This is a genomic window from Fulvivirga maritima (assembly GCF_021389955.1).
GTDB lineage: Bacteria > Bacteroidota > Bacteroidia > Cytophagales > Cyclobacteriaceae > Fulvivirga > Fulvivirga maritima.
Window position 1 is genome coordinate 3,606,222 of the sequence record NZ_CP089980.1, and the last position, 57,671, is coordinate 3,663,892.

Genomic DNA, 57,671 nt, shown 5'->3' on the forward strand with positions numbered 1-57,671 from the left:
ATGGCATTCTTGATAATTTCAGTGACTCTGATGGCGATGGCCTGGGCAATAGCGTAGATCAGAATAATTCAGACCTCGCCCTTTCAGTGCCAGATACTGATTCTGACGGCACACCAGATTATCTGGATACAGACTCAGATGGCGACGGAATAAGAGATATTATAGAAGCTCATGATAGTAATGCTGATGGCGTAGCTGATTGGGATGATAATGGCAATACTTTCCTCGATGCCGCTGAAGGGTTCGCTGATGCTGATGGCGATGGTATACTGGATGCTTTTGATAGAAATTCGGGTGGAAGAATAGCCTCACTAACGGATGTGGATAATGATGGGGTTTATAATTTCCAGGATAATGATGACGATGATGATGGTACACCTACTGCAGATGAAGACAGTAACGGTAATAATATCTGGTCCGATGACTTCTCTGCAGGACAAACAGGAACGCCAGATTACTTGTACAATGCTTTAACCGCGTTGCCTGTAGAGCTACTATCTTTTGAAGGTGTATTTAAAGAAGATTATATACAGCTTACCTGGGTTACTGCTTCCGAAGTGAATAATGAGGGCTTTGAAGTAGAAAGGTCAGTAGATGGAAGAAATTTCGAAATGATAGGCTTTGTACACGGAAACGGAACTACTAAAGACGTGCATAGCTATAATTATAATGATAAGGGTTTTGGTACAGCTCCTATCTACTATTACCGATTAAGGCAGTTGGATTATGATGGTCAGCATGAATATAGCAGAGTAATAGCAGTATATCTAGAAGGAGTGCAGGCGCAGCAGCCAGTGGCAGTAAGTGCATTCCCTAACCCTTGTACGGACTATATCAATGTCAAATTCAGTAATTATGATGAAGCTTTTGAATATGAAATCATCAATTATGCTGGTGATGTGATAGCTGCAGGAGTGATGAATGATACGATGGATGCCAGACTCAACGTAAGTCAGCTGAAAGAAGGTATCTATATTCTCAAAATCAATGGATATAACTTCGAAAAAGCGCTTAGAATAGTGAAAAGATAATAAAACCTGCAAATGAGTGAATAACTCATACATTCAAAGAGAGCCGTCTCAAAAGTGAATTTTGAGGCGGCTTCATTTTTTAATCATCTGTACAGTATCTTTTAAATAAATTAATAATCCAACTCAAAGTGTATCAAGGGGGAATGTTATTGTTGCTGCATTATTCACAAACTAATAGTTTGTTTTATAGCCAAGGTTACATGTTGCCTAAAATGAAGCTGGTAACTGATTAGATTAGTTAATGATTGATTAAATACAATATTTTATTAAATTGTTTAATTATTTAGCTTAACTACTAACCTCATTACTCATGAACCAGAACAATCATAAACGGTACTGGAAAAGAAATCTTTTATACCTCATCATACTGCTTTCCATTTGGTTTGTAGTGTCCTTTGGTTGTGGAATATTATTGGCAGATCAGCTCAATCAATTTCATATAGGCGGGGCCAAGTTGGGCTTTTGGTTTGCTCAGCAGGGCTCTATTTATGTTTTTGTCATACTCATATTTGTTTATGTAGTACTCATGAATCGCCTCGATCGAAAATTTGATGTGGATGAGGAGTAATCGCTCTTATCCTTCTCTTAAACCTTAATCACCCTTAACCAACTCAACTCATGGATGTTCAAATCTGGACCTACATTATTGTAGGACTTTCCTTCGCTTTATATATAGGTATTGCGGTGTGGTCTCGCGCTTCCTCTACCAAAGATTTTTATGTAGCCGGTGGTGGAGTGCACCCATTGGCGAATGGTATGGCCACGGCTGCTGATTGGATGTCAGCGGCCTCTTTTATTTCAATGGCTGGCATTATTTCCTTTATGGGATACGATGGATCTGTCTACCTCATGGGGTGGACCGGCGGGTATGTATTATTGGCACTTTTGCTGGCACCCTATTTACGCAAGTTTGGCAAATTTACCGTCCCTGATTTTATTGGCGATAGGTACTACTCAAATGCAGCTCGAACGGTGGCAGTAATTTGTGCTATTTTCATCTCCTTTACCTATGTAGCAGGTCAGATGCGCGGAGTGGGAGTGGTATTTTCTCGCTTTTTGGAAGTGCCTGTAGAGTGGGGAGTGATCATTGGGATGTTTATTGTGTTCTTTTATGCAGTGCTTGGAGGCATGAAAGGCATTACTTATACTCAGGTAGCTCAGTTTTGCGTGTTAATATTTGCCTATATGGTGCCTGCTATTTTCATAGCACTGCAACTTACGGATACCTTGCTGCCGCAGCTGGGCTTTATGGGGACCTTGAAAGATGGCTCTTTTCTTTTAGATAAGCTCGATGGCTTGCATCAGGAGCTTGGTTTTGCTGCTTATACCAGTGGTTCAAAAGATGTTTTTGACGTTTTTTGTATCACCGCGGCCCTTATGATTGGCACCGCGGGACTACCTCATGTAATAGTTCGATTCTTTACAGTTCCCAGGGTGAAAGATGCTCGTACCTCTGCCGGTTATGCACTTATATTTATAGCTATTTTGTATACTACAGCACCAGCCATTGCTGCTTTTGCCAGAACCAATCTCATCGATACAGTGAGTGATAAACCTTATGACACTATGCCTGAATGGTTTTCAAAATGGGAAAGTACAGGTTTGATAACCTATGATGATAAAAATAATGATGGTAAAATTCAATATTTGGGCGATGCTGCCAATAACGAATTGCAAATAGATCGTGATATTATGGTGCTGGCTAACCCCGAAATAGCGCAGTTGCCTAATTGGGTAATTGCCTTGGTAGCTGCTGGTGGCTTGGCCGCGGCACTCTCTACGGCAGCAGGTCTTTTGCTGGTTATTTCTACAGCGGTATCACATGACTTGATTAAGAAGCAATTGGCTCCCAATATTTCTGAGGGAAAGGAGCTGATGTGGGCGCGTATGGCTGCAGGTGCAGCGGTGATAGTGGCTGGCTATTTTGGTATAAACCCTCCCGGTTTTGTGGCTCAGGTGGTGGCTTTTGCTTTTGGCTTGGCGGCGGCATCTTTCTTCCCAGCTATAGTATTGGGTATTTTTTATAAAAGAATGAATAAGGAAGGAGCAATAGCGGGAATGGTGATAGGCTTGTTATTCACCATGTCTTACATCATTTATTTTAAATTCATATTTAGTAGTGCTGATGCTGCTGATCACTGGTGGTTAGGCGTATCTCCGGAAGGAATAGGAGCAGTAGGAATGGCTATTAACTTTGTGGTTTCGATCATTATATCTGCTTTTACCCCTGCGCCACCGGCTGAGATCCAAGATATGGTGGAAGATATCCGTTATCCCAGAGGGGCTGCAAAAGAGGTGGAGGTGCATTGAGTTTTATGATAATTAGTAGATTTGTAAAAAAGTTTGTAAAAAAGTTTGTAAAAAAGTTTGTAAAAAAGTAGGTGTATTAAAAATGTTAAAGATAAAAAAAGATCAACCTTTAAGGTTGATCTTTCGCAGGACATTTTAGTGGATAAATTAACATATCAAAATGATAAGATTCAATTGATCAAAACTGGTGAGTTGAACTTTGAGTCGAAGTTTAAATACAGTTACTATTTAAATTCTTTTCATCTGTTTTTAAGAGGGGGTGTAACTCTGGTAAATAAAAATGGAACAATTGAGATAACTATTGAAAATAGGCTAGATCCATTTGATAGATCATTTCTTTTTGTGATCTACATATTATTTTTTGGTATTTATATGATAACCTTATTAAAGGGGATAAGTGATTTGAATAATGCATATGTGTTCTTGTTTCCTATCGTTATGAGTGGGGTTGGTTATATACAACTGAGTACGCTTCATGAAGAGTCGGTGGATGTCATAAAAAGAATAGCAAAGAATCCCGTTCCTCCCACTTTTAATTGATAGTTCTAGACCACTACCTTTCTCATCTCTTTCCTAAATGCCACCGGACTCATACCTCTGTTTTTTCTAAAGAATTTATTCAGATGACTCTCATCAGTAAATCCCATGGTAAAGGCAATTTCATTAATACGAAGGCTACTGTGTTTCAAGCGATGTTCTATCAGTTTTAAGCGATAGCTGGTAATATATTGCTGTAGGGTTTCTGATGTATGTTTTTTGAAATATCGGCCTAAGTATGATTCAGAAATGCCAAATACACTGCTAATGGCTTTTGATCTTATCTTGTCAGGTTCATAAATATGCTGCTGTATATAGTGTAGAATATCCAGAATTTTTTCTTCACTATATTCCGTTATGGTGTTTGGCAGGTATTTAGCTATGTTGCGAGCCACTACTACAATCAAGGTGTTGATCATTTGCTCAGTTAATTCGGTATTATACAAATCCTGATTGAGGTACTCACGAATGATAGCCTCTACCATAGGCCTTACCAGTAATTTATCACTTTGGTTTTTCAGTATACATCCAGGTTGTCTACCAGCATTTTGAAGTATAAACTCTATTCTTTCAATATTGGTACTTTGCAGCCCAGCAGATTGAATATAAATATCATTAAACCTAAGAAAGAAAAAGGTGGTGGGCTGTTCGATTTCAAATTGATGACAATCATACGGGGTGATCAAAAACATGTGATTATCACGGTATTTGAACTTGTTTTGGTTGATGCATTGATACCCAGAACCAGAAAGCACATATACCAGCTCGAAGAATGTGTTTTTCCTACCCATTTCCGGGCTTTCCTCCATGGTAACATATTCTACCTCATAGGGTTGGTACAGACTTTTCTTTTTCATACTACAAATTACAGGATTAACGAAAACATATACCACTACTTGGTTTGTTATCTGGTATATATTTGTCATACAAAAACAGCAATAAGTATTTATGAAAGCAATAGTATTAGAAAAAGGCGGTGGAGTAGAAGAGTTAAAGCATAAAGAAATAGATAAGCCTGCAATTCAGGAAAACGAGGTGCTTATAAAGGTAAAAGCATTGGGTATTAACCCTGTAGATGTAAAAACCAGATCAGGGAAGGCCTTTTACAGTAAGCTGGAAGGCGATGATCTTATGATTCTGGGTTGGGATGTAGCCGGAGTGGTGGAGGCTGTAGGTAGTGCAGTTGCTAAGTTTAAAGAGGGCGATGCTGTATTTGGGATGGTTAACTTTCCCGGACACGGTAAAGCTTATGCTGAGTATGTAGCTTCACCGGCAGATCATTTGGCTCTAAAACCTGAAAAGATATCCTTTGAAGAAGCGGCGGCATCTACTTTGGCGGCGCTTACCGCATATCAGGATCTGGTTCATCAGGCTAATGTGCAGGCTGGGCAGCGCGTAGTGGTACATGCAGCAGCGGGTGGCGTAGGGCATTTTGCAGTGCAAATAGCCAAAAGCCTGGGCGCATATGTAATAGGTACATCCTCTGCAGGCAATAAAGATTTTGTGTTAGAGCTGGGAGCTGATGAACATATAGATTATAAAGCTAAGAATTTTGAAGAGGTGGCCAAGGATATTGATCTGGTGATAGAAATAGTAGGTGGAGAAAACATTAAGCGATCAGTAAATACAGTGAAGCCTGGTGGTAAGCTGGTAAGTAATCTCGGTTTTAATGATGAAGCAGCGGCCTTAGCGGAAAAAAGAGGAGTTGATGGTAAGAACTATCTGGTACAATCTAGCGGTGAAGACATGGATCAGTTAGCTGACCTGCTGGCCACAGGGAAAGTAAAAGCACATGTATTTAAGACCTTTGCTTTTGATGAATTGGCTGAAGCTCATTTACAGGTAGAAACTGGCCACACAAGAGGTAAGGTAGTGGTTACATTACCTTAAAAATAGTCTAAAAACAATGCTCTGGGCTTAACCAAATGGCCTTTAAGAACATTATACCTATATCAACTAACCTAAAAAATATAGTTATGGTAACAGAAAAAGTAAATCTCACATATAAAATCGGTGACCTTGAAGTGAACCGATTAGGTTTTGGTGGCATGCAACTGACCGGAAAAGGCGTTTGGGGTGAAGTACCGGATAGAGAAAATGGCCTTAAAGTGCTGCAGAAAGCAGTGGAGTTGGGCGTTAATTTCATTGATACCGCAGATTCTTATGGGCCATATACTAATGAAAAACTAATAGCAGATGCCTTACATCCCTATAAAGAAGGATTGGTTATAGCCACTAAGTCTGGATTAGAAAGGCCTGGGCCAGATAATTGGGTGCCTAATGGAGATCCCAGTCATATTAAAAAGGCCATTGCAGGGAGTATGGAGAGGCTTCAGGTAGAGCAAATAGACTTGTGGCAGCTGCACAGGATAGATTCAAAAGTGCCGGTTAGGGAAACCTTAGAACCCGTAATAAAAGCGGTTGAAGATGGAAAAATAAAGTATGTTGGCCTTTCTGAGGTAACGGTAGATCAAATTAAGGAAGTTCAGGACTTGTTGCCGATTGTTTCAGTACAAAACAGGTACAACCTGGGCGACAGAGAGTGGGAAGAAGTGCTTGATTATACTACAGAAAACGGCTTGGCATTTATTCCCTGGTTTCCTTTGGCATCAGGACCAGATAAGATGCAGGAAAAAATAGAAAGCATAGCTAAAAAGCATTCGGCTACCACAGCTCAGATAGCGCTGACCTGGTTACTGAAAAGAGCAGAGAATATATTGCTGATCCCGGGTACCAAGTCGCTAGAGCATTTGGAAGAAAATATTAAAGCCACAGAGATAGAATTGACAGATAGTGAGTTTGAGGCTTTATCTAAGTGAATTTAAAAGGTGTATCAAAAGTGTTTCTAACAAGGTAAGAGGTGATATTGTGCCTCGCAATAACTAGTGTAGAACGAGTTAGTCTGAAGTACATGAAGGCTAGCCGCAATAAGAATTATCAACTTTGATACACCTTCATTTTAAATAATATTTAATTATGAAACAAAGAGAATTAGGAAAAACTGGCGTGAAGTTATCAGCCATAGGGCTGGGCTGCATGGGTATGAGCCATGCTTACGGCGAGCGTAATGATGCCGAATCTATTGCTACTTTAAAAAGGGCGATTGAATTAGGCATTAACTTCTGGGATACGGCGGATATTTATGGCAATGGAGAAAATGAGAAGTTAATTTCAGAAGTGCTTAATAGGCATAGAGATAATATATTCCTGGCCACTAAGTTTGGGTTTGTTCCGGGAGAGGGCATGTACAATAATTTCGATGGTTCACCCAAGCATGTTAAAGAAGCAGTGGAGGCAAGCTTAAAACGATTAAATACAGAAGTAATTGATTTGTATTATGCTCACAGAGTAGACCCGAAAGTGCCTATTGAAGAAACAGTAGGAGCTATGGCGGATCTGGTAAAAGAAGGGAAAGTCAAATATTTAGGACTCTCAGAAGCTTCCGCTACTTCTATAAGAAAAGCTCATGCAGTGCATCCTATTTCGGCCTTGCAAAGTGAGTATTCTTTACTTACCAGAGAGGTGGAAAATGAAATATTGCCTCTGTGTAAGGAATTGAATATCACCTTTGTGCCTTTCAGTCCGTTAGCGAGAGGTTTGGTAACTAATACACTTAATGTCGCTGAGCTGAAGGATAATGATTTTCGTAAGCAGCTACCTCGCTATCAGGAGGAATATGCTGAGAATAATCAAAACCTGGCTAGGGAATTTGCGGCGATGGCGCAGGAGAAACTTTGTACACCCGCACAGCTGGCTATAGCCTGGGTGCTACATCAGGGAGATAATATTATCCCTATTCCTGGTACTAAAAAACGTAAATATTTAGAAGAAAATGCCGGAAGTGTGGAGGTGGAACTTACTCCTGATGACTTGAATAAAATTGAAGATTTATTAAAAAAATATCCTGATACCGGAGCCAGGTATAGTGAGAAAATGGCTCAGATGGTAGATAAGGGATAGGAAGATAGTTTTTTGCTAAGACTAATGTTAATAATGTGTAAAAGAGGGTGTATCAAAAGTGCCTATGGCTATTGGTTTTCAAATTGAGGTACTTGAAATAGGCTTCTAATTAAAATTCGGAAGACTTTTGATTCCTCAATCTGGCTTAAGATAACTTTTGATACAACTCTTTTATAACTCTAAATAAGGACTATTTTCATTTTATGAAGGCAATGCTTTCATAAAGCTCCTGATCTTTTCAATAATTTCTTCGCCACATTCTTCTAAGGCAAAATGTCCGGTGTCATAGAGGTTATAATCTATGTTTTTGATGTCCTTCTTAAAAGCACTGGCTCCACTTTCGGGGAAATATTCATCGTTTTTACCCCACACTACCAGCACGGCAGGTTGGTGTTCTCTCATGTACTGCTGCCATTCCGGGTATAGTTTCACGTTATTTCTATAATCATAAAACAAGTCAAGATTAAGCTCATGTACATTAGGCCTTGATACTTTTAGCAAGTCTATATTCCAAGTGTCAGGATTTATGTTTTCCTCGTTTTTAGTACCATGTACATAGTGCCATTTTAACCCTTCTACTGTAAAAGCATGATGTAGCGCTTTTTCAGTTTCTGGATTTCGATCTTTCCAGAGTGCTTTAATATCTTCCCAAGCCTCACCAAGACCTTCTTCATAAGCATTTCCATTTTGCGTGATGATGGCTGTTATTCTTTCCGGATGAGCCGTGGCTATTCTAAACCCAACCGGAGCGCCATAATCCTGCATCATAATAGCATATGAATCAATGCCTTTTTGCTCAAGAAACAGGTTAGTAATTCGAGCCAGGTTATCAAAGGTATATTCAAATGTTTTGGGAGGCGGAACATCACTGTTTCCAAACCCCGGATAGTCAGGAGCAATAAGGTGAAACTCATCATATAACTGATACATCACCTTCCTGTACTGATGTGAAGAAGATGGATATCCATGTAGCAACACAATGGTTGGCTTTTCAGGGTTTCCTGCTTCTCTATAAGCTATGTTTATACCTTCTACCTCTAAGTTTTTATACGTTATTCTGTTCATAATCATTAAATTTTAAATTTACGGAACGATCGGTAAAATTTGTAATCAAATTTTTTTATTCCTTTAAATATCGATTTTCAATGTTTTTAAGGGTCATTTCAAAAATGTCAGTTTTATTGGTTCCGTGGCTTACCACCAGGCTTCCTTGTATTTCTACCAAAGAGAGCAAAGCATAGTCTTTAGATTTTTTCGGCTCTAAGCCTAAATCCAGTCCTATTTTATAAAACACATCTAACCAATCATTAAACCCCTGATTAATCTGCTCTTGAAACAATTCCAGACCGCCTTGCATAGAAAGCGCTCTTAGCAAACAAACATTTTTACCATTATCGTAAAACGCCTTTATTTGATCTATTCCTTTTTTGAACCTTTTTATAGCAGGGAGCTTTTTATCTAAAAGCGTATCAAAAATGGTTTCTTGCGCTGTCTCTGCCACGTCGTTAAGTACCGCAGTCGCCATTTCCTGTTTGCCCTTAGGAAACCTGTGGTAAAGACTGGCTTTCATTAAGCCCGTAGCTTCTGACAGGTCTTGAAGGCTGGCTCCTTCATACCCTTTGGTGCGAAAAACTTGTGTAAGCCCTTCTAAAACCTGTGTGTCTAGTACTTTTTGTGGTCGCATGTATCAAACTTAGAAAACTTATAAATAATTACCAAACGATCGGTAAAATAACAAAGAAACTCAGCAAGATTCGGATTGTAGTTGTGCTCATGATCATGGAGTTTTGTAATATTAATTTTAAGAAAATGGAAACTAAGGACAAATTAAGCTTTGATAGGATAGCCAAGGCTATAGAATATTTACAAGCACATTTTAGGCTACAGCCCAACCTTAATGAGGTGGCCAGGCAGGTACATTTGAGTCCTTCACATTTTCAGCGACTTTTTACCGAGTGGGCAGGTACCAGCCCTAAAAAGTTTTTGCAATACATAAGTGTGGAGCATGCAAAAGCCATACTACAGCAGCAGGAGGGGAGCACTTTATTTGATGCTACATTTGAAACGGGGCTGTCTAGTACCAGTCGTTTACATGATCTTTTTGTGAATATTGAAGGCATGACACCCGCAGAATATAAGAATGGAGGAAAGAACCTAATCATTAATTATAGCTGGGCCGAAAGTCCGTTTGGTCACGTGTTGGTGGCGTCTACTCAAAAAGGCATATGCTATATGGAGTTTCATCAGGAGGAAGAAAGTGCCGTGGAAATGCTCATGGCTAAGTATCCAAAGGCCTCTTTTAATAAAAAAATGGATGATATGCAGCGCAATGCTCTGATTATTTTTCAAAAAGACTGGAGCCAGCTTTCTAAGGTGAAGTTACACTTAAAAGGCACTGATTTTCAATTAAAAGTATGGGAAAGTCTGCTAAAAATCCCGATGGGTAAATTATCTACCTACGGGCGCATTGCTGAGCAAATAGGAAATCCTAAAGCCTCCCGAGCGGTGGGTACGGCGGTAGGTAATAATCCAGTAGCCTTTTTAATACCTTGCCACAGGGTGATACAATCTTCAGGGGTATTTGGAGGTTATATGTGGGGAACAGACCGAAAGACCGCGATTATAGGTTGGGAGGGAGTGAAGGTAGCGCAGTAATGGAGAGCATGGTTTCAAAAGTGAAAACGCTAGACTTTTAGTCTCTAACTTCAGAAATGCATGAGAAAGGTCAAATGAAACCAACGTCCTCGATTTTGAAATATGAAAAGACAGATTTAATGCAGTGACTTTTTATCACCAACTTCTGGCTTGTAAAAGGATCAAGAGCTTATTATAGAGTGACTATTAAGCAAGGAGTGAGTGGATTGGTATCAGGTGAGAAGTTTGTGATGGCAGTTATTTTTCACGATGCGGTTAGTTAATTATCTTAATTTTTCATTTTTGGCTTGATCCAAAAACGAAACAAAAAAATCAAGACTCTGATGAGAATAGCTAAATTTCAATCCATGACGCTAAAAATATCCAAACTCACCCGATTATCATCGGGCTCAAACAAGGATATTTTCTTAACGCTCTATTACTTGAAATTCTTAACGCATTTTCATCAAGGTCGATAGAATTTTTATATGCTAAACCACTCTTCCATATCAAAAGAACAACTATTTAAACTCATCAAGTCAAATAAAATTCAGTTTGCTGGGAATAGAAAACTGAAAATTTATGGCACACTCCAGTGTAAATCAGGCAAACGGATGAAGAGTGAAAACAGAGTATTCTTCATATCTAAAAGGTAAGCTGAAGAACAAGACTATAGGCCCTGTTCACATTGTATGAAAGAATTTTACGAACTTTGGAAACATGGATCTCTTTAACCCTCAACCAGATAAAACCACTAATTGGCTGCCTTACGGTGGCACAGTGCATTATTTTGGGTATGTGCTATCTCAAAAAGATGCAGACCACTATTATGATGTTTTGATGGATACCATAGAATGGCGCCATGACGAGGCGAATATGTATGGTAAGAAGTTTATTACCAAGCGCAAAGTGGCCTGGTACGGAGATGAGCCTTATGAATATACTTATTCTAACACCACCAAAATGGCATTACCGTGGACGGAAGAATTAAAGCAACTCAAAGCTATAGTGGAGCAGGAAACCGGAGAAACATATAATTCTTGCCTGCTCAACTTATATCATACCGGAGAGGAAAGCATGGCCTGGCATAGCGATGGTGATCTGGACTTGAAAAAGAATGGATCAATAGGTTCACTAAGTTTGGGAGCAGAAAGGAAATTTGCCTTCAAGCATAAGCAAACCAAAGAGAAAGTAGAGTTGGTGTTAGCTCATGGTAGTCTGCTGGAGATGACTGGCACCACCCAAACCCACTGGTTACATCGGCTGCCGCCCACCAAAAAATAAAAAGGCCAAGAATTAACTTGACCTTTAGAACTATTGTGACCTAATTCCGGATAATTAATATCCGATATTATGTCGGACTATTTTCAGTTCTTGAGAATTATGAAATAAATCGTACCCATTGCTATAATAAGACTTTAGGATGTAGTCTTCGTAAGATTGGCAGATGTCATAATCAAATAATTCGCCGTTAATTCTAACGTCGTTTCCATTGATAAATTGCTCTTTTCTAATTCTAGGATATAGCTCAAGAATCTCAGTAGGCAATTCGGGAAAATGTACTTCATCATAGGTTTTAGACTCTGTGTGCCAATAATATCTATCACTGTTTGGTGAATTAGATAAGTTAGAAAAACTTGTCCAGTTTAGTGAAAGAAAATCATAGTCTCCAGAAATATCAACTGATACTTCATTTTCACCAGTTTCCTGTATATCAAGCTGTGCATTAAGAAATTCAAAATTGGTGCTTACATCTCCGGTTTTTGTGTAGCTGTAGCTGTGGTTGCCATTGGTTTCCTTTACTTCTATTAAAGATTGATACCTGTTGAAAGGATGATCATTAGGGAAATAGAAAACATAATTATCTGTCATTTCATAGTTTGATACAAGCACTTTGGCTTGTTTTCCATGCTCAATAGACCTTACTGAATGGCTGGCGATATGATAATTAGGATTATCCATACTAATAGTAAGTTCATCCATATTATAATTCATTTGGCTCAGGGAAACCTCATAGGTTGCATTTCCCATGTTTTTAATAAGTTGGTAGGCAGGACCATCTACTGTGTTTAACATGAGATAAGTAGACCTCTCTTCTGGATTCTGAGGTATTTGTACATAGGATTCTTTTAATTCAGTAATGTTAGTGAAATAGTCCAGAGTAGAAAGCGTACCTCCTGAATGTTCAGGTATATCACTGAAATTGATATCAATATAGTTCGAAAAATAGTCTATTTCGGTATCTCTACCTAGTTGAAATTCACCTGGGCTTAGTTTATAAATGCTCTTTAAAATTACTGCATCACCACGTTCAGGGTTATTATAGTGCTGAATGGTAATATTATGCATCGCAAATAAGGCTTCATTGAAGTCCGATGGTCTTTTGAGTTTGATGGACTCTCCAGAGTTATTCGTTTTTATATATGTAAGCAGTTCTCCATCATCAGATGTTAAAATAATATACTGGTTTTCATGATATTCAATATCAGCTATGCTAAAGTCTAATAAGGTGTTGTTGATTTTAACGTCCAGGTTTTCAGAAGTGATTTCCTGACCTGACTGGTCAAAAGTAACAGCCTTTAGAGTATAATCACCATCTTCGTATTCCTGCGAGTTAAAAGTAAATTCGTAAGGTTCAGAGGTGAGGGTGGCTAGGAGTTCTTCATTGAGAAAAACCTCAATTTTGTCAGGATCTTGATTAGCGGTCACTTCAAAAGTAACAGTAGCTTCATTCCAAACGGTTTCCTCTGACTGTGGAGATGTGAAATTGATTTCATGTTCTACATCTATAATATCTTCTGAGTTGTCATCATCGCTACAACTAGTAAAACCAAAAAATGCGAATAGTAGAGAGTTAATGAGTATGAGTTTTGATTTCATGAAAAAATGTACTTGATAATTAAATGAGATTATTGTTTAAAAATTTATACTATATAAAGTATTTATATTTTTTAATGCTTTTTAAATATGTAATTCTTGATTAAATTAAGATATGATTTTTGCGGGCTACGCATTGAAAATCAAAATTATATAAACCAACCTAAAACCTAAACCTATGAAACGACAACTTTTACTAACTGCTGTACTCTTTGTACTGATGATGACGGGCTATGCTCAGGTGATTACTGTAACGGGAGGCCCGGGCCGGGTAAATAATAATACTGTAATTAGTGGCTTACCATTCACTGCTACTGTAACGGGGCTAAATGGCACTCCTCAGCGCTGGTCTGTAGGGATCGGAACCGTTAATGGCCAGCTTATTTACAATACCTCTAGTACCAGTATTTCAAATGCCATAGTAGATAGAACCCTCACAGGAAATATCGCATTAATTTCAGTAGGAGCTACTAATGGAAATGGGGTCGCGAGGTATCTTAATGTGGAATCGTCTGAATGTGAGTCTAGTCTAGGGGTTTTACAGGCAATTAACTGTCAATTTGCTGATGCTATTTTATTTCCTGTTCCTAATGGAGCCACCAGTTATAATTGGTCCGTTTCTCCTAGTAGAATTTTTACTAATAATGGAAGTAGCATCAGGATAAGCAGGCCACGTCCTAATACCACATATACAGTTACCGTAACAATCACTGGTGGAGTATGTGATGGAGAAACTATAACTACAACATTTAATACAGGAGATTGCGACGGTATTTTTGAGCCATTGTCAGAAGACGAATTGACCGAAGAAGACTTGACCATATACCCTAATCCTGTGAATACCGATGAGTTGTATGTTCAATTTGGTAAACCGGCACTTAATAGTGAAATCAGCATCTTATCAGAAGATGGATTGAAGATAGATGGTCCGAGCATAGAGAATAATGGGGGCGGAGCCATCATAAATTTAAAAGGTTTAACACCTGGCACCTATTACCTGAAAATAATAGATGCTACCGGCAAAGAAAACGTCAAACGTTTTATAGTGGAATAATTTGTTATATTAGGCAAAACCAGGGCAGGGGCTTCTCTGTTCTGGTTTTTTTATTTTTAAGGATACTAGTTTCAGTTCACCTCTCTTCCAAGTGATTTAATAACACTCCTTCAGAATATCTATTTCTGATTTCACTTTCTAGAACCCATACAGGCTTACTAAGTTTTACAATCTTCAATATGTAGAAAAACCTCCCCAAATAACAAATAGGCCAGTTTTCCTGTTATTTCACAGTTAATATTTTCAAACTAAAACTCATCACCATGAATGACTTAGAAAAGTGGAAAAACAAGGTGGATACAGATAATCTCAGCGAGGATGAAGAGAATATATTATCTGATCTGGGCCTTTCTGGCAGTACGCGGCGTGGCTTTTTGAAGCGCGTTTCTGCAGCGAGCCTTAGTATGTGGGCAGCGCCTTATTTCTCATCAGAGATTATGGCGAAAGAAAATCAGGATAAGGTGATAGCTTTTATGAATGAAATAAAAGTGAACCTCCATGTCAATAAAGCTAAAAAACCATTGACTCTAGATTCAAGAACCACGTTGCTGGATGCTCTGCGTGAGAGCTTGGGCTTTACAGGAACCAAAAAAGGTTGTGATCACGGTCAGTGCGGAGCTTGTACAGTAATTATAGATGGAAAACGTAAACTTTCATGCCTAACGCTGGCTGCCACATGCAAAGATAAGGAGATCACCACTGTGGAAGGTCTGGCTGTTAATGGCAAATTGCATCCAATGCAAGAAGCGTTTTTAAAGCATGATGGCTTTCAATGTGGCTATTGTACTCCTGGTCAGATATGTTCTTCTGTCGCTTTGCTAGACGAAGCGAAAAACGGAGAGGCCAGTTATGTAACAGAAGATTTTAAGAAAATGAAGAAGGATATTACCCTTTCTGAAGAAGAAATCAGAGAACGTATGTCTGGTAATATCTGTAGGTGTGGGGCATATAACAACATAGTGCAGGCCTTTAAAGAGGTGCATAGTGGTGATGATGAAATGCCTACATGGGAATTTGCCACTGAAGAGCAAATGAAAAAGGCCTCTCGCTCATAAGTGCTATGTGTGATGAGTAGAAAATTAACTTAACAACTAACTAATCAGACAATGAGACCATTTAAATATATAAGTGCGACTACAGGTGAGCAAGCATTGCAAGCGGCTGAGGCTAATGAAAAAGGAAAATATCTGGGAGGAGGGACTAACCTGGTAGACCTTATGAAAGAGGATGTAGAGCGACCTGATCATTTAATAGAAGTAGCCGACCTTGAGTATAATTCTATACAGGAAAACAAAAAAGGAGGCCTCACTTTAGGGGCTATGGTGAGTAATTCGGACACCGCTAATCATCCAGAAGTCCGTCAGAAATATCCTTTATTATCAATGGCTATGCTGTCAGCAGCTACAGCTCAAATCAGGAATATGGCTACCAATGGAGGTAACTTATTACAAAGAACGCGTTGTCCGTATTTTTATGAAACCTCTATGCCTTGCAATAAGCGGGAGCCGGGCTCTGGCTGTGGAGCTAAAAAAGGGATGAATGCTAATCATGCTATTTTTGGATATAGTGATAGCTGTGTGGCGGTGCATCCTTCTGATATGTGTGTGGCTTTGGCAGCACTCAATGCAGAAGTAGAGGTGATGCAGACCAATGGAAAAACTAAAATGATTCCTTTTGAAGATTTTCATCGCTTGCCTGGAGATCAGCCTGAAAAAGACACCAACCTGGGAAAAGCAGAATTGATTACAGCCATACATTTACCCAAACCTATTTATGCTGATCATTACTATTATTTGAAGATAAGAGAACGATCTAGTTATGCTTTTGCCTTGATATCAGTAGCCGCTGGGGTGCAGATAAAAAATGGCACCATCGCCTCTGCCGGATTGGCTATGGGCGGGGTAGCACATAAGCCCTGGAAACTTACTAAAGCGGAGAAATTTTTGAAGGGAAAGCAACCTTCCACAGAGAATTTTGAACGAGCAGCAGCTATAGCTCTGGAAGAGGCTAAGCCACTATCAGAAAATGGTTATAAAGTGCCTATGGGCGAAAAAGCTATTGTGAGAGCTTTGACTCAGGCCTACCAAAGAGAAGTATAAGTCAGTTCCAAAATCTTTTAAATAACAGAATTATGAAAACATTAGAAACCTCATCCATAGGGCAGGCTATAGATCGTATAGATGGTCGTTTAAAGGTAACAGGAATGGCCAAATATGCTTCCGAGTTTCCGGTAGAAAATGTGGTGTATGCACAGGGAGTTACCAGTACTATTGCCAAAGGAAGAATAACTTCTATAGATGTTACTGAAGCCGAAAGGCAAAAAGGAGTGATTAAAGTGATTACTCATAAAAATGCTGAGAAACTGCAGCAAGCAGACAAAGAAATGCCAGCCTTTACCCTCACCTCAGTGGCTCCGGCATTGCAAAGTCCTGAAATACATTATTATGGTCAATTTGTGGCCTGTGTGGTAGCAGAAACTTTTGAACAGGCTCAGTATGCGTGTCGATTAGTGAAAGTTACTTACGAAGAAGATAAACCAGATATCCATCTGGACAAAAACAGAAATAAAGCTTTTAAACCCGATGATCAGGCAGATTTCTCCAGGGGAGATGTAGATGCAGGAATGCAATCATCAGATGTCACTTTAGAAGAAACTTATACTACGCCTATAGAGCATCAGCACCCTATGGAGCTGCATGCGGCCATAGTTTCCTGGGAGAATGGTAAGGTCAAAACTTACGCCAGCCAGCAGATTCTGGATCAGGCTAAAACAGCTATATCTGATACTTTTATGATATCGAAAGATAATGTGCAGATAATAGCTTCCTATCTGGGAGGGGGTTTTGGTTCCAAGCTAAATGTACATAAACACCTGATTTTAGGTACAATGGCTTCTAAAATGATAGGCCGACCGGTACAGATTACTGTTACTCGTCAGCAGATGTTTACCAATACAGGCATGCGGCAGTTCGATGAACAAAAAATGCGATTGGGAGCCAATAAAAATGGAGAACTGCAGGCTTTAGCTCATCATACTACTTCACACTGTGCCACGGATCAGGTGTATTATGAAGCATGTGGGAATGTATCAAAAATGCTCTATAAAACGCCCAACAATGCAGTGACTCACAGGTTGATCCCGCTTAACCTGCAGGTGCCTAATTCTATGCGAGCACCAGGAGAAGCTACAGGTAGTTTTGCGCTAGAAAGTGCCATGGACGAAATGGCCTGGAAGCTGAAGATGGATCCTATAGAGTTTAGAATTAAGAATGATACACAAAAAGATCTGGGGGCAGATAAACCCTTTTCTTCACGTCTGTTAGTGGAATGCCTTCGTATAGGAGCGGATAAATTTGGCTGGAGCGAAAGAAAAATGCAGCCTCGAGCCAAGCAAAATGGAAATTGGCTGGTAGGCTATGGAGTAAGTGCTGCCTCTCGTAGGGCACCGTATAGAAAAACCAGTGCACGTGTAATAGCTGATTTTAGAAATGGAGAAGCATACGCTACTATCCAAATGGATGGAACAGACATAGGTACAGGTAGCTATACCATTGTAGCACAAACAGCATCAGAGTATTTGGGTATACCTGTGAAGAATGTTAACGTCGAGCTTGGAGATTCTGACTTTCCTGTAACGCCGGGTTCCGGTGGTTCCTGGGGCGCAGCTTCTTATGCTAATGGTGTGAGAGTAGCTTGTAAGAACCTTTTTGCTAAGCTGAAGCAAAAGGCAGGTGTGTCGGAAGACGAGGAGACTACCCTTGCGAACCTGATGAAAGGAGCGAAGGTAAGTTCTTATAAAGTGGTAGGTACCGCTGAGCCTTCCGAGGAATATAAGAATCACTCAGTATTCTCTTTTGGAGCTAATTTTGCCGAAGTGTGGGTAGATAAAGATACGGGCATGTATCGGATTAAAAGAATGGTGAATGTCGGTTCTGCCGGTAAAATACTGAACCCTAAAACAGCTTATAGCCAAATTATTGGTGGTCTTACTATGGGAGCCGGTATGGTCATAGCTGAGCAGACACAGGTAGAGCCTAATTACGGTAACTTTATTACCAGAAGCCTGGCCGATTATCATGTGCCTGTTAATCTGGATCTGGCCAATATTGATGTGATTTTCTTACCTGAAGAAGATAAAATAGCTAATGAAATAGGGGTAAAAGGTATAGGAGAACTGGGAATTACCAGCGTTGCTGCTTCTATTGCCAATGCCATTTTTAATGCTACAGGCAAAAGAATGAGAAACCTGCCTATTACTCCAGAAAAGTTAATAGAAGCCCCATTAGAACCTGGGGTTTAACTTATTGAAAGGTGAAAACATAACCAAAGTCACTCTTAGCATATCGGAGGGTGACTTTGTGTTTTCTAAAGAAAACTGCTGAGAATCTCCCGAAGAACTGATTCATGCTTCTATCGCCCGGTAAAGTTTCGAGTACCTCTACTTGACCTCAGTTTTTGCAACATTAAGTAAATCAAACTCAACCTTATTCCTCGAAGAATAGCCTCTCGGGCTTGCTCACTTCTAGCTACTATTCAGCAGACAGAATACCTACTATTAGCGATTGTTTATGAAGGCAGACTATCTCATCTTTACATTATTTAGAATTATTCTAAATAGCAAAAGGATTACGATCATGAAAGCTGAAAAATACGACAATCTGGTGCAATGCCTAATGGAAGAGCTGAGCAGAGAATTACCATCTGTTTTAACCATCAATAAAATTATTGAGCAAACAGCATGTCCGTATTTGCGAGAGCTGGCAAGATCTAAAATGAATAAAAATCAACCAGAAAAATAAGGAGATATGTATTGTAAGAATGATATTCTTTTAAACGAGAGTAATATGTACATTACCAAATGCCGGGGATGTGGAAAGGTAGCGCTGCTTTACAATAATTTTTTTGTCAGCTTTAATAACAAGGATTTTCTAAATTTCATGGACTACATTGAAATGCTGGATTTTAACAGCAGTGCTGTTAAATTTCCGAATGGAGAGCAATATGTTACAGTTTATACCTGCCATGAAGATATTTATTTTATCTTTAATAAGATCAATTTTAATGAATTCAGAGATAAGCTTTTACAAGTGCAGTTACTGCTTCAGGTGAAGCATATTTTAAAAATGTAATTTGTACGTTTATTGTTTTCTAGCGATAAATCAACCATTTTTGATAAACTGTTATGAGTTATTGCTATTTCAAAGAAATTTAAAAATTTTCAAGATGTTAAAAACCTGTTTTACTTTTTTACTAGTCTTGTCTTGTAGTTTCGGGTTGGTAGTCAATTCTTTTGCTCAGGATAAAGAGTGGCAGGATTTATCGGTTATCACAGTAGGAACCGTGAGTCCACATGCTACATTTATCCCTTTTAAGTCAGAAGAAAAGGCGCTTTCAGAAGGGAAATCTGCTAATTACCAGCTACTTAACGGCGATTGGAAATTTCATTGGGCTAAGAACCCGGCCGAAAGACCAGTTGATTTTTATAAAGAAGACTATGATGTAGCTGGTTGGGATGAGCTTCCTGTACCAGGAGATTGGCAAATGTATGATTATGGATATCCACAATACACTAACGTAGAGTATCCATGGCCAAAAAATGCTCCCTATGTACCTGCCGATTTTAATCCGGTAGGATCATACAAAACCACTTTTTCAGTGCCTGCTTCTTGGGATGGAAGCGAAGTTTTCCTTCATTTCGCAGGAGTTAACTCAGCATTCTATTGCTGGGTAAATGGAGAAAAGGTAGGCTACAGCCAAGGCAGTAAAACACCCGCTGAATTTGATATTACTTCATTCCTTAAAAAAGGAGAAAACACACTAGCTGTAGAAGTATACCGATGGAGTGACGGTAGCTACCTGGAAGATCAGGATTTCTGGAGGTTAAGTGGTATAGAAAGAGATGTATATCTATTATCTACCCCAAAAACCAGAATTAGAGATTTCTTTGCTCATCCTGCATTGGAAAATAATTACAAAGATGGTAAGCTTACAGTAGATGTAGAATTGAAAAATGAGCTTTCTAAGAAAGTAAAAAATCAGGAGGTACAAATAGCACTATATGATGCTGATAAAAAGGAAATTGGCCGTGCTAGCAAAAAAGTGACTGTTGATAAAAAGGCAGATGTAGCTTTAGAACTTGCTGCAAAAGATGTTTTAACATGGTCTGCAGAGAAGCCTAACCTTTATCACCTGGTTATTAACCTGAAAGATAGTAAAGGAGCTACTTTACAATCAGTAAGTACACCTATTGGTTTCAGAGATATTCAAATAAAAGATGGTCAGCTATTAGTAAATGGCCAGCCGATTTTATTTAAAGGTGTAAACCGCCATGAGCATGACGAGAAATATGGACACGTGGTGTCTAAGGAAGATATGCTTCAGGATATTGAGCTTTTCAAGCAAAATAATATTAATGCGGTGCGTACTTCACACTATCCTAATGACCCTATGTGGTATGAGCTGTGTGATCAATATGGTATTTATGTTATAGATGAAGCTAATATAGAAACTCATGGCTATGGTTATAATGAAGATAAAACGCCTGCTAATAAGCAAGAATTTTTAGAACCCCACTTAAACAGAATGAGAAGAATGGTGGAGAGAGATAAAAACCATCCTTCTATAATCATCTGGTCTATGGGTAACGAAGCCGGGGATGGCCCTGCCTTTTTACAAGGATATGAGTGGATCAAAAAGAGAGATAGCTCCAGAGTGGTGCACTATGAAAGAGCAGAAAGAGGTAGAGATTTTCGGCAGCCGCATACGGATATTATTCCTTGGATGTATGCACGTACCTGGGATATTGAAGGTCACTATTTAGGGAAATTACCCAGATAGACCATTTATCTGGTGCGAATACTCCCATGCTATGGGAAATAGTAATGGAAACCTTGTCGATTTATGGAAATTAGTGCGAGAGCAAAGGCAAGTTCAAGGTGGTTTCATTTGGGACTGGGTAGATCAAGGTCTGCTTAAAAAAGGAGAAGATGGAAAAGAATTTTGGGCTTATGGAGGTGATTTTGAGCCTGAAAGCGCTCATAATGATGGTAACTTCTGCTTAAACGGATTGGTTAATCCTGATCGTAGCCCGCACCCTGCACTGGAAGAGGTGAAGCATGTGTATCAGAATGTACATTTTAGCAGCACTGAAGATGGAAAGCTGGAAGTGTACAACGAAAACTTTTTCACTAATCTGGATGAGCTGGAAGTAAGCTGGGAGCTTTTGAAAGATGGAGATGTAGAAAAGAAAGAAGTGCTGAAAAACTTTAGCTTGGCACCTCAGGAGCGTAAAGCCATTTCTTTAGATATCCCTACCGGAGATTTGAAACAAGGAAGTGAGTATTTTATTAACTTTTATGTTCGTCAAAAAAACAGCTCTGAATTAGTTAAAAAAGGACATTTGCTGGCAGCAGATCAGATTTTATTACAAAATACTGAGGCTGAAATAGAGGAGGCCTCTGAAGTGAAGTTGAAAACTAAGAGCAGCAAAACTAACATTACTTTAACCAGTGATAAGCTGGAGCTGATTTTTGATAAAGCCAGTGGAGAGTTAATTACTTTTAAATCAGCTGAAGGTGAATATTTAAAAGAGCCTTTATCATTTAACTTCTGGAGAGCACCTACTGATAATGATTTTGGTAATGGTATGCCTAAAAGATGTAAAGTATGGAAAGATGCTACTTACAATCAAAAGGTTACTTCTGTAGAAGTAGTAGAAAAGACTAAAACATCAGCTAAAGTAGAGCAGCATTTTTCTTTTGAAGGATTGAAATCTACTGGTACTATTATTTACCATGTTTTCGGAGATGGTAGAGTAGAAGTAAATGTAGCTTTTGATTATAAAGATACTGATATGCCTGAACTTCCTCGCTTTGGGGTTACCATGATATTGCCTCAGCAATATGATCAGGCAGAGTGGTACGGAAGAGGATCTCATGAAAACTACTGGGATAGAAAATCTTCTGCCATGGTAGGTAAATACAGCATGCCGGTAGCGGACCTTAAGTTTGATTACATCAGACCACAGGAAAATGGTTATAGAACTGATACCAGATGGTTAACATTAACTAATGATAGTGACAAAGGCCTTACTTTTGTAGGTAAGCCTGAGTTCGGATTTAGTGCACGTCATAACCTTACTTCAGACTATGATCCTGGCATGCACAAAAAACAAAGACATTATACTAATATAGAGCCTAAAGATCTGGTAGAGCTTAACATAGATTATGGCCAAACCGGAGTGGGAGGAGACGATAGTTGGGGCGCACGTACTTGGGACAAATACACTTTGGCTCCCAAATCATATAACTATGGCTTTGTGATAGAAGTGAAATAAGAGAGATGAAACAAACATAGTTAAAGCCTGTTGGGAAAATCCTGACAGGCTTTTTTTATAAGCCATTAAACCAGTTTTTGAAACTACTAACCTTATCACGGCTCACTACTATTTCTTTATCAAAAGTGATCCGTGGAGAAACCAACAGCCTGCTGTTAGAGTAAACTACTACATCTTCAATAGCATTGATGTTAATGATAAAAGAGCGGTTAGCCCGATAAAAAATTTGTGGATCAAGCATTTCTTCCAGCTCTTCCAGTTTATAATCAATAATAAATTTCCTTTCCTGATCGGTGATGAGGTAAACCGTGCGCCCCTCTGCGTAAAATAGCTCAATACTATCGGTAGTGATAGATTTTATATGCTCGCCTAGTTTTACCATAAAGCGAGTTTTATACTGGTCTTTATGAATATTTTGTAAGGCCTTATTAATATCGAAACTATTTTGAGAGAGGTTATTTCTTAAGTTTTCCAGCTTATTGAGCGCAGCCTCCAAGTCAGAGAAAATAATCGGTTTCAGTAAATAAGCGATGCTGTTTACCTGAAAAGCCTCTATGGCATACTCATCAAAAGCCGTGATGAAGATAATGGGCTTATCTACCTTTATGGATTCAAATATTTCAAAGCTTTTACCATCAGTAAGCTGAATATCCATAAAAATCAGGTCAATTTTACTTTGATGGTTTTGTAGCCATTGTATTGATTCCTGTACAGAAGTAAGTTTATCTATTATCTCAATCTCAGAATCATACCTTAAAAGGTATCTCTCAAGCTTTTCAGCCGCCGGTACTTCATCTTCAATAATCAATACTTTCATATACAGATTGTTTTTTCTCATCTAATATTTCAAGTATAGGTATTTTTATGTAATTCATATCATAAGCTTTCACCTGCACTACTGGTTTTTCACTATAAAAGCCGTAGGCATTCTGTACCTGTGAGAAAATGCTTTTGCGGTTAGCGGTGAGGATCAGTTTTTCATTGAGCTTGTGCTGTAAAATAAAATAGCCGTCAGCAGGTTCTATTTCAAGCTCTATGAGCATGGGTTTGAAAGTGTTGATAATATTATTTCGAATGATTGTTTCCACCAGACCCGGAAGTACGCCAGGCACCATGGGCATGGAGGCAGAAGAGGTAGATATATTGCTTTTGAAAGTAATGCAGCTGTTGTACTTGAAATTGAGCAAATGAACAATGTTGTTAGCCGCTCTCAGTTCATCATTAAGGGTGGAGAGTTCTTTTTTTCTGTGGCCCAAAATGTAGCGATATACCAGTGACAGCCTGTCTATATAATCTTCTGCTTCATCAGCATTTTTATGCACTAAAGTTATAAGGGTTTCTAGCGAATCATAAAGTAAGTCCGGGTTGACTTCATTTTGAAATTTTGCCAGTTCGGCCTCTATAGTTTCTGTAAGCAATTGTTCTTCTCTTATTTTGTCCTGATTTTGACGATGCAGAAAATCATTACTAAAGAATAGTAGATTATAAATTAGGCTGGTGGCAGCATAAATGCAATTAAATATAATGAGTTGTGTTTCCGCGATGCTGAATTTGATGATATATTCAAAATAAGCCGAAATACAAATAGATATAACAAGTATGCTGGCAGCTATTCCTAGCAAGGTCTGTGTCCAGATTCTTTGGCTGTTAATCTCAGGTGAATAAAACCGGTTAAGAAGCAGCACTATAATTCGTAGTGTTTCTGATAAAATGTAAGTGAGGCCAATACACACATATACTTCCTGACCAGTAAATATTTCAGAGATCTGACTTACGTTATTATTAATTAGCAGGATCATGAAATACACTACTATTCCATAAAAAGGAGGAATGAGTATCCTGAAGAGCGCATTATGAATGAATAGCTTTTTCATAGCTCAATATCTTTTAGTACAGGAAGCATTACGGTGAATTTAGATCCGTCAGTCACTTTTATGGAGGCAGGAGTAAACAGACTATATCGCTGTCTTATATTTTTTAGCCCTACTTTAAAGGAGTTGACATGGCTGGGGGCTACTGTTTTGGTATTGCAAATGCTAATATTAGTATTATCAATGGCGGAAATATATATGTAGAGCGGATTGTTTTTATTAATGATATTGTGCTTCACCGCATTTTCTACCAGCATTTGTAAAGTCAGTGGAGGTATGGCGCTGCCCATTATATTTTTCGGTAAGTTAATTTCCAGATGCAGATGGTTTTCAAATCGAACTTTGAGCAGGTAATTGTAAGATTTCACAAACTCCACTTCTTCATTAAGCGTTACAAATTGCCGTTTATTATTGTCTAAAATATACTGATAGGTGAGTGCTAATCGCCTGATAAAGTCTTCGGCTAAAGAGGCATCTTTAAAAATCAATGATGATATGGTGTTCAGGCTATTAAACAGATAGTGGGGGCTGAGCTGACTTTTAAGTGCTTCTAACTGTAGTTTTAGATGCTTTCTTTGCTCTTGCATATTGGTGAGCTGAGCTACCGCATATTGGTTGTAAGAGTACAGTGCAAAGTAAATCAGAGAATACAGAAGTACTGCTATCACAGTAATGATTAGTAGCTTGATAACAGGCTCCTGATGCTGAGACCAAAGCCACTCTACGGAAAAGCTTTCTTTAATAAAACCAATGTAGAGCCCGCCAATTACAGCTATTAAGCTTAGAGTAATGAGAATATTCACTAGTAGCCCCACTATAAAACGTGCCGGCAGGTTCTCTTTCCAGGAGATTAGTTTATTAAGCTTTATGTCAGAAAAATAGAGGCTGAAGCCAATACTTAGCGAAATAAGAATGCTGATAATTACGTGGGGGAAGTTCTGTAAAATTGAAGGTAAATAAGCCTCTTCACTATAAAAAAGATATAGGAAGTACAGTATACCTATACAGATACTTACAATTATACGGAGCCAGAATTTGCGCATAAACGCTGGAGTTATAATATGAGTTTTGCTGGCTATCACAGGGCCAATCTAATCAAAAGCAAGATTAAATTGAAACCCGGATAGCTATGTTGTTATTTATTTTGAGTTGTGTTTTCCGATGCTGCGTTAATCAATCGCTCTCATGGCTTTTCCATAATAAGTATCAGAATCAATAGATTTAGCCGCAGCTCTGTAGGCATCAAAAGCTTCATTGTCATTTAATTTCTTTACTGCAGGAGCCAGTGAAGAAAGCGCTTCTGATGAATAGTAACTAGAGTTAATATCGCCAGCTGTTTTTATGAGTAGTAATAATGACTTTTTGTTTAAATTTTGCTTCGATGCCGTTTTAATAACGCTGGAGGCGTAGTTAGATGATCCCAAATCACTGGTGGCTTTAGCTATTGCTTCCATAGTTTTGGTAGACAGATCCTGAGATTTGAGCATCTTGCTAAGCACATTTGATGCATAATAAGAAGAGGACATTTTGTTATCTATCAAAGAGACTATTTTCATGTTAGTGGCTTCGCTTTGGGGTTCATCCATTAGTTTTATGAATAAAGAGGCCATATAATAATCTGAACTCACATTGGCCATGGCATCAATTACTATATTGCGAGATTCATCGGAGATGTTAGACTTTTGAAGTGCCTTACTGAGCAGCTGTGTTTGATAATAATCGGAGTTAATATTTTTAGAAGAGTTAACTATGGCGGTTATCGATTCTTCATCCAGGTTATCATCTAGCAGTTCATCGAGCACAGTCATTTGATAATAATCAGAGCCTATGTTTTTGCTGGCATCCATGATTTTTAATACCGTGGTCGATGATTTTTGATTATCCTTCAAAGCCTCTTTTAGCACTACTGTAGAGTAATAATCACTACCTATATGTTTTACGGCATTAAAGTAAGCCTCTTCAGTAGTGGGCTTGATCAGATACACATGAGAGTTTTTTCTCAACACTTCAGAGAGGTAATAATCTGAACTGATATCAGCAGAGAGTGATTCAGCAATTTTTATTAGCTCATCATCTTTTAAGTTATCTTTTTCCAATAGTATGCGTGCGTAGATAGATTTTACGTAGTTACTTTCCATCTTATCTACTTCAGAGAGCACGGCATCTACCCCTCCTTTTTTATAAAATCTTTTAACCCTGCTTTCTGCACCTATACCAGTGGAGCGAATAACCTCAGGCAGTATTTCTGCCAGCCAATTTTTACCATCAGGAATAAAAGGCATCTCTTTTCTTCCTTCATAATATTCCTTTTTTAAACCATTAGAAGTGCTTTCAATCTGAATGGTTCGCTTACTACCAAAAGTGGTTTTGCTGATCTCCAAATATCCGCCGGGAGTTATGCTTTTCACATCGGCATCATCATCAGTAATGGTTATGGTGCCTTTGTATTCAATGTTGAAGCTGTTCCTGCCATTGGAGTGTTTGATTTTACTTACACCGTCACCATCATCAGAAATATCAATATGTGAATTGCTGGATATGACCGTGATTTGCGCCAGCCCCAGGTGAAAGGAGCAGCACAAAAGAAAAAGGATAGGCGCTATTTTGACCCGTTGGCCTATCCTTAAGAGTTTTTGACCTTTGTTCATAATTATTGAGTTTTTACTACAGCACAATAATCATTAATAAAAAGGCCTATTAATAATGAATAGTAGTCAATCGTATTGAAAATGTATTGAATCGTAATATGTATGACCTGTTTCTTAAAGCTATCCTACCGTTCATATAGTATATGTTTTGCATTGATCAGGTTCTATTAATACATTAGGTATCTTAACCAAAAACCGTTTAATAAATGAAGGAAGTGAATAGTACATTTTCGCGGAGGCATATGCTTGTGCTTCTGCTATTTTTTACTGTTTTGACTACCGCCGTGCATGGGCAGGATCTACCTGCGGTCACCAGCACTTATGTAATCAAAAACGTAAACATTATTCAGGGACCCGGCCGAAAAATAGAAATGGGATCTCTGGTCATTAAAGATGGAGTGATAACTGCTGTGGGCAAAAGTGTGCAGATACCAGCTGAAGCTCAGGTGGTGGAAGCCGACAGCATGTATGTATATGCCGGTTTTATAGAAGGCCTTTCTCATACGGGGCAGGCCAAGCCAAAAGAAGAATCACGAGGACGTGGCCGCAGTGATGTGAAAGATCCGGGGAACCCTCCGAATGATATTGCAGGAATAGAGCCAGAAAAGAAAGTGTCTGACCTGTTAGATGCTTCTGATAAGTCTGTGGCAGATATGCGAGAGTTGGGCTTTACGGCAGCTAACGTAGTGCCTTATGGCAGAATGCTTCCTGGAAAAGGCGCACTTATTCTACTCAGTGGAGAGAGCGCTGATGATATGCTATATAGAGATAATACCGTGTTTTTCTCTCAGCTAGATGGAGCCCCTGGCGTATACCCTAGCACAGTGATGGCGGTAATGGCCAAATACAGAGAATTATACAGGCAGGCGGAGCAGGCTAAGGCTTATGAAGCACGCTATACAAAAGATGCTGCAGGCATGAGCAGACCTAATACCAGTAGAGTGCTGGAGGCTTTTTATCCTGTATTGGAAAAGCAGCAACGTGTAGCCTTTAAAGCGGAAGATATTTTAGATATAGAAAGAGTACTCGTGCTCAAAAAGGATTTAGGTTTTAACCTTATTCTTAGTGAAGTAAAGCAAGGCTGGGATCTTACTGATAAAATTAAAGCCAGCGGTGCAGAAGTGTTACTTTCATTAGACCTGCCTGAGCTGGAAGAGGAGAAAGCAGACTCTACCAAAACAGATTCTACTGCCGTAGAAGAAAAGGAAAAAACAGAGGTAGACATTGAGCGTGAGCAACTGGAAGCCAGAAAGAAACAAATGATTCTGAATTATTATACTCAGCCCGCTTTGTTCAAAAGTAAAGGGATTGAATTCGGATTTTCTACCCTTGGCGTAAAAAGCAATGATATAAAAGGCATTCTGATCAAACTAATAGAAAATGGCCTTACTGAAGATCAGGCTCTGGCAGCTCTTACCACTTCTCCAGCTAAAATATTAGGTGTATCATCTATTATGGGTACGGTGGATGAAGGTAAAATGGCTAACTTTTTCATTACTGATAAGCCTTACTTTGATAAGGAGTCTAATGTGAAATATACTTTCGTAGATGGCCAAATGTATAAGTTTAAAGATAAGCCCGGTAAAAAAGGTAAAGGGGGTAAGGGAGCTGACATAAAAGGAAAGTGGTCTTACTCGTCAGAAACTCCTCAAGGCGTAATAAGTGGCGTGATCACTTTTAATGGAGAGCCGGGAGATTACAGTGGCTCTATTTCTAATAGCTCTACCAATGAGTCTACAGATTTTACTGACATTACCGTAGATGGTAATAGCGTTGTGTTTTCGTTTTCAATAGTTTCTAATGGAGAGACTTTGAAAATTACCATTACCATGAATATAGAGGGAGAAACTTTTGAAGGCACCATGACTGCCGGAGAATATGGTAGCTTCCCTATAGAAGGAGATAAAATGCCTGAAGACAACTAAAACATAGAATGATGAGATTAACAAATACAATATATAAGCTGTCATTAATCTTTCTTTTCGCCTGTGTTTGCTCTATTAGTAAGGCGCAGGAAAAAGGAGATGTGCTCATAAAAAATGGTACGGTGCTTACCATAACCAAAGGCACGCTAGAAAATACTGATGTCTTAATAAGAGATGGAAAGATTTCAAAAATAGGCAAAGGACTTAAAGCACCTTCCGGAGCCAGAGAAATTGATGCTACTGGTAAATATGTTATGCCTGGTATCATAGATGCTCACTCTCATATTGCACTAAGCTCTATTAACGAGGCTACCAGCCCCGTAACTGCCGAAGTATGGACAGGTGATGCGCTTGATCCTTTGGATGTTTCCATCTATAGAGCGCTGGCCGGTGGAGTAACCATTTCACATGCTTTACATGGCTCAGCCAATGCCATTGGTGGACAAAGCGAAACCATAAAGCACCGCTATGGCACCTTAGATATGGATGGCCTGAGAATGGAAGGCGCGCCCAGGACTATTAAGTTTGCTTTAGGAGAAAACCCTACCAGGGTGCATGGTGAGCGTAGTGGTATAGTACCCAAAACCCGAATGGGAGTGGAAGCTGTATTCAGAAGCTCTTTTTCGGAAGCCAAGCAATACATGGAGAAATGGGATACTTATAACTCAGCCAAAGGTAAGAAAGACTTTAAAGGCTCTGCTCCTGAGTATAACTTAAGGTTAGAAACACTGGCTGATATATTGAGAGGAAATATAGTGGTACACTGCCATTCATACCGAGCAGATGAGATTTACATGCTCATGCAGGTTTTTAAGGACTTTGGTATTAAAAAACTGGTTTTTCAACATGTAAATGAAGGTTTTAAAGTAGCGCCTGAGCTTGCTGAGTTTGGGGCTATGGCTTCAGTATTTGCTGACTGGTGGGATTATAAATTTGAAGTATATTATTCTACGGCTTATAACGCGGCTATTCTTACTAAAAATGGAGTAGTTACTTCTATCAATTCAGATTCAGGAGAGCTCATCAGGCACTTATACCATGAAGCAGCCAAAACACAAAAATATGGAGGCCTTTCTGATGAGGAAGCATTGAAGTTAATTACCATTAACCCTGCTAAGCAATTGGGTATTGAAGATAGAGTAGGCTCATTAGAAGAAGGTAAAGATGGCGATGTAGCCATTTTCAGTGCACACCCATTGTCTATTTATACAGTTCCTCTTTACACTATAGTAGATGGCGTAGTTGAGTTCGACAGGGAAAATGACCCTGCAGATATGAGACTGTACCCTGATCCTGAAGAAACTATTGATGTAACACTGCATGAGAGAGAAGATGAGGACAGGTGTATGGATATTAATGATGCCAACTATTTACTCACTGATAAATAATTGAAGAATGAAGCAAATGAAAAATATAATACTAACATTAACAGGAGTATTTTGTGTGCTGCTTTCTTACGGACAGAATGCCAAGGCCACCAAAGGCACTTTTGCACTTACTAATGCTACCATAGTCACAGTTACCAGTGACACTATAAAAAATGGGACTTTAATTATTGCAGACGGTAAAATTGCGGATCTGGGCAAGGTGTCAGTACCTGCTGGAGCTAAAACCATAGATTGTAAAGGCCTTTTTGTGTTTCCTGGTATGATTGAATCTGGTGCCAGACTGGGTTTAGTAGAAGTGGGCTCAGATCCTCGTACACGAGATTATAATGAAGTGGGTGATGTAATACCTCAGATGCAGGCGCTTACGGCAGTTAATCCTAATTCTGTACTAATACCCGTTACCAGAGTAAGCGGTGTTACCACCTCTTTAGCGGTGCCTACCGGCGGGTTATTTTCAGGAACAGCAGCGCTTATTAATCTGCACGGTTATACCCCAGATCAGATGTATGCAGGTTTTGAAGGCGTGGTGCTTAACTTTCCTATAACCGGCAAGAGAGGCAGATGGGATAGAAGATCAGAGGAAGAGATAAAGAAAGACGCAGAAAAGGCCCTCGAAAAACTGAATGATGTGTGGGGAAAAGCAGAGGCTTACAGTAAAATTGATTCTGCTATAGTGGCAGGAAAAGCGGCCTCTAAATTAGATTATTACCCTGAAATGGAAACGTTGGCTCCTGTGGTACGTGGAGAAAAAACGTTGCTTATAGAAGTGAATGCAGCTAATGATATTAAGGCGGCCATTGAATGGGTGAAAGATAAGGACCTAAAAGTTGTATTTACTGGAGTTTCAGAAGGATGGAGACTGGCTGAAGAGCTGGCTGAAGCGGAAATTCCTGTGGTAACAGGTCCGGTATTAGATATTCCTAACAGAGGTTATGATAAATATGACCGCTCTTACTCTAATGCAGGCATTATGCACAAAGCCGGAGTAACGGTAGCCATAAGAACTAATGATGCTGAAAATGTAAGAAACTTACCTTATAACGCAGGCTTTGCGGCTACTTATGGTTTAGGAAAAGAGGAAGCACTGAAAGCCATTACTATTATTCCTGCTAAGCTGTTTGGAGTAGATGATCAGTTGGGATCTTTAGAAAAGGGTAAAAGTGCCACATTGTTTATCACTGATGGTGATCCTTTTGAGCCTAAAACTCAGGTGAAATATGTTTTCATAAACGGATGGAATATTCCTATGGAAAGCAGGCAAACCAAATTGTATGAAGAATTTTTAGACAGAAGTCCTGGTTTGAAAAAATAGAACTATAGTATTTTCAAATTTAAGCAGAGGTGTAAAAGCATCTCTGCTTTTTTGTTTTATAGGGGTATAATTAAAGATGAACGAATGATGGAGATAGCGTAACTGATTATATTTAAGTGAATTACAGAGGGCATTTGGCTTAAATTGGTCTTTGATGTATTTGTGCTTTTTGTGTAAAAATTCATATCATTGCTAGCTCAACGTTGGTTTTTTCCTTGGTCTATAAGTCACAAAGCATGCATAGTGGGGGTAAGTTGCTCGATTTGATATCGCAGGGTGATGAGAAGGCTTTCACTAGTCTCTTTCATCAATATCAGGGAAAAGTATTCAGCATAGCCAGGCACATCACTAAATCATCCGAAATAGCGGAGGAGGCTGTTCAGGAAATATTCATGAAAATTTGGGAAAGCAGAGCCAAGCTTTCTGGTGTGCAAAATATTGAAAGTTACCTCTTTATTACTACCCGAAATCATGTTTTTGATGTGCTTAAAAAGCAAGCTCGCCAACTTATAGAAGCAGATAAAATTCAAGATCCTACAGCCTTCGCCTTAAATAAAGGAGCCTTTGGACTCCTGGAGCAAGAGAATAATGAATTGTTGCAAGAAGCTATTTCACAATTACCCCCTCAGCAAAGAAATATTTTCATAATGGCTCGCCAGGAAGGTAAAAGTCAGGAAGAAATAGCAGAGATATTAAATATTTCTCCTTTAACGGTGAAGAAGCACATGTCTTATGCTCTGAAATCTATTAAAGAGCAGTTACAGAGGCACTTAAAGTTAATTGCTTGGTGGATTATTATTCTGCATTTCATCGCTTAGAAGCTCTTTAATACTGTCATTTCTGATTATCTCAGAATAAATTTTCACTTTTTTTCAAAAAGAACTACTGCCTAAACTTTTATACGCAGTCTTTATAATAAAGACGTTTGAATAGGACTATGAATATAGTCTTAGATACTACTGTTAAAAATTTAATATAACTGAATGACATCCTTTGAAAAACTTTTTGAACGCTACCTGAGTGGAGAAATAAACAGTCAGGATACACGCGAGCTCATGAAGATGATTAATGAAGGGGAGTATGACGACTGGATAAAGCATCGTATTGATAAAGTGATAAATGAAGAACCTTATCAATATCAGCAACTCAGTCAGGAGAAGGGAGACATCATACTGAAGAATATTCTTCAGAAAAATGAGCAAACCAAAGAAGTGGAATTTCGTCCGCAGCATACCCGCAATTATATAAAATATGGAGTAGCTATAGCTGCTTCTATATCATTGTTGGTGATAGCAGGACTTTTTTTTTGAAAAATTCAACTGAAGAACTATCGGTATCTTCAAATGAAGTAGCGGTAAATGAGGTAGAAACCCCTTTAGAGTTTTCCGGTAAGCAGAATATTAACCTGCCAGACGGTAGTACCATTTTGCTTAATGCTGATAGTAAGCTTCACTACATGGCTTCTCATTTTGGAGACTCACTTAGGGAAGTGTATTTAGAGGGCGAGGGATATTTTGATATTAAATCAGATAAAACCAGACCTTTTATAGTGCACACCGGTAGCGTAAATACTAAGGTGCTAGGTACGGCTTTTAATATTAAAGCATACCAGAATAGCACTTCGGTAGAAGTAACCGTAACCCGAGGTAAAGTGCAGGTGGGCGATCAGAAAAAAACTTATGGAGTAATTACTCCTAATCAACAAATCAAAGTCAATACAGAGACTAATGAATTTAAGCAACAGGAAGTCGCATCTGAAAAGGTGGTAGCCTGGAAGCAGATGTACATCATTATGGATGATATGAGCTTAAAAGATGCCGTGGCTCAGCTGTCAACACGGTATAAAAAGACCATAGTACTTAATAATGATGCACTGGGCAACTGCCACATTACCGGTACATTTCTGGAAGAGCAAACGCTTGATCATGTGCTGAATGTGCTTTGCAGTGTAGTGCAGGCTACATATACTTATGAGGAAGATGGATCTGTGCTTATTAAAGGAAAAGGATGTAAATAAATAAAAGGCTTATGTAAACAACCTTTATTAAAAAAAGAAGGTCACCTGGCTCCGACCCCAGATGACCGTGAGTTTTTAACAATATCTAGTAACTATTAAAAACATTCAAATTTATGAATTTACTTACAAAAAAAGCTGTAAGTGTAAGGGAAAAGCTATGCCTTTTCACTTTCGGCCTTTCTAAGTGGCATATAATTATGCGTATAGGTTTATTTCAATTATTCTTATTTGCTTGTGGATCGCAGCTTTTGGCCAGTAGTGCAGCTAACAGCCAAAACATGGAGACCATACAAGTACATGTAGATTTTCATGATGAAAACTTAAAAGGTGTTTTCAAAAACATTGAAAATCAGACAGGATTTCTATTTGCTTTTCAGCCAGATTTACTTCAAGGCCAGCAGCAGGTTAACCTTTCTGAGAAAGATATTTCTCTTAAAGAATTTTTAGATCTGCTTTTTGAAAAAACTTCTTTGGAATATAAACAGGTAGACAGGAATATAGTTATTTTCAAAAAAGAACTGCAGCCCCAAAAGCCGCTAGAACAAGAGGCCGAAGAGGAACCTCAACCAGATCCGGATGGTGTAATAGTAGAAGGCTACGTTTATGATGAGCATGGTGAGGCTCAGCCAGGAGTTTCTGTGGTGCTAGATGGTACTACTCGAGGCACCATTTCAAATGCAGACGGTAAATTCATGCTTTGGATACCCAAGGAGAGCAAAGGGATATTGAAGTTTTCATTTATAGGCTATAAGGTAGTAGAATATAAAGTAGGTGAAGAAACTAAGATAAGAATAGATTTGGAGCCAGATTTGGCAAGGCTCGATGAGGTAGTGGTTATAGGATATGGAACCACGACTAAAAGAAATACCACAGGATCAATAACCAAGGTTAGTGCAGAGGAGATTCAGAGTCAGCCTGTAACTAACGCGCTGCAGGCATTACAAGGAAGAACTCCCGGTGTATTTATTACTCAAAGCTCAGGGTATGCTGGCAGTGGAATGAACATTCAGATTAGAGGTACTAATTCTATTACTGATGCCGGTAATCCTATTCCTGGTAAAAATCAGCCCCTATACATTATAGATGGAGTGCCTTTTATCTCTTATGACCTTAAGCAGCAGAGTCAGACTGATAGAGTGATACGTGGTGCTCAGATGAATAGCAGCCCTTTAAATTTAATCAACCCTAATGATATTGAGAGTATTGATATCTTAAAAGATGCCGATGCTACGGCTATTTATGGATCTCGCGGAGCTAATGGAGTAGTGCTCATCACTACTAAAAGTGGTAAGGAAGGCAAAACCACCTTTAACATCAAGGCCAGAACCGGAGTTTCTCAAGTGGCTAATAAAGTAGATTTATTAGGTACAGATGCATATTTGGATATGCTGAGAACAGCTCATCAAAATGGAGGTACAGAACCAAATAATTTTAGCACCGGCATTGCTCTTACGGATTGGGATCCTGAGGCTTATACTGATTGGCAAGAAGAACTTTTAGGTGGAACAGCTCACTCTACTGATATTTCTGCCAGCATTTCGGGTGGTAACTCTTCAACTAACTTCTTTATTAGTGGTACTTATCATGATGAGAGCACCGTGTTGCCAGGAAATTTTGGATACGAGCGTTTTTCGACCAATTTTAAGGTGAATCACTCTACTTTAAATCAAAAACTTAAACTAGGTGCTTCAGTAATATTCTCTGCTGATGAGAATAAGCTGCCTTATTATGACATGGCCACTTATGCCTTTAATACACCTCCAAATAGGCCAATTTATGATGAAAATGGTGAGTATTACTGGTCACCTACTTATTTCTCAGACATAAACCCTCTGGCATCGCTTAATAGAAGGGTAGAAGATAGAGGCAATAACCTGATCACTAATTTTAATGTCACACTCTGGGAATGGGAGAAAATCCCTCGCCTTTAGGCGAAGACTTTAGTATTTGCGATATTTCCCTATGGAAAACTACAGAAAAGGGTCTCACACCTTGTTTGATTTGAAATATCATATAGTTTGGGTAACGAAATATCGCAAGCAAGTTTTGGTAGGAGCAGTGGCAGAGCGAAGTAGAGAGTTGATACGAGAGATTTGTAAATCGAATGAAGTAGAAATAGTAAAAGGTCATGTGTCACAGGACCATATACATTTGTTTGTATCCGTACCTCCCAAACTGTCAATAAGTAAGCTCATGCAATATATAAAAGGGAAAACCTCACATAAGTTACTATTTGAGTTTAAGCATTTACAGCGACAGTTTTGGGGTAAGCACATTTGGGCGCGAGGCTATTTTGCAGTAACAAGTGGGAATGTGACAGATGAAATAATAATGCAGTATATAGAGAATCAGGATATTGAAGATAAAGACGATAATTTTAAAATTAGCTAGTGACTTTAGCCGCCTTTAGGCGGAATCAAATCTACCGGCTTTTAGCCGGTTAGTTATTTAATTTTGAATATAATATTATTGAAGGTCTAATCTTCAAGACTAACGTGGGTTATGGAAGAGCAGAAGTACAGTCAGAGCAGTTTTTACCTTCTTCTGGTATGAATCATACTTATTATGAGTCTTCTGGCTTAAGTCTTAATAACTACAGGTCTTACACTAATTCTATTAATAATAGCAGGAATTTTTCTGTAGAGCCTCAGCTTACTTACACTAAGAGCTTGTGGAAAGGTCAATTAACAGCTCTTTTAGGAGGAGCTTGGCAGCAGCGTAAATCTGAAATGCCAATCTATGTTACCACTTCTGGATATAGTTCTGATAACATGATTGGTGTAGCAGGAACAGCTACCAATGTTACCGCTTTTAATGGATCTTCAGAATATAAATATGCCTCAGTATTTGCCCGCCTTAACTATAATATCATGGGTAGATATATTGTGAATGTTAACTTCAGAAGAGATGGATCTTCAAGGTTTGGATCTAACAACAAATTTGGAAACTTCGGATCAGTAGCTGGAGCCTGGATCTTTACTGAAGAAGATTTTATGCAGGGGCTTAGTGCTTTGAGCTTTGGTAAATTAAGAGTTAGTTATGGAGAGATAGGAAGTGATGCTATCGGAGATTATGGATATGCAGCTACTTATAGCTCTTCTACTTATGGTAATGGAAATACAGCACTTACTACCACCAGAATAGCGAATCCTAACTATCAGTGGCAGGTTAGAAGAAAGTTTGACGTAGCTATGGATTTGGGCTTTTTTAACGAAAGAGTGTCTATAAGCCCTGCTTATTATAGAAATGTTACTGATAATCAGCTTATCAATAGTGTGCTTAGTCCTCAGGCTGGTTTTACATCATTCCAGGCTAATTTACCAGCTACCGTTGTTAATCACGGTTTTGAAGTGATGTTGAACACTACTAATATCTTGAAAAAAGATTTTACCTGGGAAACCTCATTCAATATTTCAGTAAATAGAAATGAGCTGAAATCATTCCCTGATATAGAGAATTCTAGTTATTACAATACCTATGAAGTGGGTAGACCTTTGAGCGCTTATTACCTTCTTCATTACCTTGGAGTAGATGAAAATGTCATTTCTCAATTTGAAGATGTAAATGGTGATGAAATGATCTCTACTTACCTGGCTGCTTCAGGTGCTGGTGATAGAGTTTATAATGGTTCTACTGCTCCTAAATACTATGGTGGTTTACAAAATACTTTAAAATATAAAGGATTTAACCTTTCATTCTTATTCCAGTTTGTAAAGCAAGATGCGCTTAAGCTGATCTCAAGCACCAGTTCTTCTCCTGGTTATCCTTATGGTATTGTTAACTATCAAGAAGATGAATACAATGATTATTTAGCAGAGGGACATATAGTGTCTAGTAGTTATGATAATACATTTAATAACTACATTAACTCTGATAACATGCTTACAGATGCCTCATTTATTCGTCTGAAAAATGTTAACCTTTCCTATAATTTCAATGCAGGATTATTGAAAAAAATAGGTTTACAAAATGCAAGTGTATATGTGCAAGGACAAAACTTATTAACTTTCACTAAGTACAAAGGTTTCGATCCTGAAACCAGAGGGCTGGCCTTGCCTCCATTGCGTACAGTTACCATCGGAACTCAGTTAACATTCTAAAATTTACTATCATGAAATCTATATATACATTAAAAAAATATATTCTGATAGCTTTGGCACTGGTAGTGCTTTCTGGCTGTGAAGATATGATAGAAGTGGACTTGCCTAACAGTGAGTTAAGTGCAAATACAGTATATGTTTCTGATATCACTACAGAAGCAGCGGTAAATGGTATTTATCAAAGTCTGGTAAATAATACCAACTATAACCTTTTACATACTTTGCCAGGTCAAACTTCAGATGAGCTAATTATCAATTCTTTAGTGCCTAACGTTTACACTTCCAATCAAATATTAGATACAGATGGTAGTATAAGTGGCGTTTGGAATAATTTATATAATGCTATCTATAATGCCAATGCAGTAATTGAGGGAATAGAAGGAAGCAGTGCCTTAACCCCAAGTTTAGCAGCACAGTGGCAGGGAGAAGCTTATTTTCTTAGAGCATACGCACATTTTTATCTGGTTAATTTTGGGGGAGAAATACCTCTTATTCTTACTACAGATATAGATCAGACAGCATTTGCCGGAAAGTCTTCTGTAGAAGCTATTTATGGTCAGATTGTGAGTGATCTTGAGTTTGCCTTAGCTAATCTTCCAGAGGATTATTCTAATTATGACAATAATAGAATACGCGTAAACAGAGCTACAGCCCAGGCTTTTCTGGCTCGCGTACATTTATACCTGGAAAATTGGGATACAGCGGAACAATACGCTACAGCAGTTATAGAGCAGACAGATCTTTATGGGTTAGTGCAAGGTCTGTCTAGTGATAATAGTCCATTTATAGCAGATAGCAGAGAGGCTCTATGGCAGTTAGCATATTTTAATGTTACATATGCTTATGAAGGATCCACCTTATTCACTACTAGTGGAAACTATTTATTAAGAAATGGGAACAGTCTTTTTGAGGATGGTGATGCTAGAAAGGAGCAATAGACCATTGAAGTAACAGGAGGTGATGAAGACTTTTATCGTGCTCCTTACAAATATAAGGCTACATATGGTTCCACTTTGTCAGAAAGGTCTACTGTTTTCAGATTGGCCGAAGTATATCTTATAAGAGCTGAAGCCAGGGCGCAGCAAAGCAAAATTGATCTAGCACGTGATGATGTGAATGCTATTCGTAGTAGAGCTAATGTGGCTGATGTAACCACGGAAAACGTTGAAGAGCTGCTGGTATTCATAGCTTTGGAAAGAGAGCGTGAGCTTTTTGCAGAATTTGGCCATCGCTGGTTTGACCTTAAAAGAAGGGGTGAAGCAGATGCTGTATTAGGGGCTTTAGAAGACAAAGAGTGGACTACTTCCGATCAATGGTTCCCTATTCCTCAAAGTGCTGTGAAATCGAACCCTAACCTCAATTAATTTAAAGATTTAAAAAACTGCACACAGAACTTGTCTCAAAAGTAACTGTCAAGTCAGATTGAGGCTCTCGAAATCATCCTTATTTTAAATAAAGGCGCATTTCCAGCACCTTCATGTGGCATCATTAATCAGGTAATTGCTTTTGAGACAGGCTCGTGTGCTAATATTTTCATTTATGAAAGATACTATTGTTAAGGTAGAGCACTTATCACATAAGTATAGCAGAGACTGGGCCATTAGAGATATCAATTTTGAAATCAAAGACAATGGAATTTTAGGACTATTAGGTTCTAATGGTGCGGGTAAATCTACTACCATGAACATCCTCTGTGGTGTTTTAAATCAGACCGAAGGTAATGTATATATCAATGGAATTAACCTTAAGGAAGATCCTGTAGGAGCTAAGAAACTGATTGGCTTTTTGCCACAAACCCCGCCATTGCATTTAGACCTTACCGTAGATGAATACCTGATGCACTGTGCTGAACTTCGCCTAATCGAAAAAGATAAAGTGCGAGATGCCATGGAAAGTGCTAAGGAGCAATGCGGTATTTCACATTTTAGCAATCGCCTTATTAGAAACCTGTCAGGGGGCTACAAGCAGAGGGTAGGTATAGCTCAGGCCATTATTCATAAACCCAGGCTTGTAGTGCTTGATGAACCAACTAATGGTTTAGATCCTAATCAGATCCTGGAAGTTAGAAATTTGATTAAACGGGTAGCGGAAGATAAGGCCGTGATTTTTTCATCACACATTCTTTCTGAGGCGCAGGCTACCTGTCATGAAATTATAATGATAGAAAACGGAATTATGGTTTTTTCTGATACCATGGAAGCTTTTGATAATTATATAGAGCCTAATTCATTAGTGATGTCAATGGAAAACGCTCCTGCACCCGCAGTACTAGAGGCAGTACCAGAAGTAGAAGAGGTATATTACATAACCCCTAAAAAAGCAAGAATTAAATTTTCAGGATCTCCCGCTATAGCTCAGGAGCTGGTAAAGAAAAGTGTAACAGAAGGTTGGGAACTTAAAGAAATACAACTGGAAAAGAGCTCACTCGATGAGGTTTTTGCACAATTATCTAAAAAGGCAACCCGTAATTAATCTGCCTAAAATCATTGAATAATATATGAAGACAATAAAGAGAATAGCTAAAACAGAGCTAAACACCATGTTTTATTCTCCGGTGGCATGGGTAGTATTAGTAATATTTACGGTGCAGGCGAGCTGGCAGTTTTTTAACCAAGTGGAGCGCATGGAAAGGGCTCAAAGACTGGGAGATAGCCTGGGAAGATTAACGAGTTATATTTTTTCCGGTTATAGTGGTGTGTTTACCATTATGCAGGATAACCTGTATTTGTATGTGCCCCTTTTAACTATGGGCTTAATTAGTAGGGAGATAAATAGCGGCTCTATTAAATTGCTTTATTCTTCTCCTATAAAAATAAGAGATATTGTATTGGGCAAGTTTATGGCTATTGCCGGCTACTGCCTTTTGTTTATAGGTGTTTTATCATTACTAGCCATCGCATCATGGTTTTATATAGATAATCTGGATGTCACTTTTATTCTTTCGGGCCTTTTAGGGCTATACCTTTTAATTTGTACGTATTCAGCTATAGGCCTTTTTATGTCTAGCCTTACATCATATCAGGTAGTGGCTGCCATAAGTACATTAGTAGTGCTTGCTGCGCTGAATTTTGTGGGTTCTCTTTGGCAGGATATCAATTTTGTGAGAGATATTACTTATTTCCTTTCCATTGCAGGCCGTGCCGATGAAATGAAAGAAGGCCTTATAGTAAGTAAAGATGTATTATATTTTCTATTGGTAACCGCTCTTTTCGTAGGGCTGTGTATCCTTAAATTAAGTTTTGAAAGAGAAAGCAAAACAGTTGCTGGTAAATTTGGTAGGTATGCAGCTTTAGTAGTGTTAGTACTTGGACTTGGCTATGTCAGTTCGTTACCATTCCTTTCTTTTTATCATGATATGAGCTTTACTAAGTATCGAACATTAACTCAAAATAGTCAGAAGGTAGTGAAGCAAATCGATGGCCCTGTTAAGCTTACTACTTATGTTAATCTTTTAGATGCTAACTATCATTTTGGAGCTCCTTATAGTAGAAATTATGATAAAGAAGCCTTTGAGAAATACATAAGATTTTTGCCGCAATTAGAAATGGAGTATGTCTACTATTATGACTCTTCCAAAAATGAAGATTTATACAATAGAAATCCAAGATTAGGTAATGCTGAGTTGGCTAAAAAAATAGCGGAAACCATAAACATGGATATTGCAGATGTGCTTACTCCTGAAGAGATTAAGAGACAGATTAATCTGGAGCCAGAGGAAAATCGATTAGTGCGTTTCTTGTCCTATAACGGAAAGGAAACTCCGCTTCGGATGTATGATGATATGATACGTTTTCCGCAAGAAAAGGAAATTACAGCGGCTATTAAAAGGCTCGTGGTCTCACCTCCTCATATTGTCTTTACTACAGGCCATCAGGAAAGAAGCATAGAAAAAAGAGGCGATAGAAATTATAAAACAGGTTTTAATGAAATCACATTTCGCTATTCTCTGATTAATCAGGGCTTCGATGTCTCTTCTGTAGATTTAGATAATGAAGACATACCTGATAATACCGATATACTAGTTATAGCTGATCCTAAATTAAAGCTAAGTCAAAAAGAGATAGGCAAGGTGAAGAAATATTTAGCTGAAGGGAAGGATCTATTAGTATTTACTGAGCCGGGTAGCACGGAAGCGGTTAATCCGTTAGTCAATACTTTAGGTATTCGATTGAGCTCCCTTGCTTTGGTTCAAAAGAATGAGGAAACGGAACCTGAATTTTTAAAAGGATTGCTTACAGAAGCGGCCATGAAAATAGGGCAGCTTACCGCCAAACCAGAGGTGAGTATTTCAGGTGGAGTAGGCATAAATGTCGATAGTGTTTCAAGCTACACAGTAACGCCTTTCATTAAAACGCCTAATAAACCTACCTGGTTTGCAGAGACAGGACTTACCGTATTATCTGATAGCATTACTAATAAGCCTTCTATGAAGTCGGTTACGGTGTTGGTAGCCTTGCAAAAGGAGGAAGGGCAAAAGATAATAGTAGGAGGAGACGCTGACCTGCTAAGCAATTCGGAACTGCGTAGGTCAGAGATGGGTAATTTCCAATTTATGACTAACCTGTTTAGTTGGCTTACTAATGATGAGTTCCCTATTGATACCACGAGACCTCCTTTCCCTGATGATACTCTTTTGTTAGATGCGGATCAGGTGTTTATTAATAAGATTGCTTTTGTAGGGCTTTTGCCGCTTCTGATCATAGTTTCGGCTGCGGTAATGTTGATAAGAAGAAATAGAAAATAAATATAGACTATGTTATTAAAGAAGAAATGGATAGTGGCGTTGGTGGCCGTGATGTATGCACATTGCACCTATTCACAGTTTACTACTCCCATTCCGCTCAATGATGAAGTGGTACATGGAAAGTTAGATAATGGACTGGAATACTATGTGCTGCACAATGAAGAACCCAAAGGAAGAGCAAGTTTTTATTTTGCCCAGAATGTAGGAGCCATATTGGAAGAGGATAGCCAAAATGGCCTGGCTCACTTCCTGGAGCACATGGCTTTTAATGGAACCCAAAATTTTGATGGCAAAGGCATTATTAAAATGCTGGAGAAGAATGGTGTTTCTTTTGGTAAGGAAATTAATGCTTATACAGCCACAGATCAAACTATATATAATATTAGTAAGGTGCCTGTTAATAGTAACGAGTGGCTGCTGGATTCTTGCCTGTGGGTATTGCATGATTGGTCAGGTTATTTATCATTAAAACCAGAAGAGATAGATGCTGAAAGAGGCGTGGTAAGTGAAGAATGGAGAACAAGACGTACCAGTGACGTAAGACTTAAAAATCAAACTGATCAGGTTTTATACAAAGGCTCTAAGTATGCTAAAAGAGATGTTATTGGTGATATGGACATCATTAACCACTTTGAGTATGATAAGCTTAGAGATTATTACCACAAATGGTATAGGCCTGATTTGCAAGCTGTAATAGTGGTGGGAGATGTAGATGCTAAAGCAGTAGAACAGAAAATAAAGGATATCTTTTCTTCTATTCCTATGCCTGAAAACCCAGCAAAAAGAGAGTATTATGAAATCCCTGAAAATGAAGAATTGTTATTCGGAACGGCTAAAGATGAGGAGGCTAAATACACCAGAATAACATTAAGGTACAAAAAAGAGGAGCCTTTACAGTATGATACAGCCACTACCAGATCTAATGTGCTTATGTCTGTTTATACTAATATTTTATCAAACAGGTATAAAGAAAAAACACTTGACCCTAACAGTAAAAGTTTGGCTATTTACGCTTACACATCACCTATATCCAGACTTACTTCTTCTTTTAATATTCAGGCAATTCCTAAAAAGGATAGTCTGATGGCTTCTTTTGCAGAAGGCTATACAGAAATTGAACGTTTGGTGAGATATGGTGTCACTCGTGGTGAATTGGAGAGAAGCAAAAAACAATTTGTATCTAGCTATGATAATTACCTTAAGAATAAAGACAAAGTAGATAATGACTCTTGGGCTGATCAATTGACTGATTATTTCTTGAAAGCAAAACCATTTTTAGCTCCTCAAGATGATTATAATCTTATAGTGGGTATTCTAAATGATCTTACATTAAAAGAATTAAATGACTTTGCAAAAAGTGTAATTACCAAGGAAAACAGAGTGCTTTTAGTTACAGGTCCTGAAAAAGGTAATGAGACTTTCCCTACTAAAGATGAATTTATTAAGGTGATGGAGTCAGTAGAAAATATGAACCTGGAGCCTTATAAGGAAGATGATAATGATACTGACATGGTAGAAGCAGACCTACAGCCTGTAGCTATTGCTAATACTTTTGATTTACCAGGAATAGAAAAGGCTAAAGGGTATGAGTTAAAAAATGGAGCAAGAGTAGTTTTATTGCCTACAGAATATGCGCCTGATGAAATTGTTTTCACATCGTTTAGTAAAGGAGGAAAATCATTAATTGCTACTGAGCAGTTGCCCTCAGCTGACATAGCTACATTACTGGCCAGATCTTCAGGCATAGCAGGTTTTACCTCTATAGAGCTGAAGAAAAAGCTAACAGGTAAAGTAGCCTCTATGGCTCCATATATCGGAGACTATTCAGAAGGATTTAGCGGAAGCTCTAATCAGGAAGATTTTGAGACCATGCTTCAGTTGCTTTATTTATACTTTGAATCTCCACGATTCGACCCGGATATTTATGAATTGCTAAAAACACAGTATCAGAATCAGTTAGATAATGTGGAAAAAGACAATGGCAAGGTAATGAAAGATAGTATTAGTCTGGCTACTACTAATCATAATCCGCGTACTATTCTTTTTAATCAGCAATTTTTAGATGCATTAGATTTTGATCAGGCTCAAAAGGTATATCAGGATCGTATAAAAAATGCCTCTGATTTCACTTTTGTTTTTGTAGGAAATATTCCTGCAAATGGTCTTGAGCTTATTCAGAAATACATCGGTAATGTAAATGGAGAAGGTCCTACGGAAAAAGCGGTGGATCATAATGAAAGACCTGCTGATGGTAAAACAATAGTACATTTTGAAAGAGAAATGGAAACTCCTAAAACAAGTGTATACCTGCGCTTAATCGGAGATATAAAGTATAACCGAAAAAATGCATCGGCCATGTACATTATTGGCCAATTGCTTAGTAAGAGGTTTTTAGAAACTATTAGAGAAGAAGAAGGCGGAAGCTATGGTGTAGGTGTGCAAGGCTATGCTCAGACTTTACCCAATCCTTATTTCAACCTCGTTTTAAGTTTCGATTGTAATCCTGATAAAGAGGAAAGGTTAATGGAGATTGTGTATGAAGAGATTGAAAAACTTGCCAGCGCAAAACCTATTGAAGATGATCTGATCAATATTAAAAAGGCTATGATAAAAGGTCATGATGAGGATATGGATAAGAACTCTTTCTGGAAAGACCAGTTGACTAATTTATTGTTTAGTGATTTGTCTTATGTTGATCGTGATGAATACGCCGAAACCATTAATTCTATAGATGGAAAAGCTATTCAAAAATTAGCAAAATATATTTTAAAGAAAGCTGATAGCGTAGAGGTAATTATGACGCCTGCGGGCAAATAATAGTTGCTGTTCTTCTTGCCTGCCTGAGTTTTATTATTTCTCAGTTAGTTGTTTGTAAAGGGAGGTAAGTACTGGAATAAAAGCTCCTTTTGCTATAGTTAACTATCCGGTGGCCTTGTGCCATCCGGATAGTTTTTTTCTTTTATAAGCTGTTTTGAAAAGCTTCATAGCCACTCTTGCCTGATAACGAAGTGTCACAACCTGCTTCTGTTGCCAAGGCATTTATATCTTCCACTCTGCTATCTGGGCTGGGGTGAGTGCTCAAAAATTCAGGTGTATTTCCTGCCTGTTCTTCTTCTAATAATTTTTCAAAGAAATAAGAAGCTCCATTACATGCATATTCGGTAGCTCCCAAGTATTCAACTGATTTAGCATCAGCTTCTTCCTCAAAGTTACGGCTAAACTGAAGCCCGGAAAGAGTACCTGCTACCTGTCCTGCAATTTGCTCCAGCTGAGAAGCATTCTGTCCAAGTAGTATGTTTAATAGTAAGGATACACCATATTCTTGTTGAATATTTCTACTAGTATGTCTTAAATCAGCATGCGCTATTTCATGCCCCAGCACACCTTCTAGTGCATCAGGTGTTTCTAAATATTTTATTAGGCCAGTGTATACATAAATATATCCACCGGGTGTAGCGAAGGCATTAAGCGTATTGTCATCTTTCAGCAAGGTTACTTCCCAAACAAATTCATCCCTATAGGCTAACTGCCCACTGTTAAGAATATCATCTACCATAGCGTTTATGTAAGCATAAGCTTCTGGGTTTTCAGATTCAGGAATAATATTATACGAAGGGTCACTGGCTATCTCTGCACTTACCTGTTGGCCCAACTCTACATCATTACTTACTGAGAATAATGCAACATTGTCATTCTTGTCACAGCTGGTAATTCCTAATATTACCACTGCCAGCGTTACCGGAGTAAAAAGTCTTAGTAAAATATTTTTTTTCATAGATCTGTTAAAATTAGTTGCGTTTATAATCTAAAATATTGTGCCAACTATGGTTAGAGTAACTATACTTAATAACAAACAACAGGTGTGGGTAACTATCTCTACAATATTAGTAAAGTTTATCTTTTTATAAATTAATAGTTTTTCCACGCAGAGCATACTATTTTTGCGGAATGGCAGAACAAATATTGATCCTAGATTTTGGCTCACAGTATACTCAGTTGATAGCCAGGCGAGTAAGAGAACTAAATGTTTATTGTGAGATTCATCCTTATAATAATGCCCCAGAACTTACAGATGATGTAAAAGGGGTGATTTTTTCAGGAAGCCCCTGTTCAGTAAGGCAGGAAAATGCACCTGAGGTAGACATAGATGCTTATTGTGGAAACGTGCCTGTATTGGGCGTTTGCTACGGAGCACAACTTATGGCTCAAAAAGGAGGAGGTAACGTATTACCTTCTGAAATACGTGAATACGGAAGAGCTAAGCTCAGTAAGGTAGATCAACATAACGAGTTGATGAAAGAAATCTCTATAGACTCTCAAGTGTGGATGTCTCATGGCGATACTATTTCAGAACTGCCAGAAAATTTTTCAATTATTGCCAGTACCCCTTCAGTAAAAGTAGCAGCTTTTAAGAAGGAAGGTGAGCAGACCTATGGCATACAATTCCACCCAGAAGTAACGCACAGTACTGATGGGAAAAGAGTGTTAAGAAACTTTGTAGTTCATATTTGTGGATGCGAGCAAAGTTGGACCCCTGATATCTTTGTGGAGAGCACAGTAACCTCTTTAAAAGAAAAACTCGGTGATGATAAGGTAGTGTTAGGCCTTTCTGGTGGAGTGGATTCATCAGTGGCGGCTGTACTTATACATCAAGCTATTGGTAGTAATCTGCATTGTATTTTTGTAGATAATGGATTGCTTAGAAAGAATGAGTTTGAAGACGTATTGGACTCTTATAAGCACATGGGGCTAAACGTAAAGGGAGTTGATGCCAAAGATAAATTTTACACGGCCTTAGAAGGGCTCACAGATCCTGAAGCTAAAAGAAAGGCCATTGGTAAAGTGTTTATTGATGTTTTTGATGAAGAAGCACATAAAATACAGGATGTAAAATGGCTCGGTCAGGGTACTATTTATCCTGATGTGATAGAGTCAGTATCAGTAAATGGCCCTTCAGTAACTATAAAATCACACCATAACGTAGGAGGCTTACCTGATTATATGAAACTCAAGGTGGTAGAGCCTCTCAATACACTATTTAAAGATGAAGTACGTTTGGTAGGTAAGACCTTGGAGATTGATCAATCTATTTTGGGGAGACACCCTTTCCCTGGGCCAGGATTAGGTATCCGTATTCTTGGGGACATCACTCCGGAAAAGGTACACATTTTGCAGGAAGTTGATCATATTTTTGTCAATGGTCTTAAAAAGGCCGGTTTATATGATGATGTATGGCAGGCAGGAGCCATGTTATTACCTATTCAATCTGTAGGGGTAATGGGAGATGAGCGTACCTATGAACGTGTAGTAAGCCTTCGTGCTGTAACCAGCGTAGATGGTATGACTGCCGACTGGTGCCATTTGCCTTATGAGTTTCTTGCAGATGTATCAAATGAGATAATTAATACCGTGAAAGGTGTTAATAGAGTAGTGTATGATATTAGTTCTAAACCCCCAGCCACTATTGAGTGGGAATAAGCAAACAATGAATTATAAAAAACTATTACTTGTAGTCGGGCTTTTACTATCGATTAATTTCCTCTATGCGCAGGAAAGTAAGCAGCAGCAATACCTGAATGCTAAAAGCCTCTTTAACCAGGAAAGTTACAACCTGGCTATGGAAGCTTTTAAGCCGCTGATGAAAAGATCAGAGGATAATCCTTTTGCTGAATATGCTTCCTTTTATTATGCTCTAGCAGCTTATAACCAGGGGTATGTGCCCATGGCTAAAAACATGTTATTGCAGATAAAAGAACGCTTTCCTAAATGGTCTAAAACCAATGAGGTGAAATATTGGTTAGGCAAAATCTATATGGAGAGTAAAGAATATAATCAAGCTATCACCATTCTTGATGATATTAATGATCGCTCTTTTAATGAAGATATAGATAACCTTAAGTTCTATTATTTAGAGCAGATTGAAGAGGTAGAAAATGTAAAGCAGCTTCACGAAAATCATAAAGATGATAAAGTACTGGGAGAGGTGCTGGCAAAAAAGATTGCAGCACAGTCATTAGTCAATCAGGATCAGAAGCTTCTGGCCGAGCTGGTTAAAAAGTTTGATCTCAATGCCGCTGATTACCAGACTATCATAGATGAGAAGCCGGTGTTCAAAGAAAAATATAGAGTAGCAGTGCTTTTCCCATTTTTAATGGATAGGCTTGCTCCTAATGACAGACCGAAAGTTAATCAGTTAGTACTTGACCTTTATGATGGCATAAGGTTCGCCTTAGATACACTGCGAGAGCAAGGAATAAAAGTAGAAGTTTACGCATATGATACAGAGCGCAGTAAAGCATCAACCAAAAAGATTCTGGAAAAGGAAGAACTAAAAAGCATGGACTTAATTATAGGGCCATTGTTTGCTGAGCCTAGAGAGTTAGTGCAAGAGTTCTCTTTTCAATATAAAATCAATATGATCAATCCGCTATCATCAGAGGCAGATGTAGTGGGTAAAAATCCTTATTCTTTCTTATTTAATCCTAGTAATGAGACTATAGGAAGAAAAACGGCTGAGTATGTAAGCAAACATGCACGCAATAATACAGGTTTGATTATATATGGTGAAACATCACAAGATTCTGCTGTAGCCATGGCTTATAAGCAAAAAATTCAAAGTGAAGGTTTCAATATTATAGCTACTAAAAGGGTAGAGAAAGATGATACCAGGCAAATATTAGATATGCTGGTAAATAGAGGTAAAATAGGTGGTGGCCCTGAAGAAGAAGCTATTTATAGAATTAAGGAAGATAGTGTAGGGCACATATTTGTAGCTTCTACCAATGAACTGATTTCTTCTAAAGTAATTAGTGCAGTACAAACCAGGGGTGATTCTATAATGGTTGTAGCTTCTGCTGATTGGTTGAAAATGTCAGTAGTAGGATATGATGTTTATGAGAAACTAGGAGCAGCTTTATTTGCCCCATTATATGTAAATACTGATAAGCCTGAGTACATCAGGTTTAGAGAAGATTATATTTCAAAACACAGAGTAGTTCCTTCTCAATATGCCAGCATAGGTTATGAGATGATGTTATTCCTGGGTGAAAGCCTTAATAAATACGGGAGGTATTTTCAAACAGGATGGGATAAAAACGAGTTTATACCAGGTTATCTGACTCCTGGTTTTAGTTATTCTAACACTCAGGATAATAGTATAGTACCTATATTAAACTTTGGCCCGGAAGGAGTAGATGTAATATACGAACTAGACGAAAAAGAATGAAGATAGAAACTAGCAAATCACTATTTAATAAAGCACAAAATTTTATACCCGGAGGGGTAAACTCTCCGGTAAGAGCATTTAAATCAGTAGGAGGAGATCCTCTATTCATCAAGTCTGCAAAAGGCGCTTACATGTATGATGCTGATGGTAATGGCTATATAGACATGATTAACTCATGGGGGCCTATGATTCTTGGGCACGCTCATGAAGAAATAGGAGCCGCAGTGGTAGAAGCTGTTAAAACTTCTCTATCATTCGGAGCGCCTACTAAAGCGGAAATAGATATAGCTGAGCTTATTTGTGAATTGTTTCCTTCAGTAGAAAAAGTGCGAATGGTAAACTCAGGTACTGAAGCTACCATGTCAGCCATACGCCTTGCCAGGGGCTATACTGATAGAGAGAAGATTATCAAGTTCGAAGGGTGTTATCACGGCCATGGTGATTCTTTTTTGATAGCTGCCGGAAGTGGTGCAGCTACTATGGGGGTACCTAACAGCCCCGGAGTAACTGAGGGAGTGGCTAAGGATACACTTACAGCTCCTTATAATGATTTGGAAGCGGTTAAAAACCTTATAGAAAGTAATATTGATAACATAGCGGCTATTATATTAGAACCTGTAGCGGGCAATATGGGCTGTATTACGCCTAAAGAAGGTTATCTTCAAGGTCTAAGACAGCTATGTGATGAACATGGTATTATTCTGATCTTTGATGAAGTAATGACTGGCTTCAGGCTGTCTCAAGGGGGTGCGCAAGAGCTTTTTAACGTATCAGCTGACCTTACCACTATGGGAAAAATCATAGGAGGAGGAATGCCTGTAGGTGCTTATGGCGGTAAAAAGGAAATAATGGAGTACGTCTCGCCAGTGGGGCCGGTTTACCAGGCAGGTACGCTGTCAGGTAATCCTGTGGCTATGGCTGCTGGTTATGCCATGCTTAGCCATCTTAAGTCGCACCCAGAGCTGTATACGCAATTGGAAAATACCACCAAGCAGATAAAAGAAGGTTTTGAAGCTAATCTCTCTAAGCTGGGATTAAATTATACTATCAACCAGATAGGCTCTATGATTAGCCTGTTTTTCTCTGATAAAGAAATTACAGACTTTGAAACGGCTAAAACATCTGATACTGAGCTTTTTGGTAAGTACTTCAGAGGTATGTTAAATGAAGGTATTTACCTGGCTCCATCTCAGTTTGAAACCTTATTTGTTTCAGCCGTTATTACTGATGATTTAGTGGATAAAATAGTGGAAGCTAACTTTAAAGTGCTTCAGGCTATTCACTAAAATAGTAATAGAGAGATTAAAGCTTCGGATGTTAAAAACAAGCATATGAAAGTGCAGTACATCCAGCCTGTAATTATAAATTTCATAAAGGTCTTAGCCCAGTGTTGTTTATAGACTCTTAGATATGAAATATAGGCATATACTGCCATCCACACAAAGCTAATTGTTATCAGTATATTATCAGTGCTACTTGGCATATCTGTACTGATAACAATTAGTATCACTATCCCATAAATAAAATAAGCGAAAGCATGCAGGTAAAGGCTGAGAATCAGGTGTTTGATGTATAGCTGATGCCTTCTTATGTAAAGCAATTTTAAGATAGCCGCGAAAATAGGTACCAATAATAACATCATTATAGGCAAATTGCTAAGTATATATAAATAGGCTCCTTCCGGGTTTCTTTTAAACCTTATGGTTTGTATAGAAATACGTCTCTGGAAGCCAGATAAGTTATCAAGCTTCATAGAGTCTAAAATTGCTTCATCAGAATATTGCTTTTCGTATTTAAGGTCTTCTATAAGCTTCCAGTCCAGTGGAGGTATGATAAAAGATTTATTTTTTCTGGATTTGCGCGAAGTGGAGTCAGCTAAAGTTGTAGTAGACTCAGTAATCAGAGAATCCAAAGAGGTGTTTGAAGAATCAGGAGATATAAGGCCAAGTTTTTGTTGAGCATCTTCACTCAGCTTACTCTTTAAAGTAGATATCTGCTCTGCTGTTAGCCCCTGATTAATTGCATCCTTAAAGTCTTCCAAGTCGTCAGATTTTACTTTACTCAATATGGAGTCTATTTCTTGTTCAGATAAATTATCCTGAAGCGCCTTTCGCGTAGTTCTGCCTAAATCTTCTACATCCCTAAGAGCTATTTTTGAGTCCCCACTATCAAAATCACCAATTCCTTCTTTTTTTGCAGCTTTGGTAAGTACAAAAAAGAAAAATATGCTCAGGATAAGATAAAGCCTTAGTGGGTGAGAATAAGAAGCCCTTTTTCCTTCAATGTACTTGGTTGTAAGTTTACCAGGTTTAATGAAAAATGGTATAATGGTCTTTACAAACTTAGAATCTAGCGCAAAATAGGTGTTGAAGAAATCGCCTAAAAGTGTTTTTAAAGATACACTGTTGTTAGTGTTTTCTTGCCCACATTGAGGGCAATAATTATATACCTGATCTAAAGATGCTCCGCAATTCGGACACTGGCTCGTCTTTCTTCTTATTCTCATGTTTCCAAGTTTGCCGGAAAACTATTAAAAAATACATATTAAACATATATTTGAGCGGTTAAAATGTGTTTTACTTGTTACCTTTTACGTGCTTTTTACTATTAATGCTTATATTGTTGTCTGGTAGGAGGTTACAAGGGCGCGTTTTTAATTATTGTTATAGGAGCTAAGACAATTTTTGTTATTTTTATAACTTTATTTTAATTGCCATTTCGAAGAGCTATTTTTTTAATACTATTAACCGTGAAGAAATTCCATATTTTTTTAGTGCTTTTTGTTTTCTGTGTGGTTAGTCAGAACTATGCTCAGAGCAGAAAGGATAACCAACCTGTAACGTATGAAGAGTTATATGATGAACCTTATGCAATAAACAAGTTATTCGTACAATTTCAGCCTGTTTATGGGGAATTATGGAAAGCTAATATCAATGCCGGTTTCGGATTAGAAGCTACCTATTTCTGGAAGGAAAAGATGACCTTTAGAGCTCATGCCAGAAAAACATACGCTCAGTCATTTGATCTTACTAGAGATATTGCTGAAAACATGATTGAAGATAATAGTAATCTTCGAGCAGTTCCTAGAATTCATAATTTTTATGAGGTTGGAGCTACTTATCATATTAAAGATTTTGAAGAAAGCTCTAAGACCAAAATGTTCCTTTATAGAAAAAGTTATAAAGGAGATAAATGGGCGGCCAGAGTGCCTTTGAATGCTGAAATTCCCTGTAAAGTAAGAAAAATATACGGAGCCAGATTAGGTGGGATGTTTTTTGATACTGCAGTAGATATTAATAGAGTGCTAGATGCTCAGGATATGACTATAAATGAAGCTTTCGGAGAAGAATTTCCGGCCCAACGTGAGAATGACATGGGCGAAATGGAGGAGACTTCAATTTTCTCTGGAGTAGATGTTAAAGGCGCATACATAGGAGGGTCCATGACTTGGATTAGAAATGTGGCTGTAGACTTTGATAATAAATATCAGGAAGGGGTGGATGATTTAATATTAACAGCCTTTTTTGATATACTGATAGCTCCTGCTATTACTGTAGATGATATTGTATACGGTGCCAATTCTTATTCTGCTGATAACTTAGAAACCTCTATGCTTGGCTGGAGATTAGGTATTGACGGTAAATTTAACAGAACTTTAAGCTGGGGATACGGCGGTGAAGTAGGGATGAGACCAGGTCTTAAAGGTCAAGGATTCTATGCGCTTATAAAAGTGAGTTTCCCTGTGTTCAGTACTAACCTTGAATATTCAGTAGAAGCATTCGGTAAGTAATTTCAAAAAAATATTATTATAAAAAAACCGATACGTGAGTATCGGTTTTTTTTATGCCCTCTTTTTGCTAGGAAATATTTGAAAATTTATTTACCCTGCATTTCAATGTGCTTTAAATTAATGAGTTATGGAGAGACTGGCTTCATGGTTAAATGTTAGAGCTATAAGGAAGAGTGCTCTGATAGGTGCAGTAATAGGCTTTTTAGTAATCACAGTATTTTTTGTAGTAGGTGGTGGCTGGGAACTGACTTTTAGGGTTTGGTTTCCAACACTCACAGTTACTATAGGAGGCCTTTCCGGAGGGATATTTTATGGTTTAATGTACTTTATTAGAAGGAAAGGAGGCTGGATTATGGTATTCATTAATATCCTCAGTGTCATTGTGTTTGTAATTGCCCTATGGCTTAGTTCAGTAGCGGGTTTTGCAGTAACAGGAGATTGGAATTAATACCATTTATTAGTCATGGATGGTTATAAGATTTTCTTATGATTCGGCAGGTTATGTTTTTACTGTTATTTTTACATTCATGGATATTTTAATAAAGAACATAAAGCAATTGGTACAGATACGGTCTCAGAGTCCGAAATGGGTGGCTGGTAAGGATATGGCTGAGCTTCCTGTGTTAGATAATGCCTATTTATATATTAAAAATGGCCTTATTTCTGATTATGGAGTGATGAGTGATCTGCCTCAATTGACTCCGGATAAGGAGATAGATGCTACTAATAAGTTTGTGTTTCCCTCTTTTGTTGATTCTCATACTCATTTGGTGTATGCGGCCAGTAGAGAAGAAGAATTTGTAGATAAAATTAAGGGGTTAAGTTATCAGGAGATCGCCGCAAAAGGTGGGGGCATTTTAAATTCAGCCAAAAAATTACAGCAGACAAGTGAAGAAGAGCTACTGGAGCGTGCTTTGAAACGTGCTTGGGAAGTGATTGGTTTTGGTACCGGAGCTATAGAAATAAAAAGTGGTTACGGCCTTACACTGAATGATGAGCTGAAAATGCTGAGAGTAGCTAAGCGCATTGGAGAAGAGACTCCACTTACGGTTAAAACCACTTTTCTCGGTGCTCATGCCTTTCCAAAAGAATATAGCCGTAAAGAATACATCAAGCTGATTAAAGAGGAAATGATACCGGCTGTGGCGGAGGAGCGTTTGGCTGATTATATAGATGCATTTTGTGAAGAGGGCTTTTTTACCGTAGAGGAAACGGAAGATATCATGGAAGCGGGTAAGGCTTATGGCTTAGTACCTAAAATACATGCTAACCAGCTGAGTATCTCTGGTGGAGTGCAGGTAGGTGTTAAAACTGGAGCTATTAGTGTAGATCACCTGGAGGCTATGGGTGATGCTGAAATTGATGCCCTTAAAGGAACTGAGGTAATGCCTACCTTATTGCCGGGAGCCGCTTTTTATTTAGGAACCAGTTTTCCGCCAGCAAGAGATATGCTTAAGGCTGGTCTTCCGTTAGCTTTAGCTACTGATTATAACCCGGGGAGTGCTCCTTGTGGTAAAATGCCTTTTATGCTTTCTTTAGCCTGCATTAAAATGAAAATGACTCCTGAAGAAGCCATTAATGCAGCTACCATAAACACCGCTTATGCCATTGATCTGGCAGATACACATGGCTCTATTACTAAAGGAAAAATAGCCAATGTATTTATTTCATCAGAAATGCCGTCATACAGTTATATGCCTTATTCTTTCGGTGCTAACCTTATAGAGCAGGTAATATTGAATGGCGAAGTAATAGAACCGGGACAAAAGTAGATTTTAAGTCAGATTGAGGTATCTCGAAACCTTAATATTTTGTATAAGTACAAATTTCGAGTGCCTCAATGTGACATTCAATAATTACGTAACTACTTTTAAGACTGCTCAATTACTTTAGTGTCAAATGTAATATCTGCTTTTAGCGAAGAGGCAACAGAGCAGTATTTCTCAAGGCTCAGTTTGGTAGCTTTATATAATTCTTCGTTATTGGCATCAGGAGAAACTAATGTAAACAGCAAGTGAATGTTAGTGAAGTACTTTGGTGCTTCTTCTCTTCTTGTACCTTCGGCTTCTATAATAAGATCAACCAATGTTTTTCTACGTTTCTTTATTACTAAAGCAATTTCTACTGCTATGCATCCTGTTAAAGCAGAGAGAACTAACTGCATAGGTGATTGGTCAGTTTTTCCACTATCTTTCATATCTATTTTTACTTTCTGACCCTCTTCAGTAGAGGCTTCATATTCGTAATCAGAGATATATTTGGTTGTTATTTTCATAATTATTTAGCTTTTAAGCTCACAAAGATGCTAAAAAATGAGGATTGACCAGCAAGATCTGAGCAGTAAAACATCTTCAAGGCTTAAGAGGAAGATTCATTTTCTGATGCTGTTGCTGAGTTAAAAAATACCGTGAAGGTAGAGCCTTTACCAAGAGCACTTTCTACCTCTATATTTCCACCCATAGATTCTACCTGTGATTTTATGATGTATAGACCTAAACCTTTGCCTTCAGTGTTTTCATGAAACCGCTGATACATGCCGAAAAGGCGATCTTTATTTTTAGCGAGGTCCATACCTAAACCATTATCCTTTACCGATAAAAACACCTTGCCTTCGTGCGTAGAGCCTGTTTTTATTGTTATGTGTGGAGCATCCATATTTCGATATTTGATAGCATTAGATAGTAAGTTGAGTAGTATACTTTCCATGAGTGCTCGCTTAAACATCACAGTCTGTACATTAAACGCAGTTTCTATTTCTACGTTGGTTGATTTTATCTGTGTTTCTATACTATCATAAACGATATGAAAAACCTTGTTGAAAGATACTTCTTCATTGGCTTCATACTTTTGGTCTCTAAGTGTGACTAACTGTATCAGGTCATTGAGGCTAGATTTCAGCTGGGTGAACGACTTACCAATTCTATCTATTATCTCAGCATTGCCAGTGGCGCCTGTATCTTCTTTATTAATGAAACTTATAAGTGTGTCTATATTAACAATAGGAGCACGGAGATTATGAGAGGTGATGTAGGCAAATTGCTTCAACTCCTGATTAGACGTGGTAAGTTTTTCAGTGAGTTTTAGCAATTCTTTTTCGTTTTTCTTCCTTTCAGAAATATCTGATAACATGAGAAGCAGACATGATTTTTCTTCAATAGATATCACTTCAGCTGAAATAAGTACGTCAATTATAGAGCCATCTGAAATGCGAATTTCTTCTTCATATTCATACACTTTTCCTTCTACAGAGATTTTCTCTATAAAACGGTTACGAGCCGCCAGATCAGGCCAAAAGTTGAGTTCTGTGGTAGTTTTGCCTATTACATCCTCTTTTTTAAGTTTTACTAATTCGCAAAATCGGCTGTTTACATCTATTAATGTACCATCAGCCAGTTGACTGATAGTAACCGGCACGGGACTAATATAAAAGGCACTATAGAAACTTTTTAAAGACTGTAAGGCTTTATATTCTTCTCTTTTAGCTTTAGTAATGTCTCTTACAATGCATAAAATCTGATCGGAGTTTCGAGTAATTACCCTGGCTTCGCAGTATAACAGACCTTTGCTTGTTGGTAACTCAAACTCATGGGTTTGTAATTCATTCTCTTCATAGGCCTTTTTAAAAACTTCTAACAGTTCATTAGCTACCGAAGGTGGATAAAGACTATCTAGCTTTTTGCCTATTATACTTTTATCAATGGAAAAGGGAGAATTTTTTGGTAGCTCAAAGTCCAGGATTGTGCCATTTATATTATGAATGAACATGCAATCAGGAAGAGCTTTTATTAAAGACTTATTCCTTTCTTCACTTTCTTTTAAAGCTTGGTCCCCTTTCTTACGATCAGTGATGTCTTGAATAGTGCCAATGAGCTTTTTTGCTTGTTCATCTTTTTCATTCCTGATAATAACATTC

At 38.3% G+C, this 57,671-nt stretch carries 50 protein-coding genes (2 of these 50 cut by a window edge); 38 read left to right on the forward strand and 12 right to left on the reverse strand.

All coding sequences use genetic code 11. The annotated features are described in order from the left end of the window. The 4 genes from LVD15_RS15355 to LVD15_RS15370 all read left to right on the forward strand — a co-directional run. A protein-coding gene (locus LVD15_RS15355; RefSeq protein ID WP_233776103.1) for a T9SS type A sorting domain-containing protein crosses the window boundary here: on the forward strand, positions 1-1,031 show its 3' end. 3,727 nt of this gene lie to the left of the window's left edge; the window shows 1,031 of its 4,758 coding nt (coding positions 3,728-4,758); its start codon lies off the left edge, out of view; its stop codon occupies positions 1,029-1,031. Between the two features lie 310 nt (positions 1,032-1,341). Beyond that, the gene (locus LVD15_RS15360) at positions 1,342-1,599 is read left to right on the forward strand and encodes a DUF4212 domain-containing protein (RefSeq protein WP_233776104.1); all 258 of its coding nucleotides are present in this window, start codon (positions 1,342-1,344) and stop codon (positions 1,597-1,599) included. 50 nt (positions 1,600-1,649) lie between these two features. Then, positions 1,650-3,341, forward strand: coding sequence for a sodium:solute symporter family protein (locus LVD15_RS15365; RefSeq protein WP_233776105.1), 1,692 nt, complete (start codon positions 1,650-1,652; stop codon positions 3,339-3,341). A gap of 138 nt (positions 3,342-3,479) precedes the next feature. Further along, positions 3,480-3,881, forward strand: coding sequence for a hypothetical protein (locus LVD15_RS15370; protein ID WP_233776106.1), 402 nt, complete (start codon positions 3,480-3,482; stop codon positions 3,879-3,881). A 5-nt stretch (positions 3,882-3,886) separates the two neighbouring features. Here the strand turns inward: LVD15_RS15370 and LVD15_RS15375 are convergent, their stop codons facing one another. Continuing rightward, positions 3,887-4,735 carry an AraC family transcriptional regulator gene (locus LVD15_RS15375; RefSeq protein WP_233776107.1) on the reverse strand — a complete coding sequence of 283 codons (849 nt, stop codon included), beginning with the start codon at positions 4,733-4,735 and terminating at the stop codon, positions 3,887-3,889. A 91-nt stretch (positions 4,736-4,826) separates the two neighbouring features. On the opposite strand from LVD15_RS15375, the gene LVD15_RS15380 reads away from it, so the two are divergent. From LVD15_RS15380 to LVD15_RS15390, 3 genes are all read left to right on the forward strand, one after another. Then, complete coding sequence (locus LVD15_RS15380) at positions 4,827-5,768, forward strand: NADP-dependent oxidoreductase (RefSeq protein ID WP_233776108.1); 942 nt, start codon at positions 4,827-4,829, stop codon at positions 5,766-5,768. 86 nt (positions 5,769-5,854) lie between these two features. Next, positions 5,855-6,697, forward strand: coding sequence for an aldo/keto reductase (locus LVD15_RS15385; protein ID WP_233776109.1), 843 nt, complete (start codon positions 5,855-5,857; stop codon positions 6,695-6,697). Between the two features lie 157 nt (positions 6,698-6,854). Continuing rightward, positions 6,855-7,838: an aldo/keto reductase gene (locus tag LVD15_RS15390; protein WP_233776110.1), complete on the forward strand. Its 984-nt coding sequence runs from the start codon at positions 6,855-6,857 to the stop codon at positions 7,836-7,838. 201 nt (positions 7,839-8,039) lie between these two features. On the opposite strand, the gene LVD15_RS15395 is transcribed toward LVD15_RS15390, so the two are convergent. Both LVD15_RS15395 and LVD15_RS15400 read right to left on the reverse strand, forming a co-directional pair. Then, on the reverse strand, positions 8,040-8,903 hold the full coding sequence (locus LVD15_RS15395; protein WP_233776111.1) for an alpha/beta fold hydrolase: 864 nt from the start codon (positions 8,901-8,903) through the stop codon (positions 8,040-8,042). A gap of 55 nt (positions 8,904-8,958) precedes the next feature. After that, positions 8,959-9,522: a TetR/AcrR family transcriptional regulator gene (locus tag LVD15_RS15400; protein ID WP_233776112.1), complete on the reverse strand. Its 564-nt coding sequence runs from the start codon at positions 9,520-9,522 to the stop codon at positions 8,959-8,961. Positions 9,523-9,647: 125 nt separating this feature from the next. Here LVD15_RS15400 and LVD15_RS15405 point away from each other — a divergent pair, with 125 nt between their 5' ends. The 3 genes from LVD15_RS15405 (at position 9,648) to LVD15_RS15410 (ending at position 11,756) form a co-directional block, all read left to right on the forward strand. Continuing rightward, positions 9,648-10,493, forward strand: coding sequence for a methylated-DNA--[protein]-cysteine S-methyltransferase (locus LVD15_RS15405; RefSeq protein ID WP_233776113.1), 846 nt, complete (start codon positions 9,648-9,650; stop codon positions 10,491-10,493). A 134-nt stretch (positions 10,494-10,627) separates the two neighbouring features. Continuing rightward, a complete protein-coding gene (locus LVD15_RS27290; RefSeq protein WP_370687420.1) occupies positions 10,628-10,756 on the forward strand; it encodes a 2OG-Fe(II) oxygenase in 129 nt (42 codons plus the stop codon). Positions 10,757-11,192: 436 nt separating this feature from the next. Next, complete coding sequence (locus LVD15_RS15410; protein WP_306416719.1) at positions 11,193-11,756, forward strand: alpha-ketoglutarate-dependent dioxygenase AlkB family protein; 564 nt, start codon at positions 11,193-11,195, stop codon at positions 11,754-11,756. 54 nt (positions 11,757-11,810) lie between these two features. Here LVD15_RS15410 and LVD15_RS15415 read toward each other — a convergent pair whose 3' ends face one another. Beyond that, positions 11,811-13,352 (reverse strand): Ig-like domain-containing protein, encoded by a 1,542-nt coding sequence (locus LVD15_RS15415; RefSeq protein WP_233776114.1) that lies wholly within the window; start codon positions 13,350-13,352, stop codon positions 11,811-11,813. A 175-nt stretch (positions 13,353-13,527) separates the two neighbouring features. Here LVD15_RS15415 and LVD15_RS15420 point away from each other — a divergent pair, with 175 nt between their 5' ends. The 8 genes from LVD15_RS15420 (at position 13,528) to LVD15_RS26890 (ending at position 22,738) form a co-directional block, all read left to right on the forward strand. Then, positions 13,528-14,403, forward strand: coding sequence for a T9SS type A sorting domain-containing protein (locus tag LVD15_RS15420; RefSeq protein ID WP_233776115.1), 876 nt, complete (start codon positions 13,528-13,530; stop codon positions 14,401-14,403). 263 nt (positions 14,404-14,666) lie between these two features. After that, a complete protein-coding gene (locus tag LVD15_RS15425; RefSeq protein ID WP_233776116.1) occupies positions 14,667-15,458 on the forward strand; it encodes a 2Fe-2S iron-sulfur cluster-binding protein in 792 nt (263 codons plus the stop codon). A gap of 51 nt (positions 15,459-15,509) precedes the next feature. Further along, the gene (locus LVD15_RS15430) at positions 15,510-16,502 is read left to right on the forward strand and encodes an FAD binding domain-containing protein (protein WP_233776117.1); all 993 of its coding nucleotides are present in this window, start codon (positions 15,510-15,512) and stop codon (positions 16,500-16,502) included. A gap of 32 nt (positions 16,503-16,534) precedes the next feature. Continuing rightward, the gene (locus LVD15_RS15435) at positions 16,535-18,703 is read left to right on the forward strand and encodes a xanthine dehydrogenase family protein molybdopterin-binding subunit (protein ID WP_233776118.1); all 2,169 of its coding nucleotides are present in this window, start codon (positions 16,535-16,537) and stop codon (positions 18,701-18,703) included. Between the two features lie 334 nt (positions 18,704-19,037). After that, entirely contained in the window at positions 19,038-19,202 is a 165-nt protein-coding gene (locus tag LVD15_RS15440) for a hypothetical protein (protein WP_233776119.1), read from the forward strand. 6 nt (positions 19,203-19,208) lie between these two features. Continuing rightward, complete coding sequence (locus tag LVD15_RS27295; protein ID WP_370687366.1) at positions 19,209-19,532, forward strand: DUF6686 family protein; 324 nt, start codon at positions 19,209-19,211, stop codon at positions 19,530-19,532. A gap of 94 nt (positions 19,533-19,626) precedes the next feature. Continuing rightward, positions 19,627-21,240, forward strand: coding sequence for a glycoside hydrolase family 2 TIM barrel-domain containing protein (locus LVD15_RS15450; protein ID WP_255763288.1), 1,614 nt, complete (start codon positions 19,627-19,629; stop codon positions 21,238-21,240). Between the two features lie 31 nt (positions 21,241-21,271). Beyond that, on the forward strand, positions 21,272-22,738 hold the full coding sequence (locus LVD15_RS26890) for a beta-galactosidase small subunit-related protein (protein ID WP_255763289.1): 1,467 nt from the start codon (positions 21,272-21,274) through the stop codon (positions 22,736-22,738). A 55-nt stretch (positions 22,739-22,793) separates the two neighbouring features. On the opposite strand, the gene LVD15_RS15460 is transcribed toward LVD15_RS26890, so the two are convergent. The 4 genes from LVD15_RS15460 to LVD15_RS15475 form a co-directional block, all read right to left on the reverse strand. Beyond that, the gene (locus LVD15_RS15460; protein ID WP_233776121.1) at positions 22,794-23,555 is read right to left on the reverse strand and encodes a LytR/AlgR family response regulator transcription factor; all 762 of its coding nucleotides are present in this window, start codon (positions 23,553-23,555) and stop codon (positions 22,794-22,796) included. Further along, a complete protein-coding gene (locus tag LVD15_RS15465) occupies positions 23,536-24,612 on the reverse strand; it encodes a histidine kinase (RefSeq protein ID WP_233776122.1) in 1,077 nt (358 codons plus the stop codon). Before LVD15_RS15465 ends, LVD15_RS15460 begins: the two co-directional genes overlap by 20 nt. After that, entirely contained in the window at positions 24,609-25,652 is a 1,044-nt protein-coding gene (locus tag LVD15_RS15470) for a sensor histidine kinase (RefSeq protein ID WP_233776123.1), read from the reverse strand. The genes LVD15_RS15465 and LVD15_RS15470 overlap by 4 nt, the downstream gene beginning before the upstream one ends. A 126-nt stretch (positions 25,653-25,778) precedes the next feature. Further along, positions 25,779-27,257 carry a hypothetical protein gene (locus LVD15_RS15475; RefSeq protein ID WP_233776124.1) on the reverse strand — a complete coding sequence of 493 codons (1,479 nt, stop codon included), beginning with the start codon at positions 27,255-27,257 and terminating at the stop codon, positions 25,779-25,781. 206 nt (positions 27,258-27,463) lie between these two features. On the opposite strand from LVD15_RS15475, the gene LVD15_RS15480 reads away from it, so the two are divergent. The 14 genes from LVD15_RS15480 (at position 27,464) to LVD15_RS15545 (ending at position 45,560) form a co-directional block, all read left to right on the forward strand. Beyond that, positions 27,464-29,182 carry an amidohydrolase family protein gene (locus LVD15_RS15480; protein ID WP_233776125.1) on the forward strand — a complete coding sequence of 573 codons (1,719 nt, stop codon included), beginning with the start codon at positions 27,464-27,466 and terminating at the stop codon, positions 29,180-29,182. 11 nt (positions 29,183-29,193) lie between these two features. Further along, a complete protein-coding gene (locus tag LVD15_RS15485) occupies positions 29,194-30,570 on the forward strand; it encodes an amidohydrolase (protein WP_233780970.1) in 1,377 nt (458 codons plus the stop codon). Positions 30,571-30,577: 7 nt separating this feature from the next. Beyond that, entirely contained in the window at positions 30,578-31,882 is a 1,305-nt protein-coding gene (locus tag LVD15_RS15490) for an amidohydrolase family protein (protein ID WP_306416720.1), read from the forward strand. A 236-nt stretch (positions 31,883-32,118) separates the two neighbouring features. Continuing rightward, a complete protein-coding gene (locus tag LVD15_RS15495; RefSeq protein WP_233776126.1) occupies positions 32,119-32,700 on the forward strand; it encodes an RNA polymerase sigma factor in 582 nt (193 codons plus the stop codon). 165 nt (positions 32,701-32,865) lie between these two features. Next, entirely contained in the window at positions 32,866-33,192 is a 327-nt protein-coding gene (locus LVD15_RS15500) for a hypothetical protein (protein ID WP_233776127.1), read from the forward strand. Further along, a complete protein-coding gene (locus LVD15_RS15505) occupies positions 33,189-33,899 on the forward strand; it encodes a FecR family protein (RefSeq protein ID WP_233776128.1) in 711 nt (236 codons plus the stop codon). The genes LVD15_RS15500 and LVD15_RS15505 overlap by 4 nt, the downstream gene beginning before the upstream one ends. Before the next feature lie 113 nt (positions 33,900-34,012). Further along, the gene (locus tag LVD15_RS15510; protein WP_233776129.1) at positions 34,013-35,830 is read left to right on the forward strand and encodes a SusC/RagA family TonB-linked outer membrane protein; all 1,818 of its coding nucleotides are present in this window, start codon (positions 34,013-34,015) and stop codon (positions 35,828-35,830) included. Between the two features lie 31 nt (positions 35,831-35,861). Continuing rightward, the gene (gene tnpA / locus LVD15_RS15515; protein ID WP_233776130.1) at positions 35,862-36,290 is read left to right on the forward strand and encodes an IS200/IS605 family transposase; all 429 of its coding nucleotides are present in this window, start codon (positions 35,862-35,864) and stop codon (positions 36,288-36,290) included. Positions 36,291-36,394: 104 nt separating this feature from the next. Beyond that, positions 36,395-37,999, forward strand: a complete 1,605-nt coding sequence (locus tag LVD15_RS15520; RefSeq protein ID WP_233776131.1) for a TonB-dependent receptor domain-containing protein — start codon at positions 36,395-36,397, stop codon at positions 37,997-37,999. 11 nt (positions 38,000-38,010) lie between these two features. Continuing rightward, positions 38,011-38,937 carry a RagB/SusD family nutrient uptake outer membrane protein gene (locus LVD15_RS15525; RefSeq protein ID WP_233776132.1) on the forward strand — a complete coding sequence of 309 codons (927 nt, stop codon included), beginning with the start codon at positions 38,011-38,013 and terminating at the stop codon, positions 38,935-38,937. Positions 38,938-38,940: 3 nt separating this feature from the next. Beyond that, positions 38,941-39,363: a RagB/SusD family nutrient uptake outer membrane protein gene (locus LVD15_RS15530; protein ID WP_370687421.1), complete on the forward strand. Its 423-nt coding sequence runs from the start codon at positions 38,941-38,943 to the stop codon at positions 39,361-39,363. 175 nt (positions 39,364-39,538) lie between these two features. Next, on the forward strand, positions 39,539-40,471 hold the full coding sequence (locus LVD15_RS15535; protein ID WP_233776134.1) for an ABC transporter ATP-binding protein: 933 nt from the start codon (positions 39,539-39,541) through the stop codon (positions 40,469-40,471). A gap of 25 nt (positions 40,472-40,496) precedes the next feature. Beyond that, positions 40,497-42,743 (forward strand): DUF4350 domain-containing protein, encoded by a 2,247-nt coding sequence (locus tag LVD15_RS15540; protein ID WP_233776135.1) that lies wholly within the window; start codon positions 40,497-40,499, stop codon positions 42,741-42,743. 9 nt (positions 42,744-42,752) lie between these two features. After that, positions 42,753-45,560 (forward strand): M16 family metallopeptidase, encoded by a 2,808-nt coding sequence (locus LVD15_RS15545; protein ID WP_233776136.1) that lies wholly within the window; start codon positions 42,753-42,755, stop codon positions 45,558-45,560. A 142-nt stretch (positions 45,561-45,702) separates the two neighbouring features. On the opposite strand, the gene LVD15_RS15550 is transcribed toward LVD15_RS15545, so the two are convergent. Continuing rightward, positions 45,703-46,518 (reverse strand): M48 family metalloprotease, encoded by an 816-nt coding sequence (locus LVD15_RS15550; RefSeq protein ID WP_233776137.1) that lies wholly within the window; start codon positions 46,516-46,518, stop codon positions 45,703-45,705. Positions 46,519-46,691: 173 nt separating this feature from the next. On the opposite strand from LVD15_RS15550, the gene guaA reads away from it, so the two are divergent. Genes guaA through hemL form a run of 3 tightly spaced genes read left to right on the forward strand, consistent with a single transcriptional unit; the run spans position 46,692 to position 51,254 of the window. Continuing rightward, complete coding sequence (gene guaA, locus LVD15_RS15555) at positions 46,692-48,221, forward strand: glutamine-hydrolyzing GMP synthase (protein ID WP_233776138.1); 1,530 nt, start codon at positions 46,692-46,694, stop codon at positions 48,219-48,221. A gap of 7 nt (positions 48,222-48,228) precedes the next feature. After that, a complete protein-coding gene (locus LVD15_RS15560; RefSeq protein ID WP_233776139.1) occupies positions 48,229-49,968 on the forward strand; it encodes an ABC transporter substrate-binding protein in 1,740 nt (579 codons plus the stop codon). Next, positions 49,965-51,254 carry a glutamate-1-semialdehyde 2,1-aminomutase gene (gene hemL / locus LVD15_RS15565; RefSeq protein WP_233776140.1) on the forward strand — a complete coding sequence of 430 codons (1,290 nt, stop codon included), beginning with the start codon at positions 49,965-49,967 and terminating at the stop codon, positions 51,252-51,254. The genes LVD15_RS15560 and hemL overlap by 4 nt, the downstream gene beginning before the upstream one ends. Here the strand turns inward: hemL and LVD15_RS15570 are convergent. Then, complete coding sequence (locus tag LVD15_RS15570) at positions 51,251-52,474, reverse strand: DUF3667 domain-containing protein (RefSeq protein ID WP_233776141.1); 1,224 nt, start codon at positions 52,472-52,474, stop codon at positions 51,251-51,253. The genes hemL and LVD15_RS15570 overlap by 4 nt on opposite strands. 243 nt (positions 52,475-52,717) lie before the next feature. On the opposite strand from LVD15_RS15570, the gene LVD15_RS15575 reads away from it, so the two are divergent. The 3 genes from LVD15_RS15575 (at position 52,718) to hutI (ending at position 55,530) form a co-directional block, all read left to right on the forward strand. Next, positions 52,718-53,758 carry a hypothetical protein gene (locus LVD15_RS15575; RefSeq protein WP_233776142.1) on the forward strand — a complete coding sequence of 347 codons (1,041 nt, stop codon included), beginning with the start codon at positions 52,718-52,720 and terminating at the stop codon, positions 53,756-53,758. Positions 53,759-53,885: 127 nt separating this feature from the next. Beyond that, a complete protein-coding gene (locus LVD15_RS15580; protein ID WP_233776143.1) occupies positions 53,886-54,206 on the forward strand; it encodes a potassium transporter KefB in 321 nt (106 codons plus the stop codon). 79 nt (positions 54,207-54,285) lie between these two features. Beyond that, the gene (hutI, locus tag LVD15_RS15585) at positions 54,286-55,530 is read left to right on the forward strand and encodes an imidazolonepropionase (RefSeq protein WP_233776144.1); all 1,245 of its coding nucleotides are present in this window, start codon (positions 54,286-54,288) and stop codon (positions 55,528-55,530) included. 98 nt (positions 55,531-55,628) lie between these two features. Here the strand turns inward: hutI and LVD15_RS15590 are convergent, their stop codons facing one another. Together LVD15_RS15590 and LVD15_RS15595 are read right to left on the reverse strand one after the other, a co-directional pair. Beyond that, on the reverse strand, positions 55,629-56,033 hold the full coding sequence (locus LVD15_RS15590) for an OsmC family protein (RefSeq protein ID WP_233776145.1): 405 nt from the start codon (positions 56,031-56,033) through the stop codon (positions 55,629-55,631). Positions 56,034-56,116: 83 nt separating this feature from the next. Next, a protein-coding gene (locus tag LVD15_RS15595; RefSeq protein WP_233776146.1) for a PAS domain-containing sensor histidine kinase crosses the window boundary here: on the reverse strand, positions 56,117-57,671 show its 3' portion. Its footprint extends 1,037 nt past the window's final position; only the last 1,555 of its 2,592 coding nucleotides appear in the window; its start codon lies off the right edge, out of view; it ends in the stop codon at positions 56,117-56,119.

What these genes read in the sequence shown, in the direction of transcription:
- LVD15_RS15360 (WP_233776104.1), top strand. Translation starts at nt 1,342, where the DNA reads ATGAACCAGAACAATCATAAACGGTACTGGAAAAGAAATCTTTTATAC.
- LVD15_RS15365 (WP_233776105.1), top strand. Translation starts at nt 1,650, where the DNA reads ATGGATGTTCAAATCTGGACCTACATTATTGTAGGACTTTCCTTCGCT.
- LVD15_RS15375 (WP_233776107.1), bottom strand. Translation starts at nt 4,735, where the DNA reads ATGAAAAAGAAAAGTCTGTACCAACCCTATGAGGTAGAATATGTTACC.
- LVD15_RS15380 (WP_233776108.1), top strand. Translation starts at nt 4,827, where the DNA reads ATGAAAGCAATAGTATTAGAAAAAGGCGGTGGAGTAGAAGAGTTAAAG.
- LVD15_RS15385 (WP_233776109.1), top strand. Translation starts at nt 5,855, where the DNA reads ATGGTAACAGAAAAAGTAAATCTCACATATAAAATCGGTGACCTTGAA.
- LVD15_RS15390 (WP_233776110.1), top strand. Translation starts at nt 6,855, where the DNA reads ATGAAACAAAGAGAATTAGGAAAAACTGGCGTGAAGTTATCAGCCATA.
- LVD15_RS15395 (WP_233776111.1), bottom strand. Translation starts at nt 8,903, where the DNA reads ATGAACAGAATAACGTATAAAAACTTAGAGGTAGAAGGTATAAACATA.
- LVD15_RS15400 (WP_233776112.1), bottom strand. Translation starts at nt 9,522, where the DNA reads ATGCGACCACAAAAAGTACTAGACACACAGGTTTTAGAAGGGCTTACA.
- LVD15_RS15405 (WP_233776113.1), top strand. Translation starts at nt 9,648, where the DNA reads ATGGAAACTAAGGACAAATTAAGCTTTGATAGGATAGCCAAGGCTATA.
- LVD15_RS15410 (WP_306416719.1), top strand. Translation starts at nt 11,193, where the DNA reads ATGGATCTCTTTAACCCTCAACCAGATAAAACCACTAATTGGCTGCCT.
- LVD15_RS15415 (WP_233776114.1), bottom strand. Translation starts at nt 13,352, where the DNA reads ATGAAATCAAAACTCATACTCATTAACTCTCTACTATTCGCATTTTTT.
- LVD15_RS15420 (WP_233776115.1), top strand. Translation starts at nt 13,528, where the DNA reads ATGAAACGACAACTTTTACTAACTGCTGTACTCTTTGTACTGATGATG.
- LVD15_RS15425 (WP_233776116.1), top strand. Translation starts at nt 14,667, where the DNA reads ATGAATGACTTAGAAAAGTGGAAAAACAAGGTGGATACAGATAATCTC.
- LVD15_RS15430 (WP_233776117.1), top strand. Translation starts at nt 15,510, where the DNA reads ATGAGACCATTTAAATATATAAGTGCGACTACAGGTGAGCAAGCATTG.
- LVD15_RS15435 (WP_233776118.1), top strand. Translation starts at nt 16,535, where the DNA reads ATGAAAACATTAGAAACCTCATCCATAGGGCAGGCTATAGATCGTATA.
- LVD15_RS15440 (WP_233776119.1), top strand. Translation starts at nt 19,038, where the DNA reads ATGAAAGCTGAAAAATACGACAATCTGGTGCAATGCCTAATGGAAGAG.
- LVD15_RS27295 (WP_370687366.1), top strand. Translation starts at nt 19,209, where the DNA reads ATGTATTGTAAGAATGATATTCTTTTAAACGAGAGTAATATGTACATT.
- LVD15_RS15450 (WP_255763288.1), top strand. Translation starts at nt 19,627, where the DNA reads ATGTTAAAAACCTGTTTTACTTTTTTACTAGTCTTGTCTTGTAGTTTC.
- LVD15_RS26890 (WP_255763289.1), top strand. Translation starts at nt 21,272, where the DNA reads ATGGGAAATAGTAATGGAAACCTTGTCGATTTATGGAAATTAGTGCGA.
- LVD15_RS15460 (WP_233776121.1), bottom strand. Translation starts at nt 23,555, where the DNA reads ATGAAAGTATTGATTATTGAAGATGAAGTACCGGCGGCTGAAAAGCTT.
- LVD15_RS15465 (WP_233776122.1), bottom strand. Translation starts at nt 24,612, where the DNA reads ATGAAAAAGCTATTCATTCATAATGCGCTCTTCAGGATACTCATTCCT.
- LVD15_RS15470 (WP_233776123.1), bottom strand. Translation starts at nt 25,652, where the DNA reads ATGCGCAAATTCTGGCTCCGTATAATTGTAAGTATCTGTATAGGTATA.
- LVD15_RS15475 (WP_233776124.1), bottom strand. Translation starts at nt 27,257, where the DNA reads ATGAACAAAGGTCAAAAACTCTTAAGGATAGGCCAACGGGTCAAAATA.
- LVD15_RS15480 (WP_233776125.1), top strand. Translation starts at nt 27,464, where the DNA reads ATGAAGGAAGTGAATAGTACATTTTCGCGGAGGCATATGCTTGTGCTT.
- LVD15_RS15485 (WP_233780970.1), top strand. Translation starts at nt 29,194, where the DNA reads ATGAGATTAACAAATACAATATATAAGCTGTCATTAATCTTTCTTTTC.
- LVD15_RS15490 (WP_306416720.1), top strand. Translation starts at nt 30,578, where the DNA reads ATGAAGCAAATGAAAAATATAATACTAACATTAACAGGAGTATTTTGT.
- LVD15_RS15495 (WP_233776126.1), top strand. Translation starts at nt 32,119, where the DNA reads ATGCATAGTGGGGGTAAGTTGCTCGATTTGATATCGCAGGGTGATGAG.
- LVD15_RS15500 (WP_233776127.1), top strand. Translation starts at nt 32,866, where the DNA reads ATGACATCCTTTGAAAAACTTTTTGAACGCTACCTGAGTGGAGAAATA.
- LVD15_RS15510 (WP_233776129.1), top strand. Translation starts at nt 34,013, where the DNA reads ATGAATTTACTTACAAAAAAAGCTGTAAGTGTAAGGGAAAAGCTATGC.
- tnpA (WP_233776130.1), top strand. Translation starts at nt 35,862, where the DNA reads ATGGAAAACTACAGAAAAGGGTCTCACACCTTGTTTGATTTGAAATAT.
- LVD15_RS15525 (WP_233776132.1), top strand. Translation starts at nt 38,011, where the DNA reads ATGAAATCTATATATACATTAAAAAAATATATTCTGATAGCTTTGGCA.
- LVD15_RS15535 (WP_233776134.1), top strand. Translation starts at nt 39,539, where the DNA reads ATGAAAGATACTATTGTTAAGGTAGAGCACTTATCACATAAGTATAGC.
- LVD15_RS15540 (WP_233776135.1), top strand. Translation starts at nt 40,497, where the DNA reads ATGAAGACAATAAAGAGAATAGCTAAAACAGAGCTAAACACCATGTTT.
- LVD15_RS15545 (WP_233776136.1), top strand. Translation starts at nt 42,753, where the DNA reads ATGTTATTAAAGAAGAAATGGATAGTGGCGTTGGTGGCCGTGATGTAT.
- LVD15_RS15550 (WP_233776137.1), bottom strand. Translation starts at nt 46,518, where the DNA reads ATGAAAAAAAATATTTTACTAAGACTTTTTACTCCGGTAACGCTGGCA.
- guaA (WP_233776138.1), top strand. Translation starts at nt 46,692, where the DNA reads ATGGCAGAACAAATATTGATCCTAGATTTTGGCTCACAGTATACTCAG.
- LVD15_RS15560 (WP_233776139.1), top strand. Translation starts at nt 48,229, where the DNA reads ATGAATTATAAAAAACTATTACTTGTAGTCGGGCTTTTACTATCGATT.
- hemL (WP_233776140.1), top strand. Translation starts at nt 49,965, where the DNA reads ATGAAGATAGAAACTAGCAAATCACTATTTAATAAAGCACAAAATTTT.
- LVD15_RS15570 (WP_233776141.1), bottom strand. Translation starts at nt 52,474, where the DNA reads ATGAGAATAAGAAGAAAGACGAGCCAGTGTCCGAATTGCGGAGCATCT.
- LVD15_RS15580 (WP_233776143.1), top strand. Translation starts at nt 53,886, where the DNA reads ATGGAGAGACTGGCTTCATGGTTAAATGTTAGAGCTATAAGGAAGAGT.
- hutI (WP_233776144.1), top strand. Translation starts at nt 54,286, where the DNA reads ATGGATATTTTAATAAAGAACATAAAGCAATTGGTACAGATACGGTCT.
- LVD15_RS15590 (WP_233776145.1), bottom strand. Translation starts at nt 56,033, where the DNA reads ATGAAAATAACAACCAAATATATCTCTGATTACGAATATGAAGCCTCT.